General features: G+C 62.8%; 58 protein-coding genes and 2 pseudogenes (1 of these 60 cut by a window edge). 32 read left to right on the forward strand and 28 right to left on the reverse strand.

The features are described from left to right. On the forward strand, positions 1 to 1,350 hold the full coding sequence (locus HF916_RS11745; RefSeq protein ID WP_168789131.1) for a replication initiation protein: 1,350 nt from the start codon (positions 1 to 3) through the stop codon (positions 1,348 to 1,350). Between the two features lie 59 nt (positions 1,351 to 1,409). Here the strand turns inward: HF916_RS11745 and HF916_RS11750 are convergent. From HF916_RS11750 to parA, 3 genes and pseudogenes are all read right to left on the reverse strand, one after another. Beyond that, positions 1,410 to 2,279, reverse strand: a pseudogene (locus HF916_RS11750) (ParB/RepB/Spo0J family partition protein); the annotation flags it as partial. Positions 2,280 to 2,356: 77 nt separating this feature from the next. Continuing rightward, positions 2,357 to 2,468: pseudogene (locus HF916_RS52025) on the reverse strand (ParB/RepB/Spo0J family partition protein); the annotation flags it as partial. 25 nt (positions 2,469 to 2,493) lie between these two features. Beyond that, on the reverse strand, positions 2,494 to 3,156 hold the full coding sequence (parA, locus tag HF916_RS11755) for a ParA family partition ATPase (RefSeq protein ID WP_012428795.1): 663 nt from the start codon (positions 3,154 to 3,156) through the stop codon (positions 2,494 to 2,496). A gap of 1,268 nt (positions 3,157 to 4,424) precedes the next feature. On the opposite strand from parA, the gene arsC reads away from it, so the two are divergent. After that, on the forward strand, positions 4,425 to 4,784 hold the full coding sequence (gene arsC / locus HF916_RS11765) for an arsenate reductase (glutaredoxin) (protein WP_168791970.1): 360 nt from the start codon (positions 4,425 to 4,427) through the stop codon (positions 4,782 to 4,784). 56 nt (positions 4,785 to 4,840) lie between these two features. Here arsC and HF916_RS11770 read toward each other — a convergent pair whose 3' ends face one another. Then, positions 4,841 to 5,827, reverse strand: coding sequence for a sulfonate ABC transporter substrate-binding protein (locus HF916_RS11770; protein WP_168789133.1), 987 nt, complete (start codon positions 5,825 to 5,827; stop codon positions 4,841 to 4,843). Between the two features lie 227 nt (positions 5,828 to 6,054). Here HF916_RS11770 and HF916_RS11775 point away from each other — a divergent pair, with 227 nt between their 5' ends. Then, positions 6,055 to 7,431, forward strand: a complete 1,377-nt coding sequence (locus HF916_RS11775) for a gluconate:H+ symporter (RefSeq protein WP_168789134.1) — start codon at positions 6,055 to 6,057, stop codon at positions 7,429 to 7,431. A 134-nt stretch (positions 7,432 to 7,565) separates the two neighbouring features. Further along, positions 7,566 to 7,856: a DUF1272 domain-containing protein gene (locus HF916_RS11780; RefSeq protein WP_168789135.1), complete on the forward strand. Its 291-nt coding sequence runs from the start codon at positions 7,566 to 7,568 to the stop codon at positions 7,854 to 7,856. A 66-nt stretch (positions 7,857 to 7,922) separates the two neighbouring features. On the opposite strand, the gene HF916_RS11785 is transcribed toward HF916_RS11780, so the two are convergent. Together HF916_RS11785 and HF916_RS11790 are read right to left on the reverse strand one after the other, a co-directional pair. Further along, complete coding sequence (locus HF916_RS11785; protein WP_168789136.1) at positions 7,923 to 8,126, reverse strand: zf-HC2 domain-containing protein; 204 nt, start codon at positions 8,124 to 8,126, stop codon at positions 7,923 to 7,925. Continuing rightward, positions 8,113 to 8,721: an RNA polymerase factor sigma-70 gene (locus HF916_RS11790; protein WP_168789137.1), complete on the reverse strand. Its 609-nt coding sequence runs from the start codon at positions 8,719 to 8,721 to the stop codon at positions 8,113 to 8,115. Before HF916_RS11790 ends, HF916_RS11785 begins: the two co-directional genes overlap by 14 nt. A gap of 446 nt (positions 8,722 to 9,167) precedes the next feature. Here HF916_RS11790 and HF916_RS51480 point away from each other — a divergent pair, with 446 nt between their 5' ends. The 3 genes from HF916_RS51480 (at position 9,168) to HF916_RS11800 (ending at position 10,436) form a co-directional block, all read left to right on the forward strand. Further along, positions 9,168 to 9,299: a hypothetical protein gene (locus HF916_RS51480; protein WP_013341997.1), complete on the forward strand. Its 132-nt coding sequence runs from the start codon at positions 9,168 to 9,170 to the stop codon at positions 9,297 to 9,299. A gap of 571 nt (positions 9,300 to 9,870) precedes the next feature. Next, a complete protein-coding gene (locus tag HF916_RS11795) occupies positions 9,871 to 10,155 on the forward strand; it encodes a hypothetical protein (RefSeq protein WP_168789138.1) in 285 nt (94 codons plus the stop codon). An 11-nt stretch (positions 10,156 to 10,166) separates the two neighbouring features. Continuing rightward, on the forward strand, positions 10,167 to 10,436 hold the full coding sequence (locus HF916_RS11800; protein WP_240975519.1) for a DUF6723 family protein: 270 nt from the start codon (positions 10,167 to 10,169) through the stop codon (positions 10,434 to 10,436). Positions 10,437 to 10,611: 175 nt separating this feature from the next. Here HF916_RS11800 and HF916_RS11805 read toward each other — a convergent pair whose 3' ends face one another. After that, positions 10,612 to 10,818 (reverse strand): hypothetical protein, encoded by a 207-nt coding sequence (locus tag HF916_RS11805; RefSeq protein ID WP_168789140.1) that lies wholly within the window; start codon positions 10,816 to 10,818, stop codon positions 10,612 to 10,614. Positions 10,819 to 11,182: 364 nt separating this feature from the next. On the opposite strand from HF916_RS11805, the gene HF916_RS11810 reads away from it, so the two are divergent. After that, positions 11,183 to 11,737, forward strand: coding sequence for an NADPH-dependent FMN reductase (locus HF916_RS11810; protein ID WP_168789141.1), 555 nt, complete (start codon positions 11,183 to 11,185; stop codon positions 11,735 to 11,737). 105 nt (positions 11,738 to 11,842) lie between these two features. Here HF916_RS11810 and HF916_RS11815 read toward each other — a convergent pair whose 3' ends face one another. Both HF916_RS11815 and HF916_RS11820 read right to left on the reverse strand, forming a co-directional pair. Next, positions 11,843 to 12,877, reverse strand: a complete 1,035-nt coding sequence (locus HF916_RS11815; protein WP_168789142.1) for a hypothetical protein — start codon at positions 12,875 to 12,877, stop codon at positions 11,843 to 11,845. Positions 12,878 to 13,101: 224 nt separating this feature from the next. Further along, entirely contained in the window at positions 13,102 to 15,384 is a 2,283-nt protein-coding gene (locus HF916_RS11820; RefSeq protein ID WP_168789143.1) for a hybrid sensor histidine kinase/response regulator, read from the reverse strand. Between the two features lie 712 nt (positions 15,385 to 16,096). Here HF916_RS11820 and HF916_RS11825 point away from each other — a divergent pair. The 8 genes from HF916_RS11825 (at position 16,097) to HF916_RS11860 (ending at position 23,802) form a co-directional block, all read left to right on the forward strand. Next, positions 16,097 to 16,465, forward strand: coding sequence for a response regulator (locus HF916_RS11825; protein ID WP_168789144.1), 369 nt, complete (start codon positions 16,097 to 16,099; stop codon positions 16,463 to 16,465). Next, positions 16,458 to 17,081 (forward strand): chemotaxis protein CheC, encoded by a 624-nt coding sequence (locus tag HF916_RS11830; RefSeq protein WP_168789145.1) that lies wholly within the window; start codon positions 16,458 to 16,460, stop codon positions 17,079 to 17,081. Before HF916_RS11825 ends, HF916_RS11830 begins: the two co-directional genes overlap by 8 nt. Further along, complete coding sequence (locus HF916_RS11835) at positions 17,078 to 18,016, forward strand: sensor domain-containing diguanylate cyclase (RefSeq protein ID WP_168789146.1); 939 nt, start codon at positions 17,078 to 17,080, stop codon at positions 18,014 to 18,016. The genes HF916_RS11830 and HF916_RS11835 overlap by 4 nt, the downstream gene beginning before the upstream one ends. Positions 18,017 to 18,293: 277 nt before the next feature. Then, positions 18,294 to 19,142 (forward strand): presqualene diphosphate synthase HpnD, encoded by an 849-nt coding sequence (gene hpnD, locus HF916_RS11840; RefSeq protein WP_168789147.1) that lies wholly within the window; start codon positions 18,294 to 18,296, stop codon positions 19,140 to 19,142. 4 nt (positions 19,143 to 19,146) lie between these two features. Further along, entirely contained in the window at positions 19,147 to 20,415 is a 1,269-nt protein-coding gene (gene hpnE, locus HF916_RS11845) for a hydroxysqualene dehydroxylase HpnE (protein WP_168789148.1), read from the forward strand. After that, positions 20,412 to 22,442 carry a squalene--hopene cyclase gene (gene shc, locus HF916_RS11850; protein ID WP_168789149.1) on the forward strand — a complete coding sequence of 677 codons (2,031 nt, stop codon included), beginning with the start codon at positions 20,412 to 20,414 and terminating at the stop codon, positions 22,440 to 22,442. Before hpnE ends, shc begins: the two co-directional genes overlap by 4 nt. Positions 22,443 to 22,445: 3 nt before the next feature. After that, positions 22,446 to 23,177, forward strand: coding sequence for a phosphorylase (locus HF916_RS11855; RefSeq protein WP_168789150.1), 732 nt, complete (start codon positions 22,446 to 22,448; stop codon positions 23,175 to 23,177). A gap of 145 nt (positions 23,178 to 23,322) precedes the next feature. Then, a complete protein-coding gene (locus HF916_RS11860; protein WP_168789151.1) occupies positions 23,323 to 23,802 on the forward strand; it encodes an acyl-CoA thioesterase in 480 nt (159 codons plus the stop codon). A 138-nt stretch (positions 23,803 to 23,940) separates the two neighbouring features. On the opposite strand, the gene HF916_RS11865 is transcribed toward HF916_RS11860, so the two are convergent. Both HF916_RS11865 and HF916_RS11870 read right to left on the reverse strand, forming a co-directional pair. Continuing rightward, the gene (locus tag HF916_RS11865) at positions 23,941 to 24,951 is read right to left on the reverse strand and encodes an MlaA family lipoprotein (protein WP_168789152.1); all 1,011 of its coding nucleotides are present in this window, start codon (positions 24,949 to 24,951) and stop codon (positions 23,941 to 23,943) included. 2 nt (positions 24,952 to 24,953) lie between these two features. After that, positions 24,954 to 27,569: an MMPL family transporter gene (locus HF916_RS11870; RefSeq protein WP_168789153.1), complete on the reverse strand. Its 2,616-nt coding sequence runs from the start codon at positions 27,567 to 27,569 to the stop codon at positions 24,954 to 24,956. 212 nt (positions 27,570 to 27,781) lie between these two features. On the opposite strand from HF916_RS11870, the gene HF916_RS11875 reads away from it, so the two are divergent. After that, complete coding sequence (locus HF916_RS11875; RefSeq protein ID WP_168789154.1) at positions 27,782 to 28,387, forward strand: MlaC/ttg2D family ABC transporter substrate-binding protein; 606 nt, start codon at positions 27,782 to 27,784, stop codon at positions 28,385 to 28,387. A gap of 127 nt (positions 28,388 to 28,514) precedes the next feature. Here HF916_RS11875 and hpnH read toward each other — a convergent pair whose 3' ends face one another. Both hpnH and ispH read right to left on the reverse strand, forming a co-directional pair. Continuing rightward, on the reverse strand, positions 28,515 to 29,669 hold the full coding sequence (gene hpnH / locus HF916_RS11880) for an adenosyl-hopene transferase HpnH (RefSeq protein WP_168789155.1): 1,155 nt from the start codon (positions 29,667 to 29,669) through the stop codon (positions 28,515 to 28,517). 10 nt (positions 29,670 to 29,679) lie between these two features. Beyond that, entirely contained in the window at positions 29,680 to 30,624 is a 945-nt protein-coding gene (gene ispH / locus HF916_RS11885; protein ID WP_168789156.1) for a 4-hydroxy-3-methylbut-2-enyl diphosphate reductase, read from the reverse strand. A gap of 343 nt (positions 30,625 to 30,967) precedes the next feature. Between ispH and hpnC the strand changes: the two genes are divergently transcribed. Both hpnC and HF916_RS11895 read left to right on the forward strand, forming a co-directional pair. Continuing rightward, positions 30,968 to 31,834, forward strand: coding sequence for a squalene synthase HpnC (gene hpnC, locus HF916_RS11890; RefSeq protein ID WP_168789157.1), 867 nt, complete (start codon positions 30,968 to 30,970; stop codon positions 31,832 to 31,834). Beyond that, on the forward strand, positions 31,834 to 33,006 hold the full coding sequence (locus HF916_RS11895) for a glycosyltransferase (RefSeq protein WP_168789158.1): 1,173 nt from the start codon (positions 31,834 to 31,836) through the stop codon (positions 33,004 to 33,006). Before hpnC ends, HF916_RS11895 begins: the two co-directional genes overlap by 1 nt. An 82-nt stretch (positions 33,007 to 33,088) precedes the next feature. On the opposite strand, the gene HF916_RS11900 is transcribed toward HF916_RS11895, so the two are convergent. Together HF916_RS11900 and hpnA are read right to left on the reverse strand one after the other, a co-directional pair. Beyond that, positions 33,089 to 33,628, reverse strand: a complete 540-nt coding sequence (locus HF916_RS11900) for a hypothetical protein (RefSeq protein ID WP_168789159.1) — start codon at positions 33,626 to 33,628, stop codon at positions 33,089 to 33,091. A gap of 137 nt (positions 33,629 to 33,765) precedes the next feature. Further along, the gene (gene hpnA, locus HF916_RS11905) at positions 33,766 to 34,776 is read right to left on the reverse strand and encodes a hopanoid-associated sugar epimerase (protein WP_168789160.1); all 1,011 of its coding nucleotides are present in this window, start codon (positions 34,774 to 34,776) and stop codon (positions 33,766 to 33,768) included. A gap of 165 nt (positions 34,777 to 34,941) precedes the next feature. On the opposite strand from hpnA, the gene HF916_RS11910 reads away from it, so the two are divergent. After that, entirely contained in the window at positions 34,942 to 35,235 is a 294-nt protein-coding gene (locus HF916_RS11910; RefSeq protein ID WP_168789161.1) for an acylphosphatase, read from the forward strand. A 130-nt stretch (positions 35,236 to 35,365) separates the two neighbouring features. Here the strand turns inward: HF916_RS11910 and egtD are convergent, their stop codons facing one another. After that, positions 35,366 to 36,346: an L-histidine N(alpha)-methyltransferase gene (egtD, locus tag HF916_RS11915; RefSeq protein WP_168789162.1), complete on the reverse strand. Its 981-nt coding sequence runs from the start codon at positions 36,344 to 36,346 to the stop codon at positions 35,366 to 35,368. Positions 36,347 to 36,937: 591 nt separating this feature from the next. On the opposite strand from egtD, the gene rarD reads away from it, so the two are divergent. Continuing rightward, positions 36,938 to 37,834, forward strand: a complete 897-nt coding sequence (gene rarD, locus HF916_RS11920; RefSeq protein WP_168789163.1) for an EamA family transporter RarD — start codon at positions 36,938 to 36,940, stop codon at positions 37,832 to 37,834. Between the two features lie 49 nt (positions 37,835 to 37,883). Here the strand turns inward: rarD and HF916_RS11925 are convergent, their stop codons facing one another. After that, positions 37,884 to 38,423, reverse strand: coding sequence for a DUF962 domain-containing protein (locus HF916_RS11925; RefSeq protein ID WP_168789164.1), 540 nt, complete (start codon positions 38,421 to 38,423; stop codon positions 37,884 to 37,886). Between the two features lie 91 nt (positions 38,424 to 38,514). Between HF916_RS11925 and HF916_RS11930 the strand changes: the two genes are divergently transcribed. Beyond that, positions 38,515 to 39,228: a Crp/Fnr family transcriptional regulator gene (locus tag HF916_RS11930; protein WP_168789165.1), complete on the forward strand. Its 714-nt coding sequence runs from the start codon at positions 38,515 to 38,517 to the stop codon at positions 39,226 to 39,228. A gap of 33 nt (positions 39,229 to 39,261) precedes the next feature. Here the strand turns inward: HF916_RS11930 and HF916_RS11935 are convergent, their stop codons facing one another. Further along, the gene (locus HF916_RS11935; protein ID WP_168789166.1) at positions 39,262 to 39,486 is read right to left on the reverse strand and encodes a hypothetical protein; all 225 of its coding nucleotides are present in this window, start codon (positions 39,484 to 39,486) and stop codon (positions 39,262 to 39,264) included. Positions 39,487 to 39,705: 219 nt separating this feature from the next. Here HF916_RS11935 and HF916_RS11940 point away from each other — a divergent pair, with 219 nt between their 5' ends. Further along, entirely contained in the window at positions 39,706 to 40,317 is a 612-nt protein-coding gene (locus HF916_RS11940) for a lytic transglycosylase domain-containing protein (RefSeq protein WP_206001870.1), read from the forward strand. A gap of 45 nt (positions 40,318 to 40,362) precedes the next feature. Here HF916_RS11940 and HF916_RS11945 read toward each other — a convergent pair whose 3' ends face one another. From HF916_RS11945 to HF916_RS50870, 4 genes are all read right to left on the reverse strand, one after another. Next, the gene (locus HF916_RS11945) at positions 40,363 to 41,247 is read right to left on the reverse strand and encodes a 4-hydroxy-tetrahydrodipicolinate synthase family protein (RefSeq protein ID WP_168789167.1); all 885 of its coding nucleotides are present in this window, start codon (positions 41,245 to 41,247) and stop codon (positions 40,363 to 40,365) included. 2 nt (positions 41,248 to 41,249) lie between these two features. Continuing rightward, on the reverse strand, positions 41,250 to 41,591 hold the full coding sequence (locus HF916_RS11950) for a hypothetical protein (RefSeq protein WP_168789168.1): 342 nt from the start codon (positions 41,589 to 41,591) through the stop codon (positions 41,250 to 41,252). Positions 41,592 to 41,845: 254 nt separating this feature from the next. Then, positions 41,846 to 42,217: a hypothetical protein gene (locus HF916_RS11955; RefSeq protein ID WP_168789169.1), complete on the reverse strand. Its 372-nt coding sequence runs from the start codon at positions 42,215 to 42,217 to the stop codon at positions 41,846 to 41,848. A gap of 363 nt (positions 42,218 to 42,580) precedes the next feature. Continuing rightward, positions 42,581 to 42,793 (reverse strand): hypothetical protein, encoded by a 213-nt coding sequence (locus HF916_RS50870; RefSeq protein ID WP_240975520.1) that lies wholly within the window; start codon positions 42,791 to 42,793, stop codon positions 42,581 to 42,583. Positions 42,794 to 43,132: 339 nt separating this feature from the next. Between HF916_RS50870 and HF916_RS11960 the strand changes: the two genes are divergently transcribed. Beyond that, complete coding sequence (locus tag HF916_RS11960) at positions 43,133 to 44,311, forward strand: methyltransferase type 11 (protein ID WP_240975521.1); 1,179 nt, start codon at positions 43,133 to 43,135, stop codon at positions 44,309 to 44,311. Positions 44,312 to 44,368: 57 nt separating this feature from the next. On the opposite strand, the gene HF916_RS11965 is transcribed toward HF916_RS11960, so the two are convergent. The 3 genes from HF916_RS11965 to HF916_RS11975 all read right to left on the reverse strand — a co-directional run bounded on the left by HF916_RS11965 (position 44,369) and on the right by HF916_RS11975 (position 46,117). After that, positions 44,369 to 44,629: a hypothetical protein gene (locus HF916_RS11965; RefSeq protein ID WP_168789171.1), complete on the reverse strand. Its 261-nt coding sequence runs from the start codon at positions 44,627 to 44,629 to the stop codon at positions 44,369 to 44,371. Further along, positions 44,622 to 45,371 (reverse strand): DNA/RNA non-specific endonuclease, encoded by a 750-nt coding sequence (locus tag HF916_RS11970; protein ID WP_168789172.1) that lies wholly within the window; start codon positions 45,369 to 45,371, stop codon positions 44,622 to 44,624. Before HF916_RS11970 ends, HF916_RS11965 begins: the two co-directional genes overlap by 8 nt. A gap of 386 nt (positions 45,372 to 45,757) precedes the next feature. Next, a complete protein-coding gene (locus tag HF916_RS11975) occupies positions 45,758 to 46,117 on the reverse strand; it encodes a DUF3564 domain-containing protein (RefSeq protein WP_168789173.1) in 360 nt (119 codons plus the stop codon). A gap of 160 nt (positions 46,118 to 46,277) precedes the next feature. On the opposite strand from HF916_RS11975, the gene HF916_RS11980 reads away from it, so the two are divergent. Beyond that, a complete protein-coding gene (locus HF916_RS11980) occupies positions 46,278 to 46,964 on the forward strand; it encodes a DUF4410 domain-containing protein (protein ID WP_168789174.1) in 687 nt (228 codons plus the stop codon). 60 nt (positions 46,965 to 47,024) lie between these two features. Here the strand turns inward: HF916_RS11980 and HF916_RS11985 are convergent, their stop codons facing one another. Both HF916_RS11985 and HF916_RS11990 read right to left on the reverse strand, forming a co-directional pair. After that, on the reverse strand, positions 47,025 to 48,710 hold the full coding sequence (locus tag HF916_RS11985) for an acid phosphatase (protein ID WP_168789175.1): 1,686 nt from the start codon (positions 48,708 to 48,710) through the stop codon (positions 47,025 to 47,027). Between the two features lie 98 nt (positions 48,711 to 48,808). Further along, a complete protein-coding gene (locus HF916_RS11990; protein ID WP_168789176.1) occupies positions 48,809 to 49,096 on the reverse strand; it encodes a hypothetical protein in 288 nt (95 codons plus the stop codon). Between HF916_RS11990 and HF916_RS11995 the strand changes: the two genes are divergently transcribed. Both HF916_RS11995 and HF916_RS12000 read left to right on the forward strand, forming a co-directional pair. Continuing rightward, entirely contained in the window at positions 49,095 to 49,346 is a 252-nt protein-coding gene (locus HF916_RS11995) for a hypothetical protein (protein WP_168789177.1), read from the forward strand. The genes HF916_RS11990 and HF916_RS11995 overlap by 2 nt on opposite strands. A 30-nt stretch (positions 49,347 to 49,376) precedes the next feature. Next, positions 49,377 to 50,351, forward strand: coding sequence for an IclR family transcriptional regulator (locus HF916_RS12000; RefSeq protein ID WP_168789178.1), 975 nt, complete (start codon positions 49,377 to 49,379; stop codon positions 50,349 to 50,351). A 90-nt stretch (positions 50,352 to 50,441) separates the two neighbouring features. On the opposite strand, the gene HF916_RS12005 is transcribed toward HF916_RS12000, so the two are convergent. Next, entirely contained in the window at positions 50,442 to 51,515 is a 1,074-nt protein-coding gene (locus HF916_RS12005; RefSeq protein ID WP_168789179.1) for a porin, read from the reverse strand. A 441-nt stretch (positions 51,516 to 51,956) separates the two neighbouring features. Here HF916_RS12005 and HF916_RS12010 point away from each other — a divergent pair, with 441 nt between their 5' ends. The 5 genes in view from HF916_RS12010 to HF916_RS12030 are tightly spaced (at most 48 nt apart) and all read left to right on the forward strand, a layout consistent with a single transcriptional unit that may run on beyond the window. Then, positions 51,957 to 52,271, forward strand: coding sequence for a non-heme iron oxygenase ferredoxin subunit (locus HF916_RS12010; protein ID WP_168789180.1), 315 nt, complete (start codon positions 51,957 to 51,959; stop codon positions 52,269 to 52,271). A gap of 1 nt (position 52,272) precedes the next feature. Next, positions 52,273 to 52,584: a recombinase-like helix-turn-helix domain-containing protein gene (locus HF916_RS12015; RefSeq protein WP_168789181.1), complete on the forward strand. Its 312-nt coding sequence runs from the start codon at positions 52,273 to 52,275 to the stop codon at positions 52,582 to 52,584. 48 nt (positions 52,585 to 52,632) lie between these two features. Continuing rightward, positions 52,633 to 53,727: an aromatic ring-hydroxylating oxygenase subunit alpha gene (locus tag HF916_RS12020; RefSeq protein WP_168789182.1), complete on the forward strand. Its 1,095-nt coding sequence runs from the start codon at positions 52,633 to 52,635 to the stop codon at positions 53,725 to 53,727. After that, a complete protein-coding gene (locus HF916_RS12025; protein WP_168789183.1) occupies positions 53,720 to 54,487 on the forward strand; it encodes an SDR family oxidoreductase in 768 nt (255 codons plus the stop codon). The genes HF916_RS12020 and HF916_RS12025 overlap by 8 nt, the downstream gene beginning before the upstream one ends. Before the next feature lie 26 nt (positions 54,488 to 54,513). Next, a protein-coding gene (locus tag HF916_RS12030; RefSeq protein ID WP_168789184.1) for a cupin domain-containing protein crosses the window boundary here: on the forward strand, positions 54,514 to 55,018 show its 5' portion. Its footprint extends 23 nt past the window's final position; the window shows 505 of its 528 coding nt (coding positions 1-505); it begins with the start codon at positions 54,514 to 54,516; its stop codon lies beyond the right edge, outside the window.

Raw genomic sequence — 55,018 nt, forward strand, 5'->3', positions numbered from 1 at the left:
ATGGCCACGAAGCGCGCGAAGAAGACCGACGTAGTCAGCCCGAGCTCGGCCGAATTGCGCAAAGCCGTCGAGGCGATCGCGATTCAGCCCAAAAGCGGCAAAATCACGCTCCTTACCCGTAAGCTGTTCAACGTGCTCCTGGCCGTGGCTCAGCAAGCGGACGAATCCGGCGACACGTATCGGGCCTTGCTGTCCGACATCGTCGCGAACTCCGCGTTTGATTCCAACGACACCGCGCTCGTCAAGGAGCACTTGCGGCGCATGGTGTCGGTGCAGGTTGAATGGAGCACCGGCACGTCCAGTCAGAAGCCAGGCCGGAAATGGGGTATTTCCACGCTGATTGCAGACGCGGAAATTCTCGAAGACCCGACCACTCGCCGTGTCTGGGTGGAATTCTCGTTTGCGCCGAAGATCAAGAAAAAGCTGCTCGATCCGGTCCAATACGCCCGCCTGAGTCTCCAGTTCCAGAGCCAGTTGCGCAGTAGCGCGGGTCTTGCGCTGTACGAGATTTGCGTGCGCTACCTGACCAACCCGAGCCATCTGACGATGCGTGAGACGTGGGAATGGTGGCGCCCTATCCTCTCCGGCACGCCGGACACGGAAGCGGGCGATGAAGCGAAGCGCGAATACAAGTACTTCAAGCGTGATTACTTGCGCCCGGCCATCGCCGAGGTCAACGCCGTCACCAACATTTTCGTCGAATTGATCGAACATCGCGAAGGGCGACGGGTCGCCGAGATCCAGTTCCGCGTGACCGAACGCAAGCAGCCGATGCTCGCGCTCGACGAACATCCGAACGTGTTCGACAGCACGCTGGTCGACAGGATGGTGAAGATCGGCATCCCGCTGAAGGAAGCGCAAACACTCTACGCCGACAGCGAAGAAAATCGCATTCGCGCCGCGCTCCAGATGACCGAGCAACGCATGCGCAGCACGTCGTTGCCGGCGGTGCGCAGTGCGCCGGCGTTGTTCAAGGATGCGTTGAAGAAAGGTTACGCGCCGCCGGTCGAAGCGCTGCCGTCCGGTAGTGGCGGCAAGGCCGCGGTTGCCGCGCCGGCCGACGACCTCAAGGCGCGCCTGCTTGGCGAGTACTCGGCGTATCGCCGCAAGGAAGCGCGCGAGTTGTATGACGAACAAGGTGAGTCCGAGCGGGACATCGCGCGGCAGTCGTTTGAAGAAGATGAATTACCGGGACTCGGCACGCACATGCGCGACGACTGGCGCCGTCGCGGGCTGGATTCGAAGATCGTCGAAACGGCATTCTTCGATTGGCTGGCTCGCAAGACCTGGGGCGAGCCTACCGATGGTGATCTGCTTGCCTTCACGCTGAGCCAGTCGCGCGCGGCGTAGTCACTGAGCGGGGTGCGGCTACCGGCTGCTGCCCCGCCCCCTCTCTATACCAGTCTTTCCTACTTCAACATCTTTTCAATCTGGCGAAGGATGTCGTCACGCTTTTCACGCGTGAGCCCCTTCAGGCGCAGTTCGATTCGATCATCCCCATACGATTTAAGATCGCCGACGGAAACACCGTCGAGTTTGATTTCCAGGCGCTGCGCGTAGCGTTGCCGGCCCGCAGGTTTGGTGCTTTCCTGGGCGGTCGCTCTTCCCTTGACGATGTCCGCGACTTGCCGCGTACTCAGATCGTCCGAGAGGATCTTGTTGATCAGACGCAGCGTTGCGTCGGCGCCGCGGGCAGTGTGATAACGACCCACCTGATACGCCATGTTCGAGCCGAAGCGGTCCGATCGCGCGACCATCTCGTGCATGACGACCTCAGGCAATTTGGCGATCGACAAGGCGACCGTAACGGTCGACTCGTCTAGCCCGAGGTGTTCGGCAAGTTCCTTCTGACTCTGGAAATGCCGGTCGTCGAGAAAGCGTTTCCATACGACCGCGTTGTCGAACACCGTCTGCGAATCGCGTTGGACGTTGAGGTCGTAGCCGAGCTTGTAGCTCTGGATACCGATCGGCAGATCGATGACGATCGCCTTCACCGTTTCCTTGTTCGCTTCTTTCAGGGCCCGCACTCGTCGTCCGCCGTCGCTGACGTAGTAGGTGCCGGGATTGTCGTAATCCGGGATGACGTGAATCGCCTGCTGCTGCCCCTGCTTTGCCAGATTGACTGCGAGTTCGGCAATCGACGACTTCAGATAGAAGTGCCGCGGATTGAAGGGGCTCGGCTTGATCGTCTTGAGCGCCAACTCGATGACCTGGCCCGGCCTGTAGCCGTGCTCGTTCCGCCATGTGCGGTAGGCCGCCGATTCATTGGCCGTGTCAGCGGCGTCGATTTCGGCGATGCTCTGCGACGGCATGACGGGCGCGATGGAACGCCTCACCGTCTCGCTACTCTTCGGATCATTCTTGACCAGGCCGTCGATAGCGTTCAGCCGATCGAGCGCGGTTCGCTTTTCGCTGCTGGTTGTGTCAGGACGTGCTTGAAAGCCTTTGGCGAATTGGGAGGGTTTCATTCAGGGTCCTTTATGCGCATAAATTTCACGGGAGCAAGGCGGCGATCTCATTCGCGCACGCCCGTACTTCGATGGCGGCCAGCTTGGCGCCGCGATCATTCATCTGAAGCACTGTTTGCCCTAACGCCATGGCCTGCTTGTAGGCCTCGCGTGTTGGGATCTGTGTCTTGAGCAGCGGGAACCCGAGCTCTTCCAACGCGCGCTTCAGTTCGCGCGTCAGCATCCGTTTCTCCTCGGTCTTATTGAGCAGGAAGACCGCGCGCAGGTCTTCATTCATGACCTGAGCCTGCTGGACGAGCTTCACCAATCCGATACTCGACCAATAGTCGGCGGGCGACGACGATGTCGGGATCACCGCGACGCTTGCGGCGAGAAGGACGACGCCGGAGACTTTCTCGGTGATAGAAGGCGGGCAGTCGACGACGATGATGTCGTAGTCAGACACGAACTTCTTGATCTCGCGATGGATCTGGCTGCCTGCTTCGGAGAGGTTGACGACTGGAAAGGGGATACCGGTGTCGCCGTCTGATGATGCACTGGCCCAGTGGATCAGCGTGTTTTGACCGTCTGCGTCTACGACGAGGACGCGCTTGCCTTTCTCATGAAACGCAGCGCCGAGGTGCATCGCGATTGTGCTCTTCCCGACCCCGCCCTTCTGCTGAGTTACCGCGATGATTTCTGCAGCCAATCTTCACCTCCTCTTTTTAGACGCAGATGGATTTTACCTGGATGAATTTGTATTTCAATCGTTTTTGTGTAAACGCGAGAAGGATTAGCCGTTCGGGATAGGTTTATGCGCATAAAGGATGGAGGCGCGGTGATTGGGACGCTGTGACGATTGAGGGATGCTGCGGGGGCGACACGTCGCGGCCGCCGAGTTTGGTCGATGCGCCGCGCTGTAATGGTTGCGAGTGGCCGTGGATTAATAGCCGCGTCAGCGCTGAAAGCGCTCAAGCGGTTTAGATAGGACGACGCCAATTCGAATGCCTTCGTGCCGTGCCCGGATCGCTGTATGTGTCAACGCGGGCTTTGCCGACAACGCGACATGCGCTAGCGGCCAACGCGTGACAGGTCGACGGAAATAGCCGCGAGATTTATGCGCATAAACTCCCCGCAGCAGGCTCTTCTGTGACGATTGTTTGCCAGAGAGAGCCGGCTAGTAGCTCACTGCGTCGAAGCGGTGAGCGAGCCGAGAGCCGAGGAGCCGCCGCGATGGCCCCCATTCTCGGCCTCGACGGTGGGGGCGTTGGACACTGCGTCCGCGGGCTGCAAACAGCGACGCTTTGCGCGGTTGGGCTATAGCGGACGATCAGCCCCGCCGCTTTATGCGCATAAAGCGTGGACCATAGCCACTAACAACAGGATTGATGGCCCAACACTTAACCAACGTCTCAGCCAAGCCCCTTTGCTCAGAGCATCTGCAGCCCAAAAGACTCACGCTGCACGGAGTTCGATCTTAATCGAGCCCACGAGCCCACGAGCCCACGAGCCCACGAGCCCACGAGCCCACGAGCCCACGAGCCCACGAGCCCACGAGCCCACGAGCCCACGAGCCCACGAGCCCACGAGCCCACGAGCCCACGAGCCCACGAGCCCACGAGGCCGCGTTCACGCACCGCAGGGCAGGTGATTCATAAAGACCCAACAAGGTCCATCGCGTCCAACACCATTTGGCAAACGCGCAATAAATTCGCTGGCGAGCCGAACAGAAAAATACCTCATCAATCCGGAAAATTTGGCCGAACGCGACCACCATGCGCGTCACACGATTTCGAAAGCACCTTACCCCTTGTGAATCCGCATCCACCGCGCACCGCCCGACTCCGCCAATACCAAAGCTCTGCAACAAGCCTCGCCCTGCCAACTCCCCACCCGTTAAAATCACTCAAGTGAAAACCCACCCCGCCGACCGCAGCACACATGCAGTCGCAAGCCACCCATCACCCCCAAAAAACCATGATCACGATCTACCACAACCCCCGTTGCTCAAAATCGCGTGCCACATGTGAGCTAATCACCACCACCTACAACAGCGCAAACGAAGCCACAGAAATCGTCGAATACCTGAAGCATCCACTCACGGTCGAACAACTCAAGCAACTCAACGCCCAACTAGGCTGCACCGTCCGTGAAATGATTCGCGACACCGAAGCCGAATACAAGGAACTCCAACTTTCCGACACCGCCTTGACTGACACTCAGTTATACGAAGCATTGGCGAAACATCCGATTCTTCTGCAACGGCCGATCGTCGTGCGAAACGGGCGAGCCGTAATCGGCCGCCCGCCGGAAAACGTCGCCGCGCTATTCGCCTGAATGGCGTAGCAAGGTGCTCAACTCGAAGCTGGATATATGAAGGCCAACGTGCAAATCTAGACCTTGCTACCCGGCAACGCCGCATCCTTGGTAACGATCTTCGTCGGGATGATGCGCAACTCGCTGAATGTATCGGCGATACGTTGCTGTTCCGCGAGTACGTTCGCATCGACAGGTTTGTACACGTGCGCGTAGTGCCGCAAACCCGCTTCGATCACGCCCGCGTCGAGCCCCTGAATCGGCGCGAGCTGCGCGGCGGCCTCGCTGTAATGCCCTCGCACCCACGCGCCTTCTTTGCCCACTTCGTCCATCGTGATCGCGAGCACATCGGCGTTCTGTTCCGCAAACGACCGTGCGCTCAGGAAGAACTGGTGATGGCTCACGATGCCGTCGGCATCCGCGAGCAAGCGCGCGTTCGACTGCCGCTTCGCCGCTTCGAGGAACGGATCCCAGATCGCCCATGCATCGATCGAACCGCGTTCGAAGGCGGCGCGCGCATCGGCGGGCGCCAGATAGACCGGCTGAATCTCGCTGTACTTCACGCCGGCTTTCTGCAGCGCGGCGACCAGGAACCAGTGAACATCCGAGCCTTTGTTGAAGGCGATTTTCTTGCCCTTCAGATCGGCCAGAGTTTTAATCGGCGCATTCTGATGCACGAGGATGCCTTCGGCGTGCGGCGTCGGGACCTCATAGGCGACGTAGACGAAGTTCGCGCCGGCGGCCTGCGCGAACACGGGCGGCGCCTCGCCTACATAGCCGAAGTCGATGGCGCCGACATTCAGTCCTTCCAGCAACTGCGGTCCGGCAGGAAACTCGGTCCATTTGACTGTGATGCCGAGCGGCGCGAGCCGTTTTTCGAGCGTACCGTGCGCCTTCATCAACACGAGCGTATTGGCGGCTTTCTGATAACCGATGCGGAATTCCTTGGCGTGCGCCTCGGCGGCAAAAGCGGACGTGGAGATGGCAGGCAGCGTGGCGGCGGCGAGCGTTGCGCCCACGCCGGCAATGAACGCGCGGCGCGTGAGCAGCGGATGACGTGACATGAGAGGGCTCGTAAAAATGACGGACGCAAAACGGACCGATTGGCTCCGACGATAATTCGTCTGCAAGCCTGGACGAACCGATAAATTCGCATAAGCAAATCACGCGAATGAAACGAAGCACGACGGCCTGCGATTTGCCTGCCTAACTGCGTCGAATCTTCAGCCGCCGCTACAATTCGTCATCCGCGCCCGGCCGCGGCGGAGTCATTCGACAAAAAAGGAACACCGTGCATCTGACGACAACACTCGCGCCGTGGTCATCTCACGACACCCAACTCATTTTGTCGTGCGTGCTGGGGCTCGTACTGATCATCGTTTTCATCAGCGCGCTGAAACTGGCGCCGTTCCTGTCGATTCTGGTCGGCACGTTTGCCGCGGGTTTTTCAGCCGGCTTGCCGCTCGAGGCCGTCGCCAGCGCATTCAGTAAAGGCGCCGGCGCGTTGCTCGGCGACGTCGGCATCATCATTGCGCTCGGCGCCATGCTCGGTGCGCTCATGGCGGAATCCGGCGCGGCCGACCGGCTCGTCTCGACCATTCTCAAACACTCCACGCCCCGCACGCTGCCGTGGATGATGGCGGTCGTCGCGCTGATCATCGGCTTGCCGCTCTTCTTCGAAGTCGGCCTCGTGATGATGGTGCCGATCATCTTCGTGATGGCGCGCCGTTCGCAGCAGCCGATCCTGCGCATCGCGATTCCGGCGCTGGCCGGCATGACCACGCTGCACGCCCTCCTGCCGCCGCATCCGGGTCCACTGATCGCGGTGAGCGCGCTGCATGCCGATCTCGGCTTGACTCTGGGCCTCGGCCTGATCGTCGCGATTCCCGCCGTGATTCTCGCGGGTCCGCTGTATGGCATCTGGTTGTCCAAGCGGATGCACGTCGTCGAGCCGGAGGAAATGGGCAAGCTCTTCAGCGCCAAGCAAGACACCGGCGAGCCGCCGAGTTTCGCGATCTCGCTCATCACGATCCTGTTGCCTGTCGTGTTGATGCTAGGGCGCACGGTCGCCAAGCTGCTGCTTCAGCCCGAAACATTCCTGTTCGACACGCTGAATTTCCTGGGTGAGCCGCTGATCGCGCTCGGCCTTACCGTGCTGTTCGCCGTGGTGGCGCTGGGTTGGTCGCGGGGCATGGCGCGCGAACGCGTCGGCGGGATTCTGCGCAAGAGCTTGCCGCCGATCGCCGCGCTGCTGCTGACCATCGGCGCCGGCGGCGGTCTCAAGCAGGCGCTCGTGGTGGCCGGCATCAGCTCGACCATCGGCAAGATCGCGGTCGGCGCCCACATGCCGCTGATTCTGCTGGCGTGGCTGATCGCGGTCGCGCTGCGTCAGGCGACCGGCTCGGCGACGGTTGCCACGACGACGACGGCCGGCATCGTCGCACCGGTCGTCGCCGGCCTCAGCGCGACGCACAATTCGCTGATGGCGCTCGCTATCGGCGCGGGCTCGGTGTTCTTCTGCCACGTGAACGACGCGGGCTTCTGGATGGTCCGCGAGTATTTCGGCCTGCAATTGAAACAGACCGTGCTGGTCTGGTCGGTGTTGCAGACAATCGTGTCCGTCGTCGGCCTCGCGCTCACGCTCGTGTTGTGGACCGTGCTGACTTGACGGCGCACCAGGCTCTCGCGGCGTTGGCAGGAATTGACGCGCGGCTGTCCATTCCGGACGGCCGGCGACGCTTACACTGCCCGGCAGGCGAACTGCGCTCCCGCAGTTCGCTTCCCTGAAAACGCGGAGCCACCATGCTAGAACTGAGACCGTCCTGCGAGGGATGCGGCAAGTCACTGCCGCCGAACGCGTCCGATGCCATGATCTGCACGTACGAGTGCACCTTCTGCGAAGTGTGTGCGCTCACTACGCTGCGCAACGTGTGTCCAAATTGCGGCGGCAATTTCCAGCATCGACCGATTCGCACGCGCGCGCAGCTTGAGAAACATCCGGCCGGCGCCACGCCGCATCCCGTTTCGATCGACGAAGCGTCGCACGCGCGTTTCTTCGAGCGCTATCGGGACACGCCGCCCGGCGAGCGCTAGACCTGGTGGCGCGCTCACACGCGCCATGACAGCGAAGCACCGCGCGTGCCGCACTTGCAGCCCGCTTCAATCGTCGCTATTCACCGCGCCCGGCGTCGCGATTCCGCTCACGGTATGCGCCGCCACGCGCAGCAGACGGATCTGCTTTCGATAGTTGCGGCAGCCACTGCAGGTCGGCAGATGCAGCCGGATCGCGACCCACTCGCCGGTCGTCAAGGAGCGGTCGAGCGCGTCGGACAACAAGCGCGTGATGTGCTTACATTTCCCCATTTGCGTCCTCGCTGGATAGGCCCTTTTCGCTCAGGCAAGTGCGCAAGCGCAGCCGCGCGCGGTAGATCAGCACGCTGCAATGATTGGCGGTCATCTGCAATTCGGCACAAATCGCCTCGGTCTCGAGATCGAGGAATTCGCGCATCATGAACACGCGTCCGATGTGCTCGGGCAAGCATTCGAGGCACATCTCGAACAAGGTCCAGAACTGTTGCTGACGCAGCACGGTTTCAGGCGTCGGCCACGGGCGCGGCTTGGTTTCGCGCGACCAATGGCCGTTGTCCTTGAACAGCTCGCGATCGAGCAAGCCTTCACCGTCGAGTTCGGATTCGAGCGCGGACAGGTTGATCGTGCGTTGCCGGGCGCGCAGGGTGTCGACGAGTTTGTGCCGCAGGATGCCGAACACCCAGGTCTTGTGCTCCGACTGCGCGGCGAATCGATCGGCTTGCGTCCATGCCGCAGCGAGCGCTTCCTGGACGGCGTCTTCCGCGGCGGCGGCATCGCGCAATTGCAAACGGGCGAAGCGCACCAGGTCGCGCCGCAATTGCGTCAGATAGACAGGATCGTCGAGCGCCGGCCCGCCTACTTGCGCCATGGACGGCCCCGGTGGTGCGATCCTGCCTGTCGCATGTTTTTTCCTGGATCGTAGCGATTCATAAGCGGGTGGTTTTCCTCGCACTGTGGCTGAGCGCGTGCGCCATTCTCCCGCGAACGCTTGCGCAATCGAATCGGTATTGAACATAGGCCCAACCATAAGCGATGACCAGATGAGCTTAGTCGCACCGCGCGGGTGGTTATGACAACGACAATAGATTATTGCGAAAATGGAAATTACCAAGTAGCGGTGCTGGAAGTGCACTCCCGCGCAAGGCATGTCCATCGCCGATGAAGGCTCGAAATTGCATCAGACGGCCGACCGGTTTATTTCAGGATTTGAAATAAAGTCTTATTGTCTTCGCTGTTTTTCAGTGGACGCTCAGTCGATATTCTTCAGTCCATCGATCGCACCAGATCGCGAACCAAACGCTGAGGAGCCGCACCATGAAACGCATTCTTTCCGCCCTGATCGCTTCCGTCGCCCTGTTTGCAGCCGCTTCCGGCGCAGCTCACGCTGCCGCTCCGTCGCAATGCAACGGCCCGGCGTCGTACTGCAACGTGTTCTTCGGCAACTGAGCGGCTGACGGGCGCGGACCCGTCGACGAGGAAGTTTAAGAAGTCAAAAAGAAGGGCGCCGATAGTGGCGCCCTTTGCTTTTGAAGCAAAAAATCAGACCGGCTGCATGATGCTGGCGTGAGGTCTTCCGCGCAGCGCGACGACCGCCCAAATCAACGCGGCAAACGCCCTCGGCCAATAAAAATCCAGAAAAACACAGCCCAAGGGAAGTGGCACATTACACAAGCGGAAAACAATACCCGGCACTCCGAAGCAACACTCGCGCCCGGCACGCAAATGCGTTCAATGCTCACCCTACTAACGTGTTACAGTGGGTCAACAGCTTGCAGTTCTCCTGCGCATCGCGCGCGGTCCCTGACGCAAACGCCTCGCATCACAGCGCCCTGAACTGAACAGGGTCCCTTCCTTCTACGCAGCTCCGCGGTGTCGTCAACCTGGCCTAATTGAAGCGGCCGTTCTTTACGCACATCGTCGATCAACACCACGTTTCGCTGGTACGCCGCGATCTGGCGGGCATTGCGCCCGACAACGAAGCCACGTTCCACGGAAGCCATCACCGGAGACGAGCATCATGGGCAATACGATCAGAAGCTATCGAGGTCTTGAGATCTATCCGTTGGTGTATCCGCACCAGCCGAGCGGTCTCGATGGCATCCGCCACTACGATTCGGGCTTCGATGCCGCCGTGCGAATCTGCCGCCGCGGCACCGACGACACAATGACCAGCAGCCGCGTGTTTCGCGTGCCGAGTCGTTCACCGTTCGGCGCGGCCGGCGACGCGCGCATTGCTTCAACCAGCTACGCAGAGCAGGTCATCGACGGCATGGTTGCCGGCCAGTCGATCGTTGGACTCTGATGCGCGCGCCAATGGCAAGTCAAGCTTCCAGGCGCTCACAGGGCGCGAATCTTCCGGCGCTCACGGGCCGCGCGAACTATCAGGTGATGGCGTCGTCGCGCCGTACTTCGAGCGGCACTGTGCCGACGCTGAAAGTGATCCGCTTGAGCGACGAACGCGTGATCTACCCGTTCCAGGGGCACGCCGACATGCCCTTTTTCGAAGACGCCGAAGCGGCGCAGTCGTTCGCCGAAACCTACGGCTGGCAATTGGTGGATGGCGACATCGCGGTGCCGGAATGACGCGCTGAATGCGGAGCGAGGCAATCTCGTGACGCAGGGGCACCAAGGCACCAAGGCAGCAAGGCAGCAAGGCACAACGCCTCGCCTGAGTGGCTCGGCAAGTCGCCACCGCAAATCACCAAACGCCAGGCGCAGTGCGGCGGCGCAAGACAATAGGCCCCGCCGCTGCCGGCGACTAAATCTTCCCGCCGCCATCCATGCCGCTACCGTGGCGCCACACTTCCTTGCCGCGTTCGGACAACTCGCCGCTGCTATGCAAGGCGTCCGCTTCCGTACCGTCGACGGCCATCTCGCCCCCGGCCTGTTCCTGTGCCCGCTGCTTTTGCTTCTTGCGAGCAGCGACCGCTTCGTCGTGGGATTTACCTGCGTAATTCGAAGTCATGGCTCGATCCTCCATCAATTAGACGTGCTCGCGCGGCGCACCTCACCGGTCATTTATGCCTGACGCGTCGATTTCGGTCGGAACAGGACAGTAGCAAACACCCGTTTGCCTCAAAACGTCCTAGGCCGAAAGAATGCTTGATTGACAAGGCAAAAGTACCAGTTATCCACAAGGTTATTCAGCGAATCTGTGGATAACTTTTGTGCGCATCAAAGTTATCCACCGCGCCCCACCCCGTCGTACTGCCTCAATAGTCCCGGCGCCGGTATTTTGGCGCCCGCCGTCCCCGCCCGCGTGGCTTTTGCCTATGATGGACAGTTCGTACCCTTTTGCGCCTCGAGCGCCCCACACAAGGAAGCGAATCATGGCCCATCACATTGCAGTCGTCGTTGGCAGCTTGCGTCGAGAGTCGTTCAACCGGCAATTGGCGCAAGCCGTGATCTCGCTGGCGCCGTCGGACTTCACCTTCGAATTCATCGATATCGGCTCATTGCCGCTCTACAGCCAGGACTACGACGCCGACTACCCGGAAGCTGGCAAGCACTTGAAGCAGCGCATTGAAGCGGCCGACGGCCTGCTGTTCGTCACCCCTGAATACAACCGCTCCATGCCCGGCGTGCTGAAAAACGCGCTCGATTGGGGTTCGCGGCCGTGGGGCACTAATTCCTGGCGCGGCAAACCCGGCGCCGTAATCGGCACGTCGCTGGGCGCGACCGGCACGGCGTTGGCGCAACAGCATCTGCGCAATGTGCTGGCGTATCTCGATGTCGCGGTGCTCGGTCAACCCGAGGTGTTCATCAAGCACGATGCGGCGGTCATCAACGAAAAAGGCGAGATCCTCAACGACGGTACGCGCAAGTTTCTACAGTCTTTCGTCGATCGCTACGCTGCGTGGGTCAAGCACCGGGGCGCTGCTTGACGCGGCCGGCCTGGTAGCAGCGCGGTACAGAAGCGAGCCGATCAAACGACTCAACGCGGCGGCATGCCGTGACCTCACGGCCTGCCGCCACGAACGCTTTCACGCTCAGACGTGATGATGTCCCGTCACCCGCTCCCAGCCGTGACGTACGGCTAGCTTAAAACGCTCCCACGTGCTGTCCGGCGACGTGCTTTCCCAATGGCGCCGTGCTTCCGGTTCCACGTCGTCCCAAGGCTGGTCGCGATAGCGCATGTCCTTGCCGATCTCCGCGCCATAGCGGTAGGCCGGCACATAGTCTTCGTAACGTGCGTTTTCGGCGGCGTACTGCTCGTCGTAGTGCGCGCGGAAATCTTCCTCGTACTCGAGATACTCGTTCGGCATCTGAGCGCCTAAACCGGCGGTCGGCTGACCCGCTTCGGAAACGACTTCGGACGGCCGCATGATCGCGCCCGAACCCGGCATCGAGCCTGCGGCGATCGCGCTACGGCCCACGTCGCCGACCAGCGGATCTGTCACCGGTTCGTTGACCGGATCCATCACAGGTCGCTCGCTGAGAGGCGGCGGCACGAACGGCTCGGCGTCGGTGCTGCCCGGCGGCACCATGTATCTCGGCTCAGCCATCGTGGCAGGCCGTGCAGGCGCAGCCGCGTCCGCAGCGGCTGCGCCTGCGGCCTGCGTCGACACGCTCGATGTACGCGGCGTGCCGGGCATCACGGCGCCGATGCCAAGCTCATCGAGGACAGAATGCTCGCGCCCGGTTTCGTCGATTGGCGCGTCCCAATCGGGTGCGCGTTCGCCGATGTCGGTCGCGCCCAGTCTCGTCAAGGTAGTGCGAGCGAGGTCCGCATGGGCTTCACTCACCGCGTTGACGCACACCAGCACGGCGCCGCGGCGTACAGCCTCGGCGTAGCGCGCTGTTTCCGGCGCACGTGGACCGCTTGCAAACAGGCTCGACAGGAAGCGTTCGATATTTGCCAGCACACCCGAACTGGCAACTTCGTCGGTCGCGGAACCAACCGACGGTTCCGGATTCGCCTGCAATTCGATCGTCTCGCGGCCGAAACCGGTTTGGACAAGCGTGTCGCGCGCAGCTTCCGCTTGAGCATAGGTGTCGAATAAACCAATCACGGTGTGTCGCATGGCTGTCTCCCGACGTATTGAGGCACAACGGACGACGCGCCAACGCGCCGCCCTCCCTGCCCCGGTACACCGCAACGTTCATGCCGGGCCCGTGCGGCGGGCCTGCACGCCTGCTGGCGCCTACCCGCGCGCGGCGTCGGCGAAAAAAGCGCGGCATACCGCCGCCGCGCTTTTACAACCACCGGTAAATGCCAGACTTGGGTCCACGCCCGCCAGCGCCGGCCTTACTCCGCCGGATGCGCCGCCGGGTCGGCGCCGGTCTGCGTCAGATCGCGCTGGATCGTTTGCAGGAGTTCTTCCAGCAAACCGATATCGAACGGCTTGGAGAGGACGCGCACGTCGACGTGGCGCGCCCGATCGAGTTCTTCCGCGTAGCCGGTGACCAGAATGACCGGCAGTTTGGTGTCGAATGCGAGCACCGCCTCGGCCAGATCGATGCCGTTCAAGGTGCCGGGCATATGAATGTCGGACAGCACCAGATCGAACGGCAGCGGTTCGCCGGTGCGCGCTTGCCGCGCGTGGGCGTCGTCGAACAGGCGCAGCGCGGTGTCGGCGTTAAAGACGCACGTGACCTGATGGCCCATCATCTGAAGCAGGGCTTCGGTGCCGGCGGCCACTTCCTCGTTGTCCTCGACCAGCAGAATGCGCAAGCCCGGCGGCGCGCCGCTCTCCTCGGTGCCGGATTCCGACGGTCCGTCGACCTCCGGCGCAGCCGTGGCGCGCGGCAGATAGAGACGCACAGACGTGCCCGCGCCGACTGCGCTGTCGATCGCGGCGAGGCCGCCGGAGCGCTCGCAGAACGCGAAAACCTGCGGCAAGCCGAGGCCCGTGCCCATGCCTTTCGGCTTGGTCGTGAACAGCGGTTCGAAGGCGCGCGCGAGCACGTCGGGCGCCATGCCCGCGCCGGTATCTTCGAGTGACAGTTGCACGAAGTCGCCGGTCAGCGGAAAGCCGTCTTCGTGCCGGAAATGGATGTTGGTGGCGCGCACCGTGAAGCGCCCGCCGTTGGGCATGGCGTCGCGCGCGTTCACCGCGACGTTGATGAGCGCCAGCTCCAGTTCGGCGACGTCGACGCGCATCGGCCAGATCTCGACGCCGATATCGATCACCAGCGACACCTTCGCGCCGAGCGAGGCGCGCAGCAACTCGCGGCACGCCGGCAGCCAGCGTTCGAGCGACAGCGTCTCGTTGCGCAGCGGCTGCTTGCGCGCCACGCCGAGCAATTGCCGCGTAAGCGACTGGCCGCTCTTGAGCGCCCGCTCCATCGCCGACAATTCGCGGTCCAGACCCGCTACGCCGCGCCGCCGCGCGATCTGCACGTTGGCCGAGAGGATCATCAGCAGATTGTTGAAATCGTGCGCGACGCTGCCGACTAGCGTGCCCAGGGCCTCCATCTTGCGCGACTGACGATACGCCGATTCGATCGAGCGGCGCATGGACGCTTCGGCCTGCCAGCGCTCCCACGCTTCCTGTTCGGCGCCGAGGCGGCGCAGCGACAACCAGATCACGCACCATAGCGCAATGGACGGCGTGAACATCGACAGGATCAGCACGCCGAGGTGCCGGTACCACGCGGCCCAGATCGCCGAGGCACGATAGCCGCACACCACGTACACGGGATACGAGCCGACGTGGCGGAACGCGAGGATCAGATCTTCGCCGTCGACGTTCGAATGCATGCGCACCACGCCGGCCCGCCGTCCCTGCGCGAGGGCTTCGGCGAACGGCGTTTGCGGGGCCATGGCGTTGGGCTCGCGCGGCGTGCGCGGATAGTGCGCGAGGATCGAACCGTCCGTGCGCACGAGGCTCATGGTCATCGGCGTGCTGCTGTTGCCGCCGAGCAGTTCGCGGTAGAACGCGTCGAAATAGCTCGGCCGCAGCGCGACGGAGACCACGCCGGCGAACGAGCCGTCGGCGCCGGGCCGTTCGACGCCCATGTTGAACACCTGTTCGCCGGCCACGTGTCCCGTCATCACCTTCGACACATGCTCGAGATCCTTGCCGTCGCGAATGCCGATGAAATCCTCACGCTCGCCGACCGAGATGGCCGGCGACGGCAGGTAGCGGCTGCTGGCGAGCAAGGCGCCGTCGCGCCCGAAGATCGACACGGCGGCCACTTGCGGATAGCCGCCGCCCATGACGCGCAGCTTCTCGTGAATGGCGGCTTCACGGGCGCGAATACCGTCGTCGTCCAGTCCCTCGGTCAGATCGACGATGCGCGCGTCGAGCGTCTCGTTCATGTCGAACACTTTCAGCGCGTGTTCTTCGGCGATCCGCACGGTGCGCAGCGTCATGTCGGTGGCGTCGGCATCGCGCGTGCGCAGATCGCTAATGGCCATGGCCGCGACATACGCGCAAGGCAGGACGATCGCCACGATCAGCAGCGCGATCAGCGTAATGCGCCGCACATGGAAATTCTGTTCCGGCACGGCGGGGAACAACGCCTCATTCTGCCGGCTAGCGGCAAGGCGGCTCGCGGGCGGCGGTTCGAACCGGTCTGGTGTCATTGTCGATAAAGCGAAGGTCGTTCGGGACGCAGAGGCCAGGAGTCAGCATCATACGAGAAGCATAGACACGGAGCGGCAGTAGAAGTTACCCGCGGCAAACGGACCGCCTTGAGGCCACTGTCGGGCCGCCGCGACCCGCGACTCAATTGTCTGCTTTTAAAACAGCGACGAATCGAGAAGCGCAAACGTACACAAAAGGATGGAAGCAGGAGAATTCCTTCCGAATCTACCAAAACATTTCTATAAATAGTATTTAATGGGAAAATCTCTTTAATGAAAGTGAAATTGGCGAGTTGCCTTTCCGCCGTTTTACTTCGAAAATCGGCGCCATGATAAAAATGCGTCCGCCATGTTCGGACGCATCTGCCGCGAGGGCACCCAGCCAAACCACGCGTACCACGCGTGGCGGAAGGCGCTCGCGGAATCACGTGCGCGGCAAGGGACCAGCCCGATCCACGAAGCCGCGCGGATTCATCTACGGGGTAGGCTCGAACATGCCGGTCATCGCCGTCGTCCACCGTGCGCGTACGCTCTCAGGCGTGCCCACCGGTTCCGCCCATCGCGCCTCGCCGCGTGCGCTCCCCGCTCGCCTGCAATCCGCATTTCAGCAAGCTTCAGCCCACTTTGCCGTTGGTCGACAGACTTCGCGCTAAAGAATCCGCCTCGATCCGCCGTTAACGCGAATGAGCTAATTCCGCTTTCCGACCCGCCCATGCCTTTGCCAATTGTGATCGCCGACGATTCGTTGCTTGCCCGCAAGGTGCTCACCAAGGCATTGCCGCCGGACTGGGAGGTCGACGTGTCTTACGCATCGAACGGGCGCGAAGCGCTCGCTCTGTATCGTGAAGGCAAAGCGTCGGTCATGTTCCTCGACCTGACCATGCCGGACATGACCGGCTATCAGGTGCTGGAAGCGCTGCAGCACGAGGATCTGAATACCTTCGTCATCGTCGTCTCCGCCGATGTTCAGCCGATGGCCCAGTCGCGCGTGCGCGCGCTCGGCGCCGCGGCGTTCATCGCCAAGCCCGTGACGCCCGAGGCGGTACTACCCATCCTCAAGGAGTACGGGTTGTATGTCTGAGCCAGTCCTCAACGAAGATCAGCGCGACGCGCTGCAGGAGGTCGCCAATCTGGCGATGGGCCAAGCCGCGACGCGTCTTGCGCGGCTGCTCGATGCGTTCATCGAGTTGTCGGTGCCGCGCGTGAAGGTGGTGGCGGTCAGCGAGGCGGCGCAGGCGCTGCGGGAGATGACCGGGATCGAGGACACGGTGAGCGCGGTGCGCCAGGGCTTCCGCTCCGATATCAAGGGCGAGGCGCTGGTGATCTGCCGCAGCGACAGCATCGAGCAACTGTGCGCGCTCGTCAGCGATCCGTACTCGCGCTCGACTTACGAGGCGGTGAGCCAGACAGAACTGGTGTTCGACGTGGCCAACGTGCTGACCGGCGCCTGCGTGTCGTGCATTCTCGACCAGCTCGGCCGCACGCCGATCTTCTCCGCGCCGGGTTTGCTCGGCGAAGCCATGACGCTCGACGAAGTTTTCCAGCCCGGCGTGCTGCAATGGGAAGTGGCCTTGCTGGTCGAAGTGAATTTCGCGCTCGAAGACCAGAGTTTCCGCGCGCACCTCGTCATGCTGATGGCCGAGGAATCGATTCGCCACATGAACGGGGCGCTCGACGCGCTGTTGTCGAGCCTATGAATGTGCCCGTGGACTCGTTGAGCGATCTGGTGGTCGAACGTGTTGGTTTCGGCATCTTCGTGCTGGACCGTGACATGAACGTGCTCATGTGGAATCGCTTCATGCAGGATCACAGCGGACTGACGCCGGATCAGGTGGTCGGCAGGTCGCTGTACACGCATTTTCCGGAATTGCCGCGCGTGTGGCTGTCGCGCAAGATCGAAAGCGTGTTTCAGCTGGGCAGCTTTGCGTTCAGTTCGTGGGAACAGCGCCCGTATCTCTTCAAGTTCGATCACGACCGGCCGATTACCGGCGGCGTCGATTTCATGCAGCAGGACTGCACCTTCATGCCGCTCATGCGTGAGCGCGAAGTGGTGGCCGTGTGCGTCACCATTTCCGACGTCACGCACGTGAGCATCGTGCAGCGCGAACGCGAAGAGGCCGTCGCGAAGCTGCAGGAATACGCCGATCGCGACGGCCTGACGGGCATCGCCAACCGCCGCTTCTTCGAAGCCCGCCTGCGCGGCGAATACACGCGCTGGCAGCGCTACGGCGGCGACATGTCGGTGCTGCTGTTCGATCTCGATCACTTCAAGAAAATCAACGACCAGTTCGGCCACGGTGTCGGCGACACGGTGTTGCGCGTGATGGCGCAGCGCGTCGCCGAGGTGGTGCGGGCGCAGGACACCTTCGGGCGCTTCGGCGGCGAGGAGTTCGCATTGCTGCTGCCTTGCACGCCGCTCGACGACGCGATGCGCGTCGCGGAAAAGATCCGCTGCACGATCGCCGACACGCCGGTTGAAGTGCAGGGCACGAGCGTGCCGGTGACGGCGAGCGTCGGCGGCGCGTCGGCCCGGGTCGGCGTGGCGTCGTACGACGTGCTCATCAACGAAGCCGACGCCGCGCTCTACAGCGCGAAGCGGCAAGGACGCAACCGCTCGGTCGCGTTCGTCTGACGATGTCGCACGGGAGCGGCGTTTCGCCTTGCAAGAGACGCCGTGTAAGCCACAGAGCGTGCCGTGACGCGCACTGCCTGACGCGCGCCAGGCTTCCTTCCGGCCCCATATCCGCCGACGAAACTGCGGCATCTCGCAAACGTTGATATACTTTTTGCCGTTTCCGGCCTCCCAGCCGGGTGTTTCGCGCGTGTCCGCGCGCGCGTGCCGCCGGCCCTGCGGGCAGGCATAAAACTTCTTGAACGCCTTTCAGCGGGCGCCTCCAGCGGAGATCGTCTTGGCTGTTTCCAATCTTGTCGTGGACGATACAGAAATCGACGCCGCTGCCGCCACATCCGGCAGTTCGTTCTATCTCGCCATGCGCATCCTGCCGGCCGCGCAGCGCGATGCGATGTATCAGGTCTACGCTTTCTGCCGCGCCGTCGACGATATCGCCGACAGCGACCTGCCGCGCGCCGAACGCGTCGCCGCGCTCGAGCGCTGGCGGGCCGATATCGACGCGTGCTATGCCGGCGCGCCGCGCGCTTCGCTGCGCGCGCTGACGCGGCACATTCATACGTTTCATCTGCAACGCGAAGATTTTCACGCGATGATCGACGGCATGGCGATGGACGCCGCCGAAGACATCTGCGCACCCGATGAAGACACGCTCGACCTCTATTGCGACCGGGTCGCCAGCGCGGCGGGCCGTCTATCGGTGAGGATATTCGGGATGCAGGAAGAGCCCGGCCGTTTGCTCGCGCATCATCTGGGCCGCGCGCTGCAACTCACCAACATCCTGCGCGACATCGACGAAGACGCCGGCATCAACCGCTGCTATCTGCCGCACGAATTGCTGGCGCGCGAAGGCATCGCGGTGACGAATCCCACGCAGATCGCCGACGATCCGTCGCTGCCGCGCGTGTGCGCCACGCTCGCCGAGCGGGCCAAGGAGCACTTCGCCGCCTCCGACGCGATCATGGACCGCGAGCCGCGCAACCACGTGCGCGCGCCGCGCATCATGTCGGGCGTGTATCGCGTGCTGCTCGAACGGACGCTGGAGCGCGGCTTCGACATTCCGCGGACGAAGGTCAGCAAGCCGAAACTCCGCATGTTGTGGATCGTCGCGCGTTACGCGCTCTTCTGAACTGATGCAAAAGCTCGTACATGTGGTCGGCGCAGGCCTTGCCGGCCTGGCCGCCGCAGTGCAGCTGCAGCGGCGCGGCGCGCACGTCGTGCTGCATGAAGCGGCTGCGCAGGCGGGCGGCCGTTGCCGCTCGTACTACGACCCCAAGCTGGGCGCGACGCTCGACACCGGCAATCACATGGTGGTGTCGGGCAATGCCGCGACGCTCAACTACGCGCGGGCGATCGGCGCCGCCGACGAACTGGTCGGCCCGGCCCAGCCCGAATATCCGTTCATGGATCTGGCCACGCGGGCGCGCTGGACCGTGCGCCTGTCGCCGGGACATCTGCCGTGGTGGGTCTTCGACCCGAACGCGCGCGTGCCGAACACCGGGCCGGGCGACTATCTGGCGCTCGCGCCGCTTCTGTTTGCCAGACCGGGGCGCAGCGTCGCGCAGAGCATGCGTTGCAACGGTCCGCTGTGGGACCGTCTGCTGCGGCCGCTGTTTCACGCGATGCTGAACGTCGAGCCGCGCGATGCGTCGGCGGAACTGACGGGCGCCATGGTGCGCGAAGCGCTGCTTGCCGGCGGCCTCGCGTGCCGGCCGCTGGTGGCGCGCAACGGCCTCGGCAGCGCGTTCGTCGATCCGGCGTTGCGCCTGCTGCAACATGGCGGCGCGGCGATCAGGCTGGGTTCGCGCCTGGACGGAATCGTCTTTGCCGCCGACAACCGCCGCGTGCAAGCGCTGAATTTCGCCGCCGAAAGCATCGCGCTCGACGCGAACCATGCCGTGATTCTCGCGGTGCCACCAGACATCGCGCAGACGCTCGTGCAAGGTTTGCGCGCACCGACGCGCTTCGCGGCGACCGTCAACGTGCATTTCGCGGTTGAGCCGCCATTCGGTTTGCCGCAGGTCACCGGGCTGCTCAACGGCACGGCCGAGTGGCTGTTTGCTTTCGAAGGGCGCTTGTCGGTGACCGTGAACGGCGCTGAGCGGTTGCTGGACACGCCGCATGAGGCACTCGCGGCCACCGTCTGGGCCGAAGTGGCGCAGGCGGCCAGCTTGCCGGTCGCGCCGATGCCGGCCTGGCAAGTCGTCGTGGAAAAACGTGCGACCTTCGCCGCGCTGCCGGATCAGGAAACGCGGCGGCCCGGCGCGCGTACTCGCTGGAATAACTTGATGCTCGCGGGCGACTGGACGGCTACCGGCCTGCCCGCGACGATTGAAGGCGCGATCCGCTCCGGCCAGAAGGCCGCGGATACGTTGCTGAATGAACCGATGGAACGCCGATGAACGATTTATCTCAAGCCCAACCGCTGGACGCCGTCCTGCCCGATTTCGCCGACGCAGCGCCGAGCGCGCCCGCGCCGGCCGTTACGGGCGAGGCGCCCACGGCATCGCTCGACGCCGCGATCACGCGCGCGACCGAGGCGATTCTCGCCGCGCAGAAGCCGGACGGCCACTGGGTCTACGAACTCGAAGCCGACGCGACGATTCCCGCCGAATACGTGCTGCTGGTTCACTATCTCGGCGAAACGCCGAACGTGGAGCTGGAACAGAAGATCGCGCGCTATCTGCGCCGCATCCAGTTGCCCGACGGCGGCTGGCCGCTGTTCACCGACGGCGCGCTCGACATCAGCGCCAGCGTGAAGGCGTATTTCGCACTGAAAATGATCGGCGACCCGGCCGACGCCGAGCACATGGTTCGCGCGCGCGAGGCGATTCTCGCCCACGGCGGCGCCGAAACAGTGAACGTCTTCACGCGGATTCTGCTCGCGCTGTTCGGCGTGGTGTCGTGGCGCGCGGTGCCGATGATGCCCGTCGAGATCATGCTGTTGCCCATGTGGTTCCCGTTCCATCTGTCGAAGGTGTCGTACTGGGCGCGTACGGTGATCGTGCCGCTGCTCGTGCTCAATGCGAAGCGGCCGGTGGCGCGCAACCCGCGCCGCGTGCGCATCGACGAATTGTTTCGCGGCGCGCCGGTCAACACCGGCCCGCGCGATCGGGCGCCGCATCAGCACGCCGGCTGGTTCCGGTTTTTCAGTGGCGTGGACGTGCTGCTGCGCGCCGTCGATGGCCTGTTCCCGAAGGCCACGCGCGAGCGCGCGGTGCGTGCGGCGGTGGCTTTCGTCGACGAACGGCTGAATGGCGAAGACGGCCTCGGCGCGATTTTCCCCGCGATGGCGAACTCGGTGATGATGTACGACGTGCTCGGTTATCCGGCCGATCATCCGAATCGCGCGATTGCTCGCCAGTCGATCGACAAGCTGCTCGTCATCAAGGATGACGAAGCCTATTGCCAGCCGTGTCTGTCGCCGGTGTGGGATACGTCGCTCGCGGCACACGCGCTGCTCGAAACCGGCGAGGCGCATGCCGAACAGGCCGCCGAACGCGGGCTCGCGTGGCTGCGTCCGCTGCAGATTCTCGACGTGCGCGGCGACTGGATCTCGCGCCGTCCGAATGTGCGGCCGGGCGGTTGGGCGTTCCAGTACAACAACGCGCATTACCCGGACGTCGACGATACGGCGGTGGTCGTCATGGCGATGCAACGCTCGGCGGCGCTGACGCAATCGGATGTCGATCGCGAAGCGATCGCGCGGGCGCGCGAATGGGTGGTCGGCATGCAGAGCAGCGATGGCGGCTGGGGCGCGTTCGAGCCGGAAAACACGCAGTACTACCTGAACAACATTCCGTTCTCCGATCACGGCGCCTTGCTCGATCCGCCGACCGCGGACGTGTCGGGCCGCTGTCTGTCGATGCTCGCGCAACTCGGCGAAATGCCGCAGAACAGCGAGCCGGCGCAACGCGCGTTCGACTACATCCTGAAGGAGCAGGAATCGGACGGCAGCTGGTATGGCCGCTGGGGCCTGAACTACATCTATGGCACGTGGACCGCGCTGTGTTCGCTGAACGCAGCCGGCCTGCCACACGACGACCCGCGCATAAAGCGCGCGGCGCAGTGGCTCCTGTCGATCCAGAACGACGACGGCGGCTGGGGCGAGGGCGGCGAGAGCTACAAGCTCGACTACCACGGCTACGAGCGCGCGCCGAGCACGGCGTCGCAAACCGCGTGGGCGCTGATGGGCCTGATGGCGGCAGGCGAGGTCAATCGCGAAGCGGTGGCGCGCGGCGTCGCGTATCTGGAGCGTGAACAGCGCGAGCACGGTTTGTGGGACGAAACGCGTTTCACCGCGACCGGTTTCCCGCGCGTGTTCTATCTGCGTTATCACGGCTATCGCAAGTTCTTCCCGTTGTGGGCGCTGGCGCGCTTCCGTCATCTGAAGCGCAACGGCCTCACGCGCGTCGCGGTCGGGATATAACGGATGCCGCTTCCCAACCCGCCGTCCGCCGATGACGGTCGCAGTCCCTTGCCGGTGATCGTGGTGACGGGCATGGCGTTCGAGGCGCGCATCGCCCGAGGCGAAGGCGTCGAGGTCGTCTACGCGGCGCGCGCCGATCTGCTGGAGCGCGCGTTGAGCGTGGCGGTCGAGCGCGGCTGTTCGGGCATCGTCAGTTTCGGCACGGCGGGCGGTTTGGCGCCGGACCTGGAGCCGGGCTCGCTGATCGTCGCGGATGCCGTCGAGGGGCCGTTTGGGCGCCTCCAGACCGATCGGGCATGGTCCGACAGGCTCGCGGCCGCGCTGGCGGCTGGGCCGCTCTCCACACGTTTGCGGCGCGGCCTCATGGCGGCTGTCACCGCGCCTCTGGTGAGCGCGAGCGACAAGGACGTGCTGCATCGCTCGAACGGTGCCTTGGCGGTGGATATGGAGTCGCACATTGCCGGCGCGAAGGCTGCCGCGCAAGGCGTGCCGTTTGCCGTGTGCCGCGCGATCGTCGATCCGGCGTGGCGCACGCTGCCTTCCGCGGCGACCGCCGGCCTGCGCGACGACGGCAGCACGGCGCTCGGGCCGATTCTGCGGGAATTGATGCGACAGCCGTCGCAACTCGGCGCGCTGATCCAGGTTGCCGTCGACGCCCGGGCGGCGCGGCTCTCGCTGGTCCAGGCGCGGCGAGCGATCGGTGAGGCAGGCGCTTTTCGCATGGCCATCGCCTGAAACGCTCGCGCGGCTGCGGCACTTCCCTTTATTCAACAGATATTGCAGAACTAGGGAAAACCCTTATCTTTGGTACAATGTAAGTGTTAACCCTAGTCTGCGGCGCTAAGCCGGTTGCCTAGGTGCCTCGAACACGGAGTACCAAATGAATTTCCACACCAGAAAGTGGGTCAAGCCCGAAGATCTGAACCCCAACGGCAAGCTGTTCGGCGGCAGTCTTCTGCGCTGGATCGACGAAGAAGCCGCGATTTACGCGATCTGCCAGCTCGACAATCAACGCGTTGTGACCAAGTTCATGTCGGAGATCAATTTCGTCAGCTCGGCGCGGCAGGGCGACATCATCGAACTCGGTATGACGGCCACGCATTTCGGCCGCACCTCGATCACGCTGAGCTGCGAAGTGCGCAACAAGATCACGCGCAAAAGCATCCTGACCGTCGAGAAGATGGTGTTCGTCAACCTGGACGAGAACGGTGAGCCGGCGCCTCACGGGCGCACACGGATTCGCTATGCGGATGAAGCGTTTGCCCGCTATCGCGAGGATTCGCGGCCGGTGTCGCAAGGCGCGGTTGCCGTCGAAGAAGAGCGGGTTGCGCCGCGTGCCGAGGTGGATAGCCTGCATTGAACCGATTGATGGGCTCTAACGCAGGCTGCGGCGCATTGCGCGCCGACGCGCTAAGCGGTAACTCGTCCTGTTCTGTGCCAGCGTCGAGTTCGGCTTTACGGGGCGCCCGTTCTGGGCGCCCCGTCTAAATCCCAATACTTATTGCGTCACCGGCGCTGAAGCCGGTTGTGTGCTGTCGGCCGGCGCGGCGGGCGGTGTCGGTGCGGCCGTGCCTGAAGCGCCGTTGGGCGTGGCAGCCGGCACGGTCGGCGTCGAACCTGCTGCGCCGCTCGCGGGCGTTTCGCCTGGATCGCTGTAGTTGGGCACGCCCGCCGGGGCGCCCGTGGCAGCGCCAGAGGCCGCATTCGGGGCTTCCGCTGCGTCGCCCGGGTCGGCGTAGTTCGGCAGCGCGCCAGCCGCCGGCGCGCCGGCTGCGGGTGTCTCCGAGGCGCCGGAATCGCCCTGATCGTCATAGTTCGGCAGCGGCGCTGCGTTGTCGGTGCCGCGCAGACGCGCGCGGCGTTGCTGCGTATAGGCGTCGCGCACGAACGAGTACTTGTCCAGCGCGGCCTGTTGCAGCAGATCCGACGCACCCAGCAGGTCGGAGCGCACGCTCACGAACTGCAGCAGGTACAGCGGATTGCGCACCGCCGGCTCCATGTAGTTCAGCGGGTTGAACTTCACGTCGACGATAAGACCCATGCTGTCACGCACCGTGCTCGGGCCGAACAGCGGCAGGACGAGGTACGGGCCCGACGGAATGCCCCAGTGACCCAGCGTCAGGCCGAAATCCTGGTGGTGCTTGGGCAGCCCGGCCGGCGTCGCCCAATCGAGCAGGCCGCCCAAACCGAAGGTCGAATTGAACGCGAAACGGACGAGGTCCTCGGTCGCATCGGTGATTTTCAACTGCAGCAGCGCGTTTGCGGCGTTGCCCAGATCGCCGAGATTCGAAAAGAAGTTGCTCACGGCGGTGCGCAACGGCTGCGGCGTCACCTTCTGATAACCCTTCGCCACCGGAACGGCGACGTAGCGATCCAGGCCGTCGTTGAAATTGAACACGACCCGGTTCACCGGTTCGAACGGGTCGCCGGGTTTGCGGTCGGGGCCGGTGGCGCAGCCAGAGATCAAACCGGTGGCGACGAGTGCCAGCGCGGCGTTACGCAGCTTCATGCTTATATTCCTTTTTGCTTCGCGCGACGTGCACGCGGCTTGCCCATCAACACGGGTTGAAACACCACTGCGCCGATCAGTGTGCAAAACAACGAGAGCGCCAGCAGGCGCCCCATGCTGGACGTCCCCGGATGATGCGACAGCCAGAGGCTGCCGAACGCCGTCGCCGTGGTCGCCGCGCTGAACAGCACAGCGTGCGTCAGGCTCGACTGAAGGAGGCCGGTCTGACCGTGACGCCACGCCATCACGAAGTAAATCTTGAACGCTACGCCGACGCCGAGCATCAGCGGCAAAGCGATGATATTCGCAAAGTTCAGCGGCATGCCGAATACCACGCACAACTCGAGCGTCACGAGCGCCGACACCAGCAGCGGAACCAGTGTGCGCAGCATGTCGCCGACGCGCCGCAGCGCGACCCACAGCAGGATCGCAATCGACACGAGCGCGTAGCCGGCGGCCTGCAGGAACGCCTTGATGATAGTGTCGGCCGAATGCAGGATCGAAATCGGCCCGCCGATCGCGCCCGGCTCCGCCTTCTTCACCGCGTGGGCGAAGTGCGCGAGCATGACGTCGTCGTTCGGATCGGTGCCGGGTTTCACCTTCGGCGAGATGTCGACGAGGGCGCGGCCGTCCTTCGAGACCCAGCCTTTGGAGATTTCCTTGGGCAGATTCTCGCGGGTGATCTCGGTGGGTTGCAGCAGGTTGGCCAACTGCTTCAGCGCGATGCGCAGCGTGTCGGACAGCGCGGTTTCGGCGCGGTCGCGCGTGGCGGCATCGGCGGCGGCTAACTTCTGCAATGTGTCCGACAGATGCTTGGCTTCGGCGTCGCCGGGGCCCGGGTGATCGTCGGCGGCGAGCGAGAGCTGGTTCGACGCGCGCTTGAGCGCGGCGACGCGCAAGGCGTCGGTCGCCTGTTGCGCGGGCTGTTGCTGCAGCGCGGGCAGCAGTTGCTGCGCGGCGCTCGCAATCAGCATCAGCTTTTGCTGCTGGTCGGCGGGAACGAAGGTGTCGAGCGTATTGACGCGGCCCACTTCCGGCAACGTGCGCAGATGTGCGGCCATGCGGTCGGCGTCGGCGAGCGACGGCGCCAGCACATGCACGTTGTTGACCGCAGCCTCCGGCGAATCCTTCAGCGACAACAACGTCGCCATCGACTCCGTGTGCGGATCCTTCAGATGCAGCGGGTTGAAGTCGAAACGCAAATGCGTGAGCAACGGCGTGGCGCCGATCACGACGATCAGCGTACCGATCAGCACCGGCTTGCGATGGTGGGCGAGAAACTCGTCGACGGGTGCGAGTTGCTTGAAGCCCGGCGAACCGGCTTCGCCCGGCGGTCGGAAGATCTTCAGCAGGGCCGGCAGCAGCGTCATGTTGGTGAAGTACGCGACGAACATGCCGACCCCCGCGATCTCGCCCAACTCAGATACGCCGCGGTAAGCCGTCGGCAGGAACGAGAAGAAGCTCAGCGCGACCGCGACCGCGGCGAGCGTGAGCGGCACGCCGATACTGTGCGACGTGTGCATCAGCGCAGCGGAGAGGCGGTTGTCGCGATTGCGCTCCTCACGATACTTGACGCCGAACTGCACGCCGAAATCGACCCCGAGCCCGACGAACAGCACCATGAACGCGACCGAAATCATGTTGAGCGCGCCCACCAGCATCAAGCCGAGCGCCGCGGTGATCGCGAGCCCGACGAACAGCGTGATGAACACAGCGGCGATCATGCGTCCCGAGCGCAGCGCGAGCCACAAGATGATCAGCACGACGATAAAGGTGCCGATGCCGTTGAGCACCGCGCCGTCCTTGACCGAAGCGAACTCTTCGTCCGCGAGCGGCTGTTCGCCGGTCAGACGGACGGTAGCGCCGTAGCGCGAGTCGAGGTGCAGCGCGGCGGCGGTGTCGCGGATCGACTTCGACGCCGACGCGCCCGGCTCCAGCGCATCGTAGTTCACGACCGGCTGTACGATGACGAAGGCGCGCGCCGGCTCGGTGGCCGCGCTCTTGTCGACCAGCGCGCGCCACGAGAAGGCGGCCGGCTGGCCGGCCAGCACGCGGTCGAGCGTGGTTGCGCTCTGCGACAGCAGATGGCTCATGTCACCGAGCTTCACCTGACCGAGCTGAAGCGGCAGCAACAGACTCGTGGTCAGCGTGCCGGCAAGGCCAGCCAGGCTCGGATCGTGGGCGAGCGCGTTGACGAGCGGGCGCGACTGGACGAGCTGCGAGGTGGTCGACATCACCTCGTCAGTCGACGGGAACAGCAGGCCGTTGTGTTCGAAGAACGGGCCGCCGGCCGGCTGCGAAACCGCTACGAACTCCTTGGGATCGGCCTTGAGGGCGGTGGTCAGGGCTTGCGCGGCGGCGTCGGCGAATTCCGGCGCGCGCGCTTCGACGACCACCAGCACGGTTTGACCGCGATCCGGAAAGGCTTCGTCCATGGCGTGTTCGAGCGCCGACCATTGCTTGTCGGTCTCGACGAGACGACTGATGTCCGTGTTGATCTTGAAGTTAAAGGCGACGTAGAAACCGCTCAAAACGGCGAGCACGAGCGACAGCGCGACGATCCTCATCGGATGACGCACTGAATAGGCGACGAGACGGACAATAGATGACTTCAGCATGTAGGCGAACGTAGCCTTATCACGGTTGTTGTTTTTGACGAAAGTGCACAAGTATACAGAGCCGGAGCGGCCACTCTCCGGTTCGGTAGCAAGTACGGCTCCCGCAGACGCTCTTCGGGGCGGAACGCAATCTCGGTATACTGGTCTATCCTGCTCTCGCCGCGTGCTTGCAAGCCCGGTGGCGCTTACTTCTTTCAGGTTCTGTCGAGCGTATGAAACGTTATCTGTCTGCTTTTCTGGCTGCGGCGGTGGTGTCCACTGCGGCATATGCGCAAAGCGCGCCCGACGCGGTGGTAAAAAGTGCTGTCGAGGGCACCGTGGCCGCGATGAAGGCTGACCCGCAGGCGCGCGGCGGCGACATGGCGAAGATCACCCAACTGGTCGAGTCGCGCTTCCTGCCGGCCACGGACTTTCAGCGCACCACGCGGATCGCGGTCGGCAAGCCTTGGTCCACCGCGACGCCCGACCAGCAAAAGCAACTGTACGAGCAGTTTACGCTGCTGCTCACGCGCACTTATGCGGCCTCGCTGTCGCAACTGCGCGACCAGGACGTGAAGTTCAAGTTCGCGCCGGTCAACGTGCCGGCCGGCGCCAAAGACGTGGTCGTGCAATCGCACGTGCTGAGCAATGGCGGCGATGATGCGATCGACTACCGCATGACCAAAGATGCCGCCGGCTGGAAGGTCTACGACATCAACATGATGGGCGCCTGGCTGATCCAGGTGTATCAGACGCAATTCGCCGATCAGATTTCCAAAGGCGGGATCGACGGGCTGATCAAGTTTTTGACCGCTCACAATGCGCGTAGCGCTGGGTGAGGGTTGATAACCTCATGTCGTGAGACGTGAGGCTTGCCAAGGCATAAAAAAAGCGCGGTGGCTCGACGCCCACCGCGCTTTTTTGTGTCTTCAATCAGAGGCGGTGCTAAACCGCCCCATCGACCGCTTAGTGTGCTGCCGTCGCCGTCTGCACTTTCTTGCCCTTGCCCGACACCTTGATCTCTTCCAGCTTGATCTCGACGTGGCGGGAGAAGACATATTCGGCCGGACGTTGCTTGTCCAAAGGAATGTCCTTCGTGAACGCGCCCGACGTCTTCGGACCGCGCAGCGCAACCTTCAGCGCCTTCAGCGGATGCGTCACCGTATCCATCACGGCGGTCGCTTCGAAACCGCAGTGCACCATGCAGTCCGCGCACTTTTCGTAGTTACCCGTGCCGTAGTTGTCCCAGTCCGTGGTTTCCATCAGTTCCTTGAAGGTTTTCACGTAACCTTCGCCGACCAGATAGCACGGCTTTTGCCAGCCGAACACGGTCCGCGCCGGGTTGCCCCACGGGGTGCATTCGTACGTCTGATTGCCGGCCAGGAAGTCGAGGAACATGCTCGACTGGCTGAACGACCAGTTCTTGCCGTTGTTGCCGCGCTTGAAAATTTCGCGGAACAGGTGCTTGGTCTTGTCGCGGTTCAGGAAGTGCTGCTGATCCGGCGCGCGTTCGTACGCGTAACCCGGCGAGACGGTGATGCCGTCCACGCCCATCGGGCCCAGCGTGTCGAAGAACGCAGCGACGCGTTCCGGCACGGCGTCGTTGAACAACGTGCAGTTGATGTTCACGCGGAAACCACGGCGCTTCGCTTCCTTGATGGCAGCCACAGCCTTGTCGTACACGCCGTCTTGCGACACCGAGTGATCGTGTGCCTGCTGATCGCCGTCGAGGTGAACCGACCAGACGAAGTAAGGATTCGGCTCGTAGTCGTCCATCTTCTTTTCCATCAGCAGCGCGTTCGTGCACAGGTAGACGAACTTCTTGCGCGCCATGATGCCCTTCACGATCTGCGGCATTTCCTTGTGCAGCAGCGGTTCGCCGCCTGCGATCGAGACCACCGGCGCATTGCACTCGTCGACGGCTTCAAGGCATTCTTTCAGCGACAGACGCTGATTCAGGATGGGATCCGGATAGTCGATCTTGCCGCAGCCATTGCAGGCGAGATTGCATCGGAACAGCGGCTCCAGCATCAGGGCGAGCGGGTAGCGTTTGTTACCGGACAGATGCTGACGCATGATGTAAGCGCCGACCCGGACTTTCTGTAGCAGCGGAATAGACAAGACGTCCTCCTTAAACTTCGCGTGCAACGAGTGGTTGCATCAGCTTCGATGGCAACTTGAATTCGACTTTTTCTTCACGGCCCGCCATCGTCGTGACATCGACAGGCCCCAATGCGCTCAGCGCATCGATTACGTTCTTGACCATCTCTTCCGGCGCCGAAGCGCCGGCCGTGATGCCGACGGTCTGCACGTTCGCAAACCATTCCGGCTTCACCTCCGAACCGTCGGCGACGAGATAGCTCGCCACACCGCTTTCGCTGCCGATCTCGCGCAGCCGGTTCGAGTTCGAACTATTGGTTGCGCCCACCACCAGCAGCACGTCGACCTGCTTGCTCAACTCGCGCACCGCCGCCTGGCGGTTTTGCGTGGCATAACAGATGTCGCGCGTATCCGGACCGACGATGTCGGTGAAACGGCGCAACAGGGCGTCGATAATGCCGCGCGTGTCGTCCACCGACAGCGTGGTCTGCGTGACATAAGCGAGCGGCGTGTCGAGCGGCAGGTTCAGATGCGCGACCTCGGCCTCGCTCTGCACCAGCAGCACCTTGCCTGGAATCTGGCCGATCGTGCCTTCCACTTCCGGATGCCCGGCGTGGCCGATCAGAATCAGCGTGCGGCCGGCGCCGACGTACTGGCGGCCCTGCACGTGCACTTTGGTGACCAGCGGGCAGGTCGCGTCGAGCACGTCGAGACCTCGTGCTTCGGCGTCGCGCTCAACAGTCTGAGCGACACCGTGGGCGCTGAAAATCGCCACGGCGCCTTGCGGCACTTCATCGAGTTCCTCGACGAAGCGCGCGCCTTTCTGGCGCAGATTGTCGACCACGTGCCGATTGTGAACAATCTCGTGGCGGACATACACGGGTGCGCCGTGTTGCTGTAACGCGCGATCGACGATCTCGATTGCGCGAACAACGCCCGCACAAAAGCCGCGGGGTTGAGCAAGGATGACTCGCATAAGTTGGCGAACTCCGACTGACGCGGATTTCGAAGAAGTCGGTAAATATGACTTTATCGCCGCGATCATCTAATTAGTTGACGTCTTGAGCCCCGGCGACGTGCCGGTACAGCAAAACCAAACGCGCATTCTAACGCTATCAGCCCGGCTTTGCTTTGGCGGCGCCCGGCGGGTGTTGGGCAGGCGCTGCAGCAGCGGAACGATGCCCGGCGCCGTAAGCAACGGGTACGGCAATGCGGATGCGGTAATGATTGCACGCTGCAGCGGTTTGACGGAACCCTTAAACTACGCAGTCCTGCGGCGCGTGGCGCCCGCATTACAAAAGGGTTTCGAGGCTCGCTGGATGGATGTCGATCAATACGAAAACTTTCCGGTCGCGAGCGTGTTGCTGCCCAAGGCGCTGCGCGCGCCCATCGGCATTATCTATCAGGTTGTCCGCACGGCGGCCGACATTGCCGACGAAGGCGACTGGAGCGCAGCCGAGCGGCACGCCCGTCTCGCCGACTTCCGCGCCGGCCTCGACGCGGTAGCGGAGCGGCGCGCGGCGCCAGTCCATCCGCTCCTGTTCGGCAAGCTCGCCGGCGTGCTCGCACAGTATAAACTGCCGCTCGCGCCGTTCTACGATCTGCTCCACGCGTGCGGCCAGGACATCGACACCAATCGTTACGCCGACCGCGCCGCGCTGCTCGACTATTGCCGCCATTCGGCCAACCCGCTCGGGCATCTGATGCTGCATCTGATCGGCGCGGCCACGCCGGAGAATCTCGCCGACGCCGACGCGATCTGCACGGCGTCGCAGTTGATCAGTTTCTGGCTCGAGGTCTCCGCCGACTGGAACAAGAACCGCCTGTACCTGCCGCTCGCGGATATGCGACGCTTCAACGTGACCGAGGCGCACATCGCCAACGGTGTCGCCGATGAAGACTGGCGGGCGCTCATGGCGCACGAAGTGTCGTTCGTGCGCGAGATGCTGGTGCGCGGCGCGCCGCTCGCGTTGCGGATTCCGGGGCGGCTGGGCATCGAGTTATGCGGCGCCGTTCACGGTGGCCTGCGCTTCCTCGAACGGATCGAAACGGCGGGCTACGACGTGTTCCACGAGCGGCCGGTGCTCAATACGTTTGACTGGTGCGTCGTCGCGGCCCGCACTGTGGTGATGTGGCTGTCGCGTCGCGTCGGCGTGGAAGTGCGTTCAATCGAGGGTAATGCTTAATGGCGGTGGTTCTGTTTCTTCTGTCGTGTCTCTCCTTGCTGATCTGGTGTGTGTTGCTGTTCGCGCGCGGCGGTTTCTGGCGCGCGCGTCCTGCCGCGCCGCTGACCATCGAGCCGCGCGCGACGTGGCCGGCCGTGGCCGCCGTGGTGCCGGCCCGCAATGAAGTCGATGTGATCGCCGAGGCGGTCACCACGCTGCTTCAGCAGGACTATGCGGGTGACTTCCACGTGATCGTCGTCGACGACCACAGCACCGACGGCACCGCCGACGCCGCTCGCGCAGCCGCCTTGCAGTTGCAATGTCCGGACCGTCTAACCGTGTTGAGCGCAAAGCCGCTGCCGCCGGGTTGGTCCGGCAAGGTGTGGGCGCAGTCGCAAGGTATCGAGGCCGTGCGCACGCTCGGCTTGTCCGCGGACTTCCTTCTGCTGACCGACGCCGACATCGGCCATCCCGCCGACGCAGTCGCGCAACTCGTCGCGCGCGCGGACGCGGAACAGCGCGATCTCGTCTCGCTGATGGTGCGTCTGCGCTGCGATTCGTTCTGGGAAAAGGCGCTGATTCCCGCCTTCGTCTTCTTCTTCGCCAAGCTGTACCCGTTCTCATGGGTCAACAACCCGCGCAATCGCACGGCGGCTGCTGCGGGCGGCTGCATGCTGGTGCGCCGTAGCGCGCTGGAAGAAGCGGGTGGCATCGAGTCGATTCGCGCCGAGTTGATCGACGACTGCAGCCTCGCCGCGCGCATTAAGCATCGTGGTACGGGGCGTCATCCGATCCGGCTGGATGTGGCGGCGCGCAGTGTGTCGCTGCGTCCGTACGATAGCTGGCGTGAGATCTGGAACATGATCGCGCGCACCGCCTTCACGCAGTTGCACTACTCGCCGAGGCTGCTGGCGGGCACGCTGGCCGGCATGACGATCATCTATCTGATGCCGCCGGTGGCCGCACTGGTGCTCGGTCCGACGGGCTGGCCTGCATGGCTCGCGTGGGCCGCCATGTGTTGCGCTTATGCGCCGATGCTCAGCTATTACCGCCGCTCGCCGCTGTGGGCTCCGTTTCTGCCACTGATCGCGTTGTTCTATGTCGGCGCGACGTTTGCGTCGGCCGTGCGCTATTGGCGCGGCAAGGGCGGACAGTGGAAGGCGCGGGTTCAGGCGCCGGTGCAGGAACGCTGAAGCGGTGGCTTTGTACAGACTGGAGACATAACGGTCCGAAATCGCAGCGGAATGGAAAAGCGGCGCTCTCGGGCGCCGCTTTTTACTTGGTGAGCATCATGTAAAGCTGGATCACCATATCAGGCGAGAACGTGAACGGCACCCAGCCGTGGCCGGTGTGGCGCATGACCAGCAAACGGTCGCCATTCGACTGTTTCTGCACCGCCATGACCGGATTCTTCGTGGACACGAAGCGCCAACCCGGCGGAATGCCCGGCGGCGGTTCCGGCGTCATCGACGCGCGCGCGTTCGACAGCTCTTCGATCAATTGGCCGATCTGCTCCGCGCGCAGCGCGACCGTCTGGCCGCCGATCGTCATGGTGATCTCATTCTGCGCGGGGCGATTGATTTCGAGCGTGGGCTGAGGCTGCGGAGCCGGCGCCTTTTCTTCGACGACAGCCGCGTCGGTCTCAACCGCGACCGCTTCCGCTGTGGATTCGGACGCGACCTGATCCACCGACGCTTGCGGCGCGGCGTTCTCTGCGGGTGTCTCGGGGATGTTTTCGGCCTGCGGGGCCACGACAGCCTGAATGAGCTGATCGACGCCCATTTCCAGTGCGCCGAGCTGTTCGTGAAGATTCATGCGAGGTTTCTCTGGTAAGACCCACGATTTTAACTGCTGCGCGTAGGCTTTTACCTGTCGCTAACACAGTGACGTTGTAACAAAATGCTTGCGGCTGCACCGGATCGCCCGGCGCAGGCCGCCTGTTCAGGCAGACATCACGGCTTCAGATAGCCCGCTTGCCGGAACCAGTCGAGCGCGTCGCTCAAGCCTTCGCGATAGGGCCGCGCGCGGTAGCCGAGCTCGCGTTCCGCTTTCGCCGACGTGAAATACATCTTGTTCTTCGACATTTTCAAGCCGTCGACGGTGACAAATGGTTCGCGTTTCGTGATCTTGGCGACCGCTTCGGCGCCCATCGCCAGCGGATAGAGGGGCCAGCGCGGCAAGCTCAGCGTCGGCGCCTTGCGGCCGGTCAGCGCCGCGATATCCGCGAGCATCTGTTGAAGCGGCAGATTTTCGCCGCCGAGAATATAGCGCTCGCCGATCTTGCCGCGTTCGAGCGCGAGGAAATGGCCGGCCGCGACGTCGTCCACGTGCACGAGATTCAGGCCCGTGTCGACGAATGCCGGAATCTTGCCGAGCGCCGCTTCGACGATGATGCGTCCCGTCGGCGTCGGCTTGACGTCGCGCGGTCCGATCGGCGTGGACGGGTTGACGATCACCGCCGGCAGGCCGTCTTCGGCGATCATCCGCTCCACCGCGCGCTCGGCCAGCACCTTGCTGCGCTTGTACACGCCGATCGCCTGATCGGCTTTGAGCGGCGAGGTTTCGTCGGCGGACTGACCGGAACTGGTCACTTTCAGCGTGGCCACACTGCTCGTGTAGACAATGCGCTCGACGCCTTCCTTCAACGCCGCGCGCATGGTCGCCTCGGTGCCTTCGAGGTTCGAGCGCTCGATTTCGCTCGGGTCAGGCGCCCACAGCCGATAGTCAGCGGCCACGTGCAGCAGATAGCGCACGCCGCGCAGCGCGTTGCGCATCGACGCTTCGTCGCGCATATCGCCGATCACAATTTCCGCGTCCAGCGACTCGACGTTCTGACGCGGACTCGTGGCGCGCACCAGCACGCGCACCTTGAAACCCTTCTGTTGCGCGATGCGCGCCACCGACGAGCCGACGAAGCCGGAGGCGCCGGTCACGAGCACGAGATCGCGATTCTGTTCGGTCATTCTGTTTCCATTCCCTGCATGACAGTCGACGGATTGTACGTGGCGCGCGCGCCGTGTGTCGCGCCGGCGGTCCCACGCGGACAATCAGATGCGCGCTTTGCCGAGCAAGCTCGCCGCGACGCGACTAGAATGCCGGCTTGAAAGATTGTGAAGAGAGAGGACGGCATGGCCCCGGATCTGGATCAGCGGACCGAAACGTATTACGTGCGCGTGCGCGGCACTGTGCAGGGCGTCGGCTTTCGCCACGCGACTGTGCGGCAGGCTCACGCGCTCGGTATCAAGGGATGGGTGGCGAATCTCGACGACGGTTCCGTCGAAGCCATGTTGCAGGGCTCGGCCAACCAGGTCGACCGCATGCTGTCGTGGCTGCGTCACGGGCCGCCGGCGGCGCGCGTCACCGAGGTGAGCGGCGAAGAGCGCGCGACCGAAAAGCGCTACGAACGTTTCGAGCAGCACTGAGCGGCTGCCCGCAAAACCCGCACAACGCGCAAAACAAAAGGCGGCGCGCCATCATGCGCGATGGCGCGCCGCCTTTCCGTGTTTGCGTGACCGTGCTTCGATCAACGACCCAATCAGCCGCCGGACGCCGTCAACGCGCCAGCAGCAGGCTCTCCGCAAAGCCCCATTCGTCTTCGATCCATTGATGGCTGCACACGAAGCCGGCGTCGTCGGCAATCGCGGGCATCTCTTCCGCGCGATATTTGTGGCTGCTCTCGGTCCAGATCGTCTCGCCCGCTTTGAGCGACACCGTCAACTGCGCCGCGCCCACGCGCGCGGTGATATCGCGCTTTGCTCGCAGATGCATTTCGATGCTGCGCGCGTCCGGGTTGAAGCGCGCGACGTGCTCGAACGCATCGAGCGGAAAGTCGCCGTCGAGTTCGCGATTGATGCGCGCCAGCAGGTTCAGATTGAACGACGCGGTGACGCCGATCGAGTCGTCATAGGCGGCCACCAGGACGGGCGTCGGCTTGATCAGGTCCGTGCCGAGCAGTAACGCGTCGCCGGGAGCCAGCATGTTGCGGATATCGCGCAGGAAACGCGTCGCCGCGAGTCTGCCGAAATTACCGATCGTACTGCCAAGAAACAGCACGAGTAAGCGCTCGTCCGCCGCGCGCTGCTTGCTCACTTCAGCGAGGCCGGCCAGGTAATCCCGTTCATAACCGACAATCGAAATGCGCTCGATGTCGCCAAGTTCGCGCCTGCACAACTGCAACGCGCTGCGCGAAATTTCAATCGGACAGTAAGAAGTGGGGCGTTTTTTACACAGCGCTTCCAGAATGCGCCGTGTTTTACGGCCGCTGCCGCTGCCGAGTTCGGCGACCGTCACGTCGTGTGGCAAGTGCGCGACGATGTCCGCGGCATGCCTGGTAAGCAGACGTTCCTCGGCGCGCGTCACGCCGTATTCCGGCAACACGGTAATCACTTCGAACAGCGCGGAGCCCACTTCGTCATACAGGTATTTCGACGGCAGCTCTTTCTGCGGCGTATGGGTGAGGCCTGCGCGAACGTCGGCGGCGAAGGCGGAGCGTAGGTCGGGCGATGCGTCGTGCGATAGGGCTGGCTGGGTCATGCTGGCTCCAGTAGTCACATTCGATGAGCGGGATTGCGGCCGGGCGGCGGCACGCGCGATGAAACGCAGTTGAGGCGTGCCGTGGAGAAGAAGGGCGGGCTCGGTCCGTAGGACTGCCATCGCCGGCCCGGCTCATGGATGCTGCACATGCTGTCCCCCAAGGGGACTTCCTGGGGGGTGTCGCGAACGGTGATGCAAGCAGCGTCGCAAGACTAGTTAGCAAGATTCGCGCTTGAGCCGCTTGGCGCGAGATGATGTACGACTTTGCGGGTGAAAAGCCCGGCGTTGTTGGCCGCACATGAAGTTATGTTCTAGTCCATCGACGCGCGATGCGCACGGAATAATTTCAGCTGATCGACGACAGCGCGCGGACCCACGCGGAGCCGCGAACGCATAACCCGTCTAGAATGCCGCCTTCGTATCGCTTATCGAAGACAAAAAACGCGGGGCCGGATACACACTGCCCGCTTGTGAGACTCCACTTCCCATGACAACAACGAACGCCGGGCGGCTGAATGCTGCGCTGCAAACAACTTTGCCCGCGCACGCGCCGGTATCGCATCTCGAAGCGCTTGTCCAACGGGGCGCTCGATGAATCAGTATGACCTAAAGCGCGGGATCGCGTTGTCGGTGTGCGCGACCACGACGTTTGCATTACTGTCCGCTTACGCAACCCTGCTCGCGCCGCTGAGCGGCCTCGACATTTTCGCGTGGCGCGTCGTCTGGACTGTGCCGGGCGCGCTGTTGCTGGTAGCGTTGAGAAAGCGCCTACCCATTCTGCGGCAACTTCTTTACCGCATGGTGACCGCGCCGAAACTCGGCGTGGCGATGATCGTGAGCGCGGCGTTGCTTGGCATGCAACTGTGGGTGTTTCTGTGGGCGCCTCTGCATGGCCGGATGCTCGAAGTCTCGCTCGGCTATTTCCTGTTGCCGCTGGTGATGGTGCTTGTCGGGCGGTTTTATTATCACGAGCGTCTGGACGGTTTGCAGTGGCTGGCTGTTGCGTGCGCGGCGGTGGGCGTCGGCCATGAACTGTGGGTGACGGGCGCATTTTCGTGGCCGACCTTGCTGGTCTCGCTCGGCTATCCGCCGTATTTCGTTTTGCGTCGCAAAATCAATCACGACTCGCTCGCGATGTTCACCGTGGAAATGGCGCTGCTGTTGCCGCCGGCAATCGTGCTGGTTTTCAACGGCGGCTCGCTGGCGATGATCGCTAGCAATCCAGGTCGGTGGTGGCTACTGTTGCCGGGTCTCGGCGCGCTGAGCACCATTGCGCTCGCGTCGTATCTCAAGGCGAGCCGGTTGTTGCCGGTGGCGTTATTCGGCATTCTCGGCTATGTCGAGCCGGTGTTGCTGGTGCTGATCTCGATCACGTTGCTCGATGAAACGCTGAGCGTCGCACAGTTGGCGACCTACGTCCCCATTTGGATCGCGGTCGCGCTGACGGCATTGCATAGCGTGCGCCTCGTTCGTCTCGCACCGAACTGAGTGGGCTGAGGCGCATCGAGCCTGCACTCGCTGGAGCGCGCGCCGCGCCTCAGCGATGTGCCGCTGTTCGGTCCGCATTGATACGCGTCGGACCGACTTGCGCCTCGATCGCTGCGCGCAACGCGGGGCGCCAGCCGAAGCCGAACAACGCTTCGGCCAGCACGAACAGCGGTCCGATCAGCAGGCCGATCACATCGTCGACGAAGGCCGGCTTGCGGTGTTCGTAGGCAACGTGGCCGATGAACTGAAACACCCAGCCGACCAGAAAGAGCCCGACGCCGATCACGAGCCACATCAACGTGGATTGCGTGGCTGTCCACTGGCCGAACGCGACGCAGAGCACGGACACGAACGCCATCATCGCGCCGAGCGGCACGTCGAGCACGAGGTAATAGAGCGTTGCCGCGACGAATAACACCCACGCCGGCGATAGCGTCAGCGGCCAGCCGCCGACAGCGAAAGCAGGCCGGCTCAACAACACCGCCAGGGCTAGCACGATCATCGGAATGCCGATGAAGTGCGTGGCGATATTGCGCCGGTCGCGATGATAGGCCGCGTATTGCGTAAGCTGTTGCGTCAGCGTTCTCATGGATGCCGCTCCTCTGTCAAAGTCAGCATAATCGCGGGCAGCGGAATTTGAAACCATCGGGTAGCCGACAATCGGGCACGAGTGCCGTCCTATGACTGCGAGTTTTCCATCGAATGTGCTTGCCGCGCTGCTTGGACGCAGCGCGTGGTTTCGCTCGGCGCCGGCCGCCATGCAGGCGCAATTGATTGAAGCGGGGCGTGTCGAACGGCTCGCTGCCGGTCAGCGGCTCTTCACGCGCGGCGATTCCGACGACGGCCTCTATTGCGTGCTCGATGGCCTGATGAGAATCGGCGCGGCCAGTGCGGCGGGCAAGGAGGCTTTGCTTGCCGTCATCGAGCCGGTGAACTGGTTCGGTGAGATCGCGCTGTTCGACAACCGGCCGCGGACCCACGATGCGTATGCCGAACGCGATTCCGAGCTGTTTCATGTGCCGCGCGCCGCGCTCGCCGCGCTACTCGAACGTACGCCCGCTTATTGGCATCTGTTCGGTTTGCTGTTGACGCAAAAGTTGCGTCTCGCTTTCGACGCGATCGAAGAGGCCGCGTTACTGCCCGCCGCGCAGCGCGTGGCGCGTCGCCTGTTATTGATGGCGGGCGGCTACGGCGAGCCCGGCGCATTGCGGCGCGTGCTCAAAGTCCCGCAAGAAGATCTCGCGATGATGCTGGCGCTGTCCCGCCAAACGATCAACCAGGTGCTGAAGCAGTTCGAAACGCAGGGCGCGCTGAAGCTCGGCTATGCGGAAATCGAAATTGCCGATGTGCAGAAGCTGGCTGCATTGGCTGAGCTGAATCCCGTTGCGGATTGATTGCGGTGCTTTTTCTATTTACGTTTCACCTGCTCACGAGAAGAATGCGAACGGCAGCGTGGCGGCCAGATAGACCGCGATGCCCGTCGACGGCAAGCCCACCGCAATAGCGATCGCTGCAACGGCGCTGCTCGCGACGGTCAGCGCAAGCGTGCGCTGACGAGCCGTTTTCCGCCCGGCAAGCGATGCGCGCTGCAGCGTGTCGCTGGTGTCATCTAGCGGCACGGCGGCGTGCTGGCGGGTATTCAGACTGGACATGATGACTTTCCGTTGATCGATCATCGGAGTCTGACATTTTCGCCATATCGAACGGCTCAATAATGCGTCGCCCGGCGCAAAAGAACTGTATACGGCCGCCGCATTCCACTACGCGGCGCTGAAATCTTTATAAGCATTTTACGGCGCGCCCCTGTTTCTTTTGCGATTCGCTACACCCAGCCTGGTAAGGTCGAGACACCCCGGTCAGGAAGCGAAAATATGCATGGAAATAGCGTTCTGGATGGTGTGCCAGTACAACGAAAAGCCGGCCGCTATCCGGCATCCGGCTTGACGATCATGCTTGCAGCGATCTTCGTCTCATTCCCCGCTGCCGCGCATGCCGCTGACGCGCTGTCGGTTGCACAAGCACCCATCGTCGCGAGCGAGGTGACTTCAGACACCAGCTTGCCGGCGCTCAGCGATATCACCGCCGTGCTGCACGCGCAATTTCGTGTGGCGCCGATGGAATCGCTGAAGATTGCGCGCGCAGTGTTGATCGAAGCCGATCGCCACGCCATCTCGCCCGTCTTGCTGCTTGCGGTAATGGCGGTTGAATCGAGCTTCGATCGCAATGCGGTTAGCGTCGCGGGCGCACGAGGGCTCATGCAGGTCCTGCCCGCCGCGCATCCGCAATTGATCGCGACCGCGACCGATCTATCCGATCCGGCAATCAACGTGCGGATCGGCTCGACCATTCTGCGCCGCTACCTCGACGAAAGCGGCGGCGATCTCGATGCCGCATTGCTTCGCTACAGCGGCGGCGGGCGCGGCTATGCGCGGCGCGTCACGCTTCGCATGCAGCGTTTTGACGCAAGCTTGCGCCGCGAATGAAGTCTTCATTCGCGACGCAGTGAGGAGAGATCGAACAGGAATGCGCTAGTTCATCACGCCGGCAAACTCGGCGCGCAGATCCTGCAGCCGGTCGCGCGCGGTACTCAGACGCTCGACGAGTTGCGCTGAAGCGCGCGAGATCGGCATGCGCGTTTCGTCGCTGAGCGAATGATCGAAGGCCAGCATGGCTTTGATAGCGGACGGATTCGGCGCGGCGAACAGGAGCCGCAATACTGGCAGCAAGCTGGCGAACAGATTGCGCGCGTCCACGTCGCGTCCAGCACCCAGCAGGTCTTGGTACGCGACCAGCAGATCCGCGCAGACGTGCGCGCTGGCGAGAATGCCGCCTGTTCCGCCATGACGCAGACAATCGTCCAACGCTTCGTCCGTGCCGCACAGGACGTTGATCGGCAGGCCGCTCAACTTGTCGAAATGCTCCTTCACGCACTCCTTGATCGCGACGATGTTGCCGCACTCGACGAGTCGCGCGACGGTATCCGGCGCGATCGTCACGCCGGTTCGGTGCGGCACGTCATACAGGACGATGGGACGCTCGGTCGCGAGCGCGGCCTGCTCGAAGTGCCACTGCACGCCGGCCTGATCCGGACACACGTATGACGGCGCGGAGACCAGATAACCCGCGCATTCCCAACGCTCGTAGCGCTGGATATCGCGCAGCACGTCGCGTGTATTCGATCCGCCGACGCCGATCAGCATCGGCAGACGGGACCCGGTGACTTCGGTCAGCGCTTGCAATATGGTGAGGCGCTCGGCTTCCTGTAACAAGGCGGCTTCGCCCGTCGTGCTCAACGCGACGATACCGCTGATCTCCGTGCGCAAGTAGTATTCCGCGAGACGCTGCAATGCGTCGATATCGACTTCGCCGTTACGCAGCGGCGTAACGATGGGCAACCAGATACCTGAGAACATGATTAGCGCGCCTTCGCGGCCGCGCTGCGGCGCTTCAATGGTCCGATCATCGCGGCGGGAAGTGTCGAGATCAGCGTGTGCAGTGTGAAGTCGAGGTCGTCGGGGGCGATGTCGAGTTGTACGCGGATTTCCTGGCGGACCGCTTGCGTGGCGACGACATAAACACCGAGAGGAGAGTGAAGCAGGGCGCGAAGCTGGGTGCCGGGGAGTTCGTACGGTCGATGAGGCAGGGTTATCTGCATGCGGACGCGTGCCGCGGGAAAGGGAATGACGTTGTTGCGTTGAACGTGCGGCTCGTTGAGCGGCTGGGTGGCGAAACTGTCGATTGATTGTGTGAGAGCCATGTGATGCGGCGTTCGTCGACGCCATGGTTGATCAAGACAGTTCGAGATTAGACGTCCCCGGGTAAACGCGGTGCAAAAATTGGGGTGTGCGTTGGAAAAATCATACGGGGGTTGCCCGAAGCGGGCGCACTCGACGCGATACGAACCGTGCATAAAAAAAAGGCGAGTCCTATGACTCGCCCTCCCTGAACGGCACAATTCGGCTTCGATTACCTACACATGCCTGGCCGGTGCGTGCCGAAACCGATCACGTGTTATTGCGTTTTCGTCGTGTCGGTCTTTGCGCCGTCGGCTTTTACCGGGGCATTGCTGGCCTCTTTCGCGCTCTCCGTTTTAGTCTTGGCGGCGCTCGTTTCTGCCGCGGCCTTCTTGGTGGTCTTGTGGGCTTTTGCCGTGTGATGGGCGGAAATCTTCTTCACGTGCGCTTTGGTCGCGGCTTTGGCCGGCGCTTTCGTTGTCGCGGCACCGTCGTCCGCGGCGCCCGTTTGCACGGCGGTGCTCGCCTTCAGGCTCGCCTGGCCAGCGGGCTGCGTTTGCGCGGGCTGCGCGGCGGACGGTGCGGCCGTTTGAGCGAAAGCGGTCGACACGAGCAGAGCGGAAGCGAGAGCGGCGAAAAGCGTCTTCATGGTTTAACTCCTGGTTTAACCGGTTGATTCTTGTGTCGCGGCTGAAATGTTTCAGCGCTGCCGGTTTAACGTTGACGGGAAGACAGGAGTTGACGTCGCTCTGGTGACAAAACGTAACCGCTGAAACATATTGGGGATCCCGAAGCAGTTTCGGCGGTCCGGCGAACTATCGGCGCGAGCCGGTGTGCCACGTGGCGTCGAGTCGGAAACCGTCTTGTTTGCACCCAGGGCGCAATCTTTATTGTGATATGGCAGTTTGCGCCAGCGGAATATCATGTGCCCTCCACGTCAATCGGGCGGGCTGGCTATCGTTAAAGTGGCCTGACTTCTCATCTAACTTGTGCGAAACACCAGATGAACCAGTCACATACACTCGCGCTTCGGCGCGCGCAGGATCCGGCGTTTCTGCACGGCTACTTCTCTGGCGTCGGCTTGGACATGGGCGACGGGAGCGATTCTGATTTCGACTACGCGGGCCTTTTTCCAGCCATCGAACAACTGATCGCCTGGAACGTGAATGAGCGTGACGTTGTCCATATGGACGACGCGCCGGCCGACGTATTTGATTTCGTTCATTCGGATTGCCTTGGGCGTTTCGCCAATCCTCAGCAAGTGCTCGCCAGGTGGCTCGAACTCATCAAGCCCGGCGGATATCTGATTTTGACGTTGCCGGCCGATCCTCGCGGCGAAGAAGGTATATCACCGACCCCGTCGGCTGTCGATCATGAGCGCACCTTCACCCTGCATCGGCCTGACGTGGCGATCGCGGGTTCCGCGAATGCGCTCGACCTGGTGAATGATGCTTCGGCTGTCTCATGCTGCGAACGCATTTGCCTGCTCCGCGAGTTTGGCGAGAATCGGCAAGAGGCTTCGGCGGATAGACAGCATCAAGCGGCCGCGTACGCGATAGAAATCGTGCTGCGCAAGCGCGATGTGCCTCGACTCTTCGACCTGGTCACTGCCATAGCGAGCGCGGATACGGATTCGGCGATGCTGGACCTTTGCCACGAGACGCTAAGACTGTACCCCTATCGACTCCAGACCTACTTCCACATCAACCTCGAACTGGTGCGTCGCGGCCTTTACGATCAACTGGAGGATTTGTGGGATGAGAGCGTGCGGCGACTGCCGAACGAACGCTTGCCGCGGCTGTTCAATGCGCTGATGCTGATTGCTCTCGGCAAACTCACCGAGGGTTTTCGTCGACGTGAGGCGCTGTTCGACGGCGCAGATTGGCGAGGCCGGACCACCGTGACGCCGCCGGCTTACGCAAGCTGGCGTGGCGAGTCGCTCGAAGGCAAATCGATCGTTATCTGGAGCGAGTTCGGTCTGGGCGACGAGATTTTCTTTTTTCGGTTTGCGCGGATTTTTCGCGAACGCCACGGGGCGGCGCGGGTTACGGTGGTGTGTCAGGCGCCGCTCGTCGAATTGTTCAGGGCCTCCGGCGAGGCTGCGGCGATCTGCTCCGTCGACGATGCGCCACAACTGCCGTTTCATGACTATTGGGTCTATCCGCATGCGATCCCGGTGTGGGCATCTCTCGACATCGATCATTTGCCGGACATGGTGCCGTATCTGCGGGCAGGCATCGACCACACACCGATGGTCTTGCCGGGTAACCCGTGGGCATTGAAAGTCGGCGTCATCTTCAAAGGTGCGCCGACGCACGAGAACGATGCTGCCAGATCGCTGCCGTCACTCAGTAGTCTCGATCCACTCTTCGCGCTCGAAGACGTGGAGTTCTACATCATGCAGAAGGGACAAGGAGAAGACGAAGCCGCCGACTATGCCATGCGCTTGCGCAACGTGCATGATCTCGGACCTCGTCTTCGTTCATTTGGCGATACGGCGAAACTGATGGAGGCGCTGGACCTGATCATTAGCGTGGACACATCGGCGGCCAACCTGGCGGGCGCGATGGGTAGGCCCCTGTGGCTGATGTTGCCCATGTCAGGCGACTGGAGATGGCACCTCGAACGGGAAGACAGTCCGTGGTATCCCTCTGCCCGCCTGTTTCGGGAGAAAGGCAGAGGGTGGCCTGAGGTCGTGGAGCGAATTCGCCAGGCTTTGATCGAACTGCGGAACACGAGATGAGAGCCGGCCGTTCGCACGTAAAAAATGCATTAGGCCGGGTGCCAACGCTTTGCGTGATTAGTTGAACGGGTTCTGCACGACGCCGGGTTTCGCATCCGGCTCATCCTTGACCTTCGCGGGCAAATTGCTCTGCGCCTGCAAGCTGGCCACTATCGCATCCACCGCTTCCTTCAGTGCCAACGCCGCCTTCAATCCGCGCTGATCCTGCGTTAGCTCCAGCGTGCCGTTCAGCACGATGCGCGTCGTGCCGTTAGTCACCGTTAACGCATCGCCCTGAATGTTGAGCACGTCGTCGTCGTTCGAATAGGGTTTAAACACCTTTCAGTCCTCCCGGTCGCTGATCTTTGAGGTTCTCCGGAATGCCCGGAAAACGGATGCCCGATGCTGCTTCGAGTTCGTGAATCGTCTTGATGTCGTAACGGTTCGTCGAGACATTGTCCACCACCACGGCGAACGCCACCTTCCGCGACGGCACGTAGACTACCTTGAACAACTGCGTCGGCACGAACACGCGCGTCGGTCCGATGGTCTGCAACTGTTGGCCGTTGAAGATCGGGCCGGTGACCACATACGTATCGTCGTCCGACACGGCGATCTTGCGCACGGAGGTCTCGATGCGCGCCCACAGACGCTGGTTGTTCTCACGGTTTTGCGGCACGACGTTGGCCAGCGAGAACGATTGTGCCATCGCCTCCTGATTCCAGCGATTACCCGCCGGGCTCATGTGACCGCGATCGAATCCGCTGCGCTTGTAGTCCGCGAGCGTGGCGCCTTCGCCGTCCGGCAAGCGCGCGTCTTCGAAGAACTTGTTGGTGCGCACCATGTCTTTGGCGGCCTCGATATGATCGCGCGTCAGATGCTCGGCGGACCACAGCGGACCGTGCGTGACGCCCGAATGCAAAACCGCGAAATCGCTATAGCAAAGCATGCGCGTTTTCGGGGCCATCTTCTGATTGCTCAGAACCGGCCATTGCGCATTCGGTGTGAATTGAGTGCAGGAAGGCGCTGCGCTGGCGTGAGCGGCAACGGCGAACAACAGACAGGCAAACCACTTCTTCATGTGTCAGTCAGTCGAGGGATGGGGGCGTAAGTATAGCGTTGCGAGCCCATCTCGCGCGACGCGAAATGCAGGGAAAACACCGGAGGAGAAAACGGATTCGCGCGTCGAGCGCTGTCATGAAAGCGATGCCGCCGCGTGGCGCGCACGGAGATGTCCACATCTCGCCGCACCAAAAAAAAACGGGCCGCCTTGCAGCGACCCTAATGCGTGGATTTCCGACTCTACGCACGCAAACTTAAGGCGGCCTTAAATGCGCGAGAGACGAAAATGGCAATCAAAAAACCAAAAAAAGACGGCGCACGAACGCACGTACGAAATGACTCATGCGCGAGCGTAGGGCCGCTCGCGCATGGAAATTTCGACCGACAAAAAATGAGTGCTGAAACCTAATTGCCGAACACGCTGTGTTCGGCGCGGACCTGTTGGCGGTCCACTGCTTGCAGACGCCAGAAGCCGCTGGTCTGCGCGCGCGTCGGCAGGGCGGTCCATGCCGCGGCGCCCTGCGCGGCGCTCACACGCTGCTTGCGATCCACGTGCAATCCGCGCAGCGTGCACAGCGGCGCATCCGTGCTGGGCGCACAGAGAGTCGTCACGCCGTTATCGTCGTGTAGCTCGCCCCAGGGGGGCAGATCGATCCCTTGATGTGCTTCTCTCGACCACCGGTGCTCGTCGGTGTCGAGCCATAACACAGCATAGTCGTGGCTCACGGTGGGATCGGAACCGTTGATGAGGATGGTCAGTCGCATGGCGGGTTCCGTACAAATTGCGAAGTTGTGCTTTAACAGTCTATGCCGCAACGGGCGTTATGCAAGGCAAACCGTATGACGATCAGGCACGAAAAAACGGACGCGCGCTGCGGACAGTTGTACGATAGCCGCGTCCTGTTGACGGTCGCGGAGGCATGCCATGCTGCATCGATTTCTGCAATGCACGCTGATGGCGGGATGCCTGAGCGCGGTGGCCACCGTCAACGCCGCGGCGGACAGCGCGCCGTTCGCGGCGCCCGCGCCGATCGTCTATGTCGCCGACTTCGATCTGGACGTCGCGAACGTGACGCCGGACAGCGGACCGGGCCAACGCGTGCGCCGCCTGCGCGGTTTGCTGCCGAGCGGACCGGGACCGATGGGACAGGACAAGAATCCGCAGGACCATGCCAAACACATCGTGGACGAAATGGCGGACGCGCTGACGGACGATCTGAAAAAGGCTGGCGTCGATGCGCGGCGCAGTGCGCCGGGTCAGCCGCTGCCGACTGTCGGTTGGCAAGTGCGCGGCGTGTTTTTGAGTGTCGACGACGGCAATCGCCTTAGGCGTGCCATGGTCGGTTTCGGCGCCGGCCAGAACGACATCCAGGTGGCGGTGTCGTGCGACAGCCTCGGTGCGCCTGATTTGCCGCCGCTATATCAGGCCGTCGACGAAGCCGACAGCAAAGGCATGCCGGGCGCGGCCATCAAACTGAATCCGTACGTGATCGCCGCCAAGTTCGTGATGGCGAGCGGCGACGAGAAGAAGACGATCAAGAAGACGGCTCAGCAGATTGCAGATGCGGTGGTCGCAAAACTGCATGGCGCCGCGCAGTCGAAGCCGCAGTAATTCGCGTTGAAACGCCCGCGGCCGCGCCGCAGGCGTTTCAACTCTCGAACGTTCAAGCGTTCAAGCCAGATCCAACGTCCCTGTCAAATCCCCCAACGGCGCGAGCCCGTTGCTCGCGAATGCCCGATCGCGCGCCACGACGCCATCGAGCGGCGCGAGGCCATGCACGCGGCTGATCAGGCGAAGGATCGAATTGGTGTCGTACACCGTGTGATCGACGTAACCCTTCTTCGCCAGCGGCGAAATCACCAGCGCGGGAATCCGCGAGCCCGGACCCCAGCGATCGCCCTTCGGCGGCGACACGTGATCCCACCAGCCGCCGTTCTCGTCGACGGTGACGACCACGACCGTGTTTGCCCACTGCGGCCCGCGTTGAATATGCTCGATCACCGTCGCGATGTGACGGTCACCCGATGCGACGTCCGCGTAACCCGCGTGCATGTTCAGATCGCCTTGCGGCTTGTAGAACGCGACCGCCGGTAAGCGTCCTGCATCGATATCCGCGATCAGATGGTTGGTCGACGCGTCGTTGCCGAGGCCGCCATCGCGCAGATATTTGCGCCGCGCCGAAGTGCCCGGCGCGAAAGTCGTGAAGTAGTTGAACGGCTGATGGTGATACTGGAAGTCGGGCACCGCGCCCGTATCCTGATGCTCCAACGCGTACTGCCACGCGCCGCTGTACCAAGCCCAGTCGACGCCCTTGTCGGTCAGCCGGTCGCCGATCGTCGCGTAATTTTGCGGCGGCAGCACGCGCGGATTCGACAGATCGGCGAAGGCCGGATTGCCGCCTTCGGCCGGACGTACGTTGCTCGGCTGATACGGCGGCGCCATCGTGTTGACGGCGTAGCCGTCGGCGGTGAACGCGCCGTCGTTGACGAATTTCGGCGGGCCGTCGAGCGCGGAGGCGGGCGAGTCTTCCGACTGCTTCAGCCGCGTGCCGGCCGGATCGTCGCCGTCGACCACGGACACCATCTTCTTCGCGGGGCTGTTCTGAATGTCGGGATAGAACGGCGCCTGCGCCGAAATCAGAAAGATGTGGTTCAGCCACGAGCCGCCGAAAGCCGCCATGAAGAAGTTGTCGCACAGCGTGTACTGCTGCGCGAGATTCCACAGACGCAGCGTGTCGGCGGAATTACGGTAATGCCCCATCACCAGGCCGCCGGAATCGCCCCATGCGGCGAACTGATTGTTGCGGCCGGCGTTGATCTGCATCTGATTCTGATAGAAGCGATGCACGAGGTCGCGCGTGATCACGCCGGTCGGCAGCGGCGCGCCCTGCGCGTCGGCGAGATGGAACGGGCGGTTGTGCAGGTTGACGATATCTTTCTGCGCGATCATGTAGCGCTTGCCGCCGACTTCCTGCGCTTGCGGCACGAGGCCGCCCCAGATGGCGGGCAAGCGCGGCATCGGCGTCTTGCCGTCGCGGTCGAGCTGCAGATAACGCTCTGCGCTCACGGCATCGAGCGGATGCTGGACGCCGGGGAAATTGCCGTACAGGTTCGCGAAGCTGCGGTTCTCCGCGTAGATCACGACGATGTGCTTGACCTGATCGTGAAGCGCAGCGTCGAGACGCAGGTCGGCGGCGCTGCGCGGCGCGCCCGTGCTCGACATGCTTTGGTCGGTTTTGCAGCCCGTCAGCGCCAGTCCGATACCGACCGCTGCCAGGCCGGTAAGGACTCGGCGGCGTTCGGGGTCGTCGGGGGCGTTATCGGCGTTCGGTGGCAGGGTGGAATCGTGATCGGTCATCGGTAAGTTCCGAAGTGGCTGTGACGGACGCTAGCGCGCCGCTCGGAGCGGCGTGCGCGCGGCACCGGTTGCGGATTCGAGGCAGCGAAAGATGCAGACTATGGCAGTCGGCGCTTCACGCGCCAACTGTTATGCGTGGCGTCGACGGCAAGCAGAAGCCAATGCCGCGTATCGACGGGGTGACGCTTTTGCGTGGCATAGCGGTCGACCATCAATTCGAGTTCGTCGAGCGCTCGGCGGTGGCAGGTGGCATTGGCGCCAGAACCATCCGCGAATTCGACGACGGCGGCTCCACCCCGGGCGGGCTCGGGCAAGTGCGCGATGCGCACCGCGCAGCCCGGATAAAGGTGCGAGTCGGCAACCTGAATCTGAATGGAATCGGACATGAGCATGGCCTCCGGACGCTTGAGCGGAGCGAATGCGCGGCAGCGAGGCCTCGCGCAATGGACCGCTTCAAAGCATAGCACCGCGCGAAATGGTGGCGGTGCAGCAATTGGCATGGTTAACCACGACGCGGCAGCCGGCGCGCGCGTGGCGACGGTCGACGATCGCACGGCGTGCGGCCGCTGCAGTCGCGCGGAAGAAAATAGCGAAGGCGGTGAAGGCGGCGCGCCACGCGCTATCATGCTGATCTGACCTTGATGAACAGCAGAAACGGCAGCCAAGATGGCAAAAGAAGAGCAGACAGGAGCGGGACGCAAGCACGCGAAGCCACGCGGCGCAGCGGCCACGATTTCGCAGGACGACGCGTTGCCGGCGGCCCAGGCAAACGACGCCGAGTCCCAGGAGTCCACCGACGAAGAGAGCGCCGGCGGATCGACTTATCTCGTGCCGGGCCTCGAGCGCGGCCTGCGCATTCTGGCGGAATTCAGCGCGCGTGAGCCGGTGCTCGGCGCGCCGGAATTGTCGAAACGCATCGGCATTCCGCGCACCACCACGTTTCGTTTATTGCAGACGCTCGAAGCGCTCGGCTTTCTCGAACGCGTCAACGGCGACCGCTATTTCCGCCTGAGCGTCGCGGTGCTGAGGCTCGGCTTCGAATATCTGAGTTCGCTCGAATTGACCGATGTCGGCACGCCGATTCTCGAACGCCTGCGCGACGCCACGGGCCTGAGCACGCATCTGCTGATCCGCGATCAGCGCGACGTGGTGTTCGTCGCCAAGGCGCAAACCCATGCGCCGATGTTCAGCTCGGTGAAGGTGCATGTCGGCACGCGTTTGCCGGCGCATGCGACGGTCCACGGTCAGGTGTTGATGGGCGACTTGAGCTTCGAGGAATTGCGGCAGTTGTATCCCGAGCCGCAACTCGAACGTTTCACCGAACGCACGCCGGCCACCGTCGAAGAACTGTATGAAAGGGTGCGTGAAAGCGCGGCGCTCGGTTATGCGCTGAGCGAAGCGTCGTTCGAGCGGGGTATTTCGGTGGTGAGCGCGCCGGTGCGCGACCAGAGCGGCAAGATCGCGGCGGCGTTGACCGTCACGATTCCACGTTCGGATATCGGCGAAGCCGAAGAGCGCGAGCCGCTCGTCATCGCGGTTTGCCAGGCGGCGCTCGAATTGTCCGAGCGACTCAGCTACCGGCCGCGTCCGGACGATCCGACAGCGGTTCAGGCGCGCCGCAAGTCGGTGGCGGCGGGCTGATTCCGCTTCTATTTCAGCATTCACTTCAGCGCTAGTCCGGCTGCGTTCGCAGCCGGACTAGCCGCTTCAGATCACAGTCTCATAAGCGCATCAGAACGAGTGATGGATGCCAGTCAGAATGATCGTCTGGTTCCGTCCACTCGACACACCCGCCGTGAAGAACGCCGCATCCGTGTTCGAACCGGCGCGTTCATACAGCGCGTTCACGTACAACTGCGTCGACTTCGACAGCGCGTAGATATCGCCGATCTCGAACTGGGTCCAGCGATGCCCCGCCAACGTCGTCGTCGCGGCGCCGCCGGCCACGGTGTTAAACGGCGTGAACTGGTAATTCGCGCCGACGTCGTAGCTCTGATAGGTATTCGAGTGGGAACCCGACTCGAGCTTCACGCGCGTGTACAAACCGTGCACCAGCAGCTTGCCGAACTGGTATGAGGCGCCCGCGCCCATGTTCTCCACCTTGTCCGCGGTGTAAGTGGCCGCGGCCACGCCCTGGAAGTTGGTGATGCCCGTCGTGACGATCGACGGCGTGCGGTCATGTTCGTTCGCATACGTCGCACCGGCCTTGAACGGACCGTTCGCATAGCTAAGCGCAAAGCTCAGTGTCTTGCCGGTCGAGAAGTTGGTCGTGTTGCCGAGACCCATCATCGCGCCGACCTGGAAGCCGCTGAAACTCGCCGAGCGGAATTTCACCGAATTGTCGAACGGCACCACGCCTGTATCGGCGAGTTCGTCGATATTGCCCGGGTGAAACGCGTACCAACTCGCCGCCAGATAAGCCGTGCTCAGCGGACCCAACACGTCGAAGCTGAACGGCGTCTGATGACCGAGCGTCACCGTGCCGATCGTGTCCGAGCTCAGTCCGACAAACGCCTGGCGATTGAACAGCACGCCGGCTTTCGCGAACGCGCCGGTGTTCGTGTAGAAACCGTTTTCCAACTGGAAAATCGTCTTCAGGCCGCCGCCCAGATCTTCCACGCCCTTCAGGCCCCAGCGGTCAGGCTGCATGTTGCCTTGTTCTTCCATCCACTTCGAATGGCCGCCTACATTGCTGATATATGCGACACCGGCATCCAGGCTGCCGTATAGCGTCACACTGCTCTGCGCCCATGCGCCTGTCGTTGCGCAGATTGCCGTCAAGCCGGCTGCAATGATGTGCTTCACCGTTGGTTCTCCTGATCACACGACGGATAGCTTTCGCCAGATTCGTCGTCCCTGATCCTTGCTTTGGGTTGAATGCAGCTCTGGGGTTTATTCGCCAAAACTGCTACGCTTTATGTTCCACCTATGGGCGTTTGTATCGCCTATGGAAAATTATAGTGAGTCTGGAGGTGTTCAAAATAAATTTTCGGACCCCGTACAAACCCGTACAAGGGCTGTCGGATTCATCTGAAAATATGGCCAAAACCTAATCCCCGCAAGGCTCGGCGAGCATCGCAGCTGTTCATTCCCGTTCCCGCGACGTTGTCTTGCGAGCGCCACACTCGGTGTTTTCCCCTACCAGTCCAGATTTTTATTTTCTCTAGTCAAAGTCGCTCCTATAATTATCCATACACGAACTGATGTTCCTTGTATGGAACATAAAGCTTCAGGAGAAGGCGAGAAATGACTGAACAATGGCGCTGCGCCGGCCATGCCGGCGACCTGTCCGATGACGCGCCGCTCGAGTTCAAGCTCGACGGCACCGAGATCGGCATCTACAAAGTGGGCGATGCGCTGTACGCGCTGGAAAACGTCTGCCCCCATGCGTTCGCGTTGCTGACGCAGGGCTTTGTCGACGGCGACACCGTCGAGTGCCCGCTGCACGAAGCCGTGTTCCATATCCCGACCGGCAAATGCTTGAAAGAGCCCGGTGGCCGCGACCTGAAGATGTACTCGGTGCGCCTCGCCGGTGAAGAAATCCAGATCAAGGTGGAATGACATGCGAGAGCAAATCGTGAACTTCAATCCTCTCCTGAAGCCGTGGCTCGCGCCGCAGCCAAACAACGTCGCCGGCAAGGGCGTGATCGAAAAGCCGGGCGAGAGCGAAAACTTCATCTGGCAAACGCGTAAGGCTGAGCCGACCCAATACGAGAACGACTTCGGCGATGCGCTCGAAAAAGTCTTCGAAGCGGGCGCGATGGAGTTGCAGGAAGTGGTCGACGGTTTGAACCGCGTCGGCTTCCGCACCCCGGAAGGCAGCATGTGGAACGCCGACCGCCTCGCCGCCGAATTCCGCCTGCTCGCCGAATAAGCGCGCTTTCCCGAACACGTTCATCGCATTCGTATCCGGAGTCTCTTCATGACGTCCCCCAATACAAATCAAGGCGCGGCCGATCCGATCCAGTCCTATCTGGACAAAGGCCTGCGTAACTACTGGTATCCCGTTGCACCGAGCTGGCAAGTCGGCGACGCGCCGGTCGGCATCACGCGTCTCGGCGATCAGATCGTGCTGTGGCGCGACAAGGAAGGCAAAGTCCGCGCGCTCGAAGACCGCTGCCCGCACCGTGGCGCGCGTCTGTCGCTCGGCTGGAATCTCGGCGGCAGCGTCGCTTGCTGGTATCACGGCATTGAAATCGACGGCAGCGGTGAGGTCACCAAAGTGCCGGCCGTGTCGAACTGTCCGCTGGAAGGCCAGAAGTGCGTGAAGTCGTATCCGGTCGAAGAACATGCCGGCGCGATCTTCCTGTGGTTCGGCGACGACGCGCATAAGGAACCCACGCCGCTTCAATTGCCGGAAGAGTTGGTTGGCGAGGAATACGCGAGCTTTCTGTGCATGTCGCACTGGAAGTGCAATTACCAGTACGCGATCGACAACGTGATGGACCCGATGCACGGCGCCTATCTGCACGCGACGTCGCACTCGATGGCCGAAGGCGACAAGCAGGCCGACATGCGCGTGCGCAAGACCGAAACCGGTCTGATGTTCGAAAAGGTCGGCCAGCGTGACGTGAATTTCGACTGGGTGGAACTCGGCGAAACCGGCACGCTGTGGATGCGCCTCGCGATTCCGTACAAGAAGAAGTTCGGCCCGGGTGGCAACTTCGGGATCATCGGCTTTGCCACGCCAGTCGACGGCGACAACTGCCAGGTTTACTTCTGGCGCACTCGCAAAGTGTCGGGCTGGCAACGCGACGCATGGCGCTTCCTGTACCGCAATCGCCTGGAAGGTCTGCATTGGGCCGTGCTGGAGCAAGACCGCTACGTGCTGGAAAGCATGGCGCCGAATGCGCGCGCGCACGAGTTCCTCTATCAGCACGACGTCGGCATGACGCGCGTGCGCCGCATGTTGCGTCAGCGTGCGCAGCAGGACTTCGCCGCACTCGAAGCGCATCGCGCTGAAGTTGCGAAAGCAGGTGCCGCGCAAACGGCGGAAGCGGGCCACAGCCATGCATAACGACGCGTCCGCAGCGCTCAACGGCCGGCGCGTCCTCGTGACGGGCGGCGCGCGTGGTCTCGGCGCGGCATTCGTCCGCTCGCTGGTGCTGGCCGGTGCGCGCGTCGTGTTCGGCGATGTGCTGCACGAAGAAGGCCGTGCGCTCGCAGCGTCGCTCGCCGAGCAAGGTCATGCAGTCAGATACGTGCCGCTCGATCTCGCCGATCCCGCCAGCATCAAGCAGTTCGCGGAACAAGGCGCGGCGCAACTCGGCGGTCTCGACGCACTGATCAACAACGCGGCGATCACCAACTCCGGCGGCAAGTTCGCCGACGAGTTGTCTGTCGATACGTGGGACGCCGTGATGAACGTCAACGTGCGCGGCACCTGGCTGATGAGCACCGCCGCGCTGCCGTATCTGCGCGACTCGGGTCGCGGCAGCATCGTCAACATTGCGTCGGACACGGCGATGTGGGGCGCGCCGAAGCTGCTCGCCTATGTCGCCAGCAAGGGCGCGGTGATCTCGATGACCCGCTCGCTGGCGCGTGAATTCGGCGTGCATCAGGTGACGGTCAACGCGATCGCGCCGGGACTGACCGAAGTCGAGGCGACCGCCTACGTGCCCGCCGAGCGTCACGAGTATTACCTGCAAGGCCGCGCGCTGACGCGCGCACAAGTGCCCGAGGACGTCACCGGGCCGGTGCTGTTCCTGTTATCCGATGCCGCTCGCTTCGTGACCGGCCAACTGCTGCCGGTCAACGGCGGCTTCGTGATGAATTGATCTTGTCGAATCGAAAGGAGAAAGAGATGGCGGACGCCGATATCGAACGCAAATCGTGGGATCAACCCGCGGACACGAGCTTTGCCCAATGGCTGGACAGCCGCGTCGCGCGCCTGGAAACGCGTCGCTATGACTGGGACGCGCTGAAGTTCCAGGCCGATTACGACCCGAAGTATCGCCGCGCGCAAATGCGCTATGTCGGCACGGGCGGCACGGGCGTCGCGAAGGACATGAACACGGTGCCCGCAGGCGGTTTCACGTTTTCGACGATGGTGATTCCGGCCGGCAACATCGGCCCGAGCCATATTCATAGGGATGTCGAAGAAATTTTCTTCGTGCTGCGCGGCAAGATGAAAGTGATCTGCGAGAAAGACGGCGAAACGTGGGAAGCCGTGTTGGGCGAACGTGATCTGATTTCGGTGCCGCCGGGCGTGTATCGCACGGAAGTGAATATCGGTGAAGAAGACGCGTTGATGTGCGTGATGCTCGGTTCGCCGAAGCCCGTTACGCCGACGTATCCGCCGGATTCGC

It is taken from the genome of Paraburkholderia aromaticivorans (genome assembly GCF_012689525.1).
GTDB lineage: Bacteria > Pseudomonadota > Gammaproteobacteria > Burkholderiales > Burkholderiaceae > Paraburkholderia > Paraburkholderia aromaticivorans_A.

Bases quoted from the DNA above. Each gene is read 5' to 3' on its own strand.
- HF916_RS11745 (WP_168789131.1), top strand. From the start codon at position 1: ATGGCCACGAAGCGCGCGAAGAAGACCGACGTAGTCAGCCCGAGCTCG.
- arsC (WP_168791970.1), top strand. From the start codon at position 4,425: ATGATCACGATCTACCACAACCCCCGTTGCTCAAAATCGCGTGCCACA.
- HF916_RS11770 (WP_168789133.1), bottom strand. From the start codon at position 5,827: ATGTCACGTCATCCGCTGCTCACGCGCCGCGCGTTCATTGCCGGCGTG.
- HF916_RS11780 (WP_168789135.1), top strand. From the start codon at position 7,566: ATGCTAGAACTGAGACCGTCCTGCGAGGGATGCGGCAAGTCACTGCCG.
- HF916_RS11785 (WP_168789136.1), bottom strand. From the start codon at position 8,126: ATGGGGAAATGTAAGCACATCACGCGCTTGTTGTCCGACGCGCTCGAC.
- HF916_RS11790 (WP_168789137.1), bottom strand. From the start codon at position 8,721: ATGGCGCAAGTAGGCGGGCCGGCGCTCGACGATCCTGTCTATCTGACG.
- HF916_RS51480 (WP_013341997.1), top strand. From the start codon at position 9,168: ATGAAACGCATTCTTTCCGCCCTGATCGCTTCCGTCGCCCTGTTTGCA.
- HF916_RS11795 (WP_168789138.1), top strand. From the start codon at position 9,871: ATGGGCAATACGATCAGAAGCTATCGAGGTCTTGAGATCTATCCGTTG.
- HF916_RS11800 (WP_240975519.1), top strand. From the start codon at position 10,167: ATGGCAAGTCAAGCTTCCAGGCGCTCACAGGGCGCGAATCTTCCGGCG.
- HF916_RS11805 (WP_168789140.1), bottom strand. From the start codon at position 10,818: ATGACTTCGAATTACGCAGGTAAATCCCACGACGAAGCGGTCGCTGCT.
- HF916_RS11810 (WP_168789141.1), top strand. From the start codon at position 11,183: ATGGCCCATCACATTGCAGTCGTCGTTGGCAGCTTGCGTCGAGAGTCG.
- HF916_RS11815 (WP_168789142.1), bottom strand. From the start codon at position 12,877: ATGCGACACACCGTGATTGGTTTATTCGACACCTATGCTCAAGCGGAA.
- HF916_RS11820 (WP_168789143.1), bottom strand. From the start codon at position 15,384: ATGACACCAGACCGGTTCGAACCGCCGCCCGCGAGCCGCCTTGCCGCT.
- HF916_RS11825 (WP_168789144.1), top strand. From the start codon at position 16,097: ATGCCTTTGCCAATTGTGATCGCCGACGATTCGTTGCTTGCCCGCAAG.
- HF916_RS11830 (WP_168789145.1), top strand. From the start codon at position 16,458: ATGTCTGAGCCAGTCCTCAACGAAGATCAGCGCGACGCGCTGCAGGAG.
- HF916_RS11835 (WP_168789146.1), top strand. From the start codon at position 17,078: ATGAATGTGCCCGTGGACTCGTTGAGCGATCTGGTGGTCGAACGTGTT.
- hpnE (WP_168789148.1), top strand. From the start codon at position 19,147: ATGCAAAAGCTCGTACATGTGGTCGGCGCAGGCCTTGCCGGCCTGGCC.
- shc (WP_168789149.1), top strand. From the start codon at position 20,412: ATGAACGATTTATCTCAAGCCCAACCGCTGGACGCCGTCCTGCCCGAT.
- HF916_RS11855 (WP_168789150.1), top strand. From the start codon at position 22,446: ATGCCGCTTCCCAACCCGCCGTCCGCCGATGACGGTCGCAGTCCCTTG.
- HF916_RS11860 (WP_168789151.1), top strand. From the start codon at position 23,323: ATGAATTTCCACACCAGAAAGTGGGTCAAGCCCGAAGATCTGAACCCC.
- HF916_RS11865 (WP_168789152.1), bottom strand. From the start codon at position 24,951: ATGAAGCTGCGTAACGCCGCGCTGGCACTCGTCGCCACCGGTTTGATC.
- HF916_RS11870 (WP_168789153.1), bottom strand. From the start codon at position 27,569: ATGCTGAAGTCATCTATTGTCCGTCTCGTCGCCTATTCAGTGCGTCAT.
- HF916_RS11875 (WP_168789154.1), top strand. From the start codon at position 27,782: ATGAAACGTTATCTGTCTGCTTTTCTGGCTGCGGCGGTGGTGTCCACT.
- ispH (WP_168789156.1), bottom strand. From the start codon at position 30,624: ATGCGAGTCATCCTTGCTCAACCCCGCGGCTTTTGTGCGGGCGTTGTT.
- hpnC (WP_168789157.1), top strand. From the start codon at position 30,968: ATGGATGTCGATCAATACGAAAACTTTCCGGTCGCGAGCGTGTTGCTG.
- HF916_RS11895 (WP_168789158.1), top strand. From the start codon at position 31,834: ATGGCGGTGGTTCTGTTTCTTCTGTCGTGTCTCTCCTTGCTGATCTGG.
- HF916_RS11900 (WP_168789159.1), bottom strand. From the start codon at position 33,628: ATGAATCTTCACGAACAGCTCGGCGCACTGGAAATGGGCGTCGATCAG.
- hpnA (WP_168789160.1), bottom strand. From the start codon at position 34,776: ATGACCGAACAGAATCGCGATCTCGTGCTCGTGACCGGCGCCTCCGGC.
- HF916_RS11910 (WP_168789161.1), top strand. From the start codon at position 34,942: ATGGCCCCGGATCTGGATCAGCGGACCGAAACGTATTACGTGCGCGTG.
- egtD (WP_168789162.1), bottom strand. From the start codon at position 36,346: ATGACCCAGCCAGCCCTATCGCACGACGCATCGCCCGACCTACGCTCC.
- rarD (WP_168789163.1), top strand. From the start codon at position 36,938: ATGAATCAGTATGACCTAAAGCGCGGGATCGCGTTGTCGGTGTGCGCG.
- HF916_RS11925 (WP_168789164.1), bottom strand. From the start codon at position 38,423: ATGAGAACGCTGACGCAACAGCTTACGCAATACGCGGCCTATCATCGC.
- HF916_RS11930 (WP_168789165.1), top strand. From the start codon at position 38,515: ATGACTGCGAGTTTTCCATCGAATGTGCTTGCCGCGCTGCTTGGACGC.
- HF916_RS11935 (WP_168789166.1), bottom strand. From the start codon at position 39,486: ATGTCCAGTCTGAATACCCGCCAGCACGCCGCCGTGCCGCTAGATGAC.
- HF916_RS11940 (WP_206001870.1), top strand. From the start codon at position 39,706: ATGCATGGAAATAGCGTTCTGGATGGTGTGCCAGTACAACGAAAAGCC.
- HF916_RS11945 (WP_168789167.1), bottom strand. From the start codon at position 41,247: ATGTTCTCAGGTATCTGGTTGCCCATCGTTACGCCGCTGCGTAACGGC.
- HF916_RS11950 (WP_168789168.1), bottom strand. From the start codon at position 41,591: ATGGCTCTCACACAATCAATCGACAGTTTCGCCACCCAGCCGCTCAAC.
- HF916_RS11955 (WP_168789169.1), bottom strand. From the start codon at position 42,217: ATGAAGACGCTTTTCGCCGCTCTCGCTTCCGCTCTGCTCGTGTCGACC.
- HF916_RS50870 (WP_240975520.1), bottom strand. From the start codon at position 42,793: ATGAACGAAATCAAATACGTCGGCCGGCGCGTCGTCCATATGGACAAC.
- HF916_RS11970 (WP_168789172.1), bottom strand. From the start codon at position 45,371: ATGAAGAAGTGGTTTGCCTGTCTGTTGTTCGCCGTTGCCGCTCACGCC.
- HF916_RS11975 (WP_168789173.1), bottom strand. From the start codon at position 46,117: ATGCGACTGACCATCCTCATCAACGGTTCCGATCCCACCGTGAGCCAC.
- HF916_RS11980 (WP_168789174.1), top strand. From the start codon at position 46,278: ATGCTGCATCGATTTCTGCAATGCACGCTGATGGCGGGATGCCTGAGC.
- HF916_RS11985 (WP_168789175.1), bottom strand. From the start codon at position 48,710: ATGACCGATCACGATTCCACCCTGCCACCGAACGCCGATAACGCCCCC.
- HF916_RS11995 (WP_168789177.1), top strand. From the start codon at position 49,095: ATGAGCATGGCCTCCGGACGCTTGAGCGGAGCGAATGCGCGGCAGCGA.
- HF916_RS11990 (WP_168789176.1), bottom strand. From the start codon at position 49,096: ATGTCCGATTCCATTCAGATTCAGGTTGCCGACTCGCACCTTTATCCG.
- HF916_RS12000 (WP_168789178.1), top strand. From the start codon at position 49,377: ATGGCAAAAGAAGAGCAGACAGGAGCGGGACGCAAGCACGCGAAGCCA.
- HF916_RS12010 (WP_168789180.1), top strand. From the start codon at position 51,957: ATGACTGAACAATGGCGCTGCGCCGGCCATGCCGGCGACCTGTCCGAT.
- HF916_RS12015 (WP_168789181.1), top strand. From the start codon at position 52,273: ATGCGAGAGCAAATCGTGAACTTCAATCCTCTCCTGAAGCCGTGGCTC.
- HF916_RS12020 (WP_168789182.1), top strand. From the start codon at position 52,633: ATGACGTCCCCCAATACAAATCAAGGCGCGGCCGATCCGATCCAGTCC.
- HF916_RS12025 (WP_168789183.1), top strand. From the start codon at position 53,720: ATGCATAACGACGCGTCCGCAGCGCTCAACGGCCGGCGCGTCCTCGTG.